50 protein-coding genes, 2 tRNA genes and 1 other annotated feature (1 of these 53 cut by a window edge) are annotated in these 57671 nt (G+C 44.8%); of the genes, 12 read left to right on the plus strand and 40 right to left on the minus strand.

Annotated features, from left to right (window positions below; genetic code table 11):
• Positions 1 to 85: 85 nt before the first annotated feature.
• A complete protein-coding gene (locus M9196_RS01030; RefSeq protein ID WP_250615674.1) occupies positions 86 to 688 on the plus strand; it encodes a YtjB family periplasmic protein in 603 nt (200 codons plus the stop codon).
• Positions 689 to 743: 55 nt separating this feature from the next.
• On the opposite strand, the gene deoD is transcribed toward M9196_RS01030, so the two are convergent.
• The 6 genes from deoD to M9196_RS01060 all read right to left on the minus strand — a co-directional run bounded on the left by deoD (position 744) and on the right by M9196_RS01060 (position 7771).
• The gene (gene deoD / locus M9196_RS01035) at positions 744 to 1463 is read right to left on the minus strand and encodes a purine-nucleoside phosphorylase (protein WP_250615675.1); all 720 of its coding nucleotides are present in this window, start codon (positions 1461 to 1463) and stop codon (positions 744 to 746) included.
• Between the two features lie 181 nt (positions 1464 to 1644).
• A complete protein-coding gene (locus tag M9196_RS01040) occupies positions 1645 to 2865 on the minus strand; it encodes a phosphopentomutase (RefSeq protein WP_250615676.1) in 1221 nt (406 codons plus the stop codon).
• A 15-nt stretch (positions 2866 to 2880) separates the two neighbouring features.
• A complete protein-coding gene (gene deoA, locus M9196_RS01045) occupies positions 2881 to 4215 on the minus strand; it encodes a thymidine phosphorylase (RefSeq protein ID WP_250615677.1) in 1335 nt (444 codons plus the stop codon).
• 84 nt (positions 4216 to 4299) lie between these two features.
• Complete coding sequence (deoC, locus tag M9196_RS01050) at positions 4300 to 5076, minus strand: deoxyribose-phosphate aldolase (RefSeq protein ID WP_250615678.1); 777 nt, start codon at positions 5074 to 5076, stop codon at positions 4300 to 4302.
• 428 nt (positions 5077 to 5504) lie between these two features.
• Positions 5505 to 6770: a NupC/NupG family nucleoside CNT transporter gene (locus M9196_RS01055; RefSeq protein ID WP_250615679.1), complete on the minus strand. Its 1266-nt coding sequence runs from the start codon at positions 6768 to 6770 to the stop codon at positions 5505 to 5507.
• A gap of 191 nt (positions 6771 to 6961) precedes the next feature.
• Positions 6962 to 7771, minus strand: a complete 810-nt coding sequence (locus tag M9196_RS01060; protein WP_250615680.1) for a TatD family hydrolase — start codon at positions 7769 to 7771, stop codon at positions 6962 to 6964.
• A gap of 467 nt (positions 7772 to 8238) precedes the next feature.
• Here M9196_RS01060 and M9196_RS01065 point away from each other — a divergent pair, with 467 nt between their 5' ends.
• The 4 genes from M9196_RS01065 (at position 8239) to M9196_RS01080 (ending at position 13143) form a co-directional block, all read left to right on the plus strand.
• Positions 8239 to 9234 carry a BMP family lipoprotein gene (locus tag M9196_RS01065; RefSeq protein WP_250615681.1) on the plus strand — a complete coding sequence of 332 codons (996 nt, stop codon included), beginning with the start codon at positions 8239 to 8241 and terminating at the stop codon, positions 9232 to 9234.
• A 233-nt stretch (positions 9235 to 9467) separates the two neighbouring features.
• Positions 9468 to 11054: an ABC transporter ATP-binding protein gene (locus M9196_RS01070; protein WP_250615682.1), complete on the plus strand. Its 1587-nt coding sequence runs from the start codon at positions 9468 to 9470 to the stop codon at positions 11052 to 11054.
• Positions 11051 to 12175 carry an ABC transporter permease gene (locus M9196_RS01075; protein WP_250615683.1) on the plus strand — a complete coding sequence of 375 codons (1125 nt, stop codon included), beginning with the start codon at positions 11051 to 11053 and terminating at the stop codon, positions 12173 to 12175. Before M9196_RS01070 ends, M9196_RS01075 begins: the two co-directional genes overlap by 4 nt.
• Before the next feature lie 2 nt (positions 12176 to 12177).
• Positions 12178 to 13143 carry an ABC transporter permease gene (locus M9196_RS01080; RefSeq protein WP_250615684.1) on the plus strand — a complete coding sequence of 322 codons (966 nt, stop codon included), beginning with the start codon at positions 12178 to 12180 and terminating at the stop codon, positions 13141 to 13143.
• A gap of 101 nt (positions 13144 to 13244) precedes the next feature.
• On the opposite strand, the gene prfC is transcribed toward M9196_RS01080, so the two are convergent.
• Both prfC and M9196_RS01090 read right to left on the minus strand, forming a co-directional pair.
• Positions 13245 to 14831, minus strand: a complete 1587-nt coding sequence (prfC, locus tag M9196_RS01085; RefSeq protein ID WP_250615685.1) for a peptide chain release factor 3 — start codon at positions 14829 to 14831, stop codon at positions 13245 to 13247.
• Positions 14832 to 15163: 332 nt separating this feature from the next.
• A complete protein-coding gene (locus tag M9196_RS01090) occupies positions 15164 to 16306 on the minus strand; it encodes a BamA/TamA family outer membrane protein (RefSeq protein WP_250615686.1) in 1143 nt (380 codons plus the stop codon).
• Positions 16307 to 16802: 496 nt separating this feature from the next.
• Between M9196_RS01090 and M9196_RS01095 the strand changes: the two genes are divergently transcribed.
• On the plus strand, positions 16803 to 18416 hold the full coding sequence (locus M9196_RS01095; RefSeq protein WP_250615687.1) for a transmembrane adenylate cyclase: 1614 nt from the start codon (positions 16803 to 16805) through the stop codon (positions 18414 to 18416).
• Positions 18417 to 18552: 136 nt separating this feature from the next.
• On the opposite strand, the gene M9196_RS01100 is transcribed toward M9196_RS01095, so the two are convergent.
• The 7 genes from M9196_RS01100 to ubiT form a co-directional block, all read right to left on the minus strand.
• Positions 18553 to 19005, minus strand: coding sequence for a hypothetical protein (locus tag M9196_RS01100; protein WP_250615688.1), 453 nt, complete (start codon positions 19003 to 19005; stop codon positions 18553 to 18555).
• A 15-nt stretch (positions 19006 to 19020) separates the two neighbouring features.
• On the minus strand, positions 19021 to 19788 hold the full coding sequence (locus M9196_RS01105; protein ID WP_250615689.1) for an SDR family NAD(P)-dependent oxidoreductase: 768 nt from the start codon (positions 19786 to 19788) through the stop codon (positions 19021 to 19023).
• 260 nt (positions 19789 to 20048) lie between these two features.
• The gene (locus tag M9196_RS01110; protein WP_250615690.1) at positions 20049 to 20849 is read right to left on the minus strand and encodes a hypothetical protein; all 801 of its coding nucleotides are present in this window, start codon (positions 20847 to 20849) and stop codon (positions 20049 to 20051) included.
• A gap of 207 nt (positions 20850 to 21056) precedes the next feature.
• Positions 21057 to 21518 carry a ribosomal protein S18-alanine N-acetyltransferase gene (rimI, locus tag M9196_RS01115; RefSeq protein ID WP_250615691.1) on the minus strand — a complete coding sequence of 154 codons (462 nt, stop codon included), beginning with the start codon at positions 21516 to 21518 and terminating at the stop codon, positions 21057 to 21059.
• Complete coding sequence (locus tag M9196_RS01120; protein ID WP_250615692.1) at positions 21511 to 21939, minus strand: DNA polymerase III subunit psi; 429 nt, start codon at positions 21937 to 21939, stop codon at positions 21511 to 21513. Before M9196_RS01120 ends, rimI begins: the two co-directional genes overlap by 8 nt.
• A gap of 305 nt (positions 21940 to 22244) precedes the next feature.
• The gene (locus M9196_RS01125) at positions 22245 to 22760 is read right to left on the minus strand and encodes a GNAT family N-acetyltransferase (RefSeq protein WP_250615693.1); all 516 of its coding nucleotides are present in this window, start codon (positions 22758 to 22760) and stop codon (positions 22245 to 22247) included.
• On the minus strand, positions 22744 to 23271 hold the full coding sequence (gene ubiT / locus M9196_RS01130) for a ubiquinone anaerobic biosynthesis accessory factor UbiT (RefSeq protein WP_250615694.1): 528 nt from the start codon (positions 23269 to 23271) through the stop codon (positions 22744 to 22746). The genes M9196_RS01125 and ubiT overlap by 17 nt, the downstream gene beginning before the upstream one ends.
• Positions 23272 to 23450: 179 nt before the next feature.
• On the opposite strand from ubiT, the gene M9196_RS01135 reads away from it, so the two are divergent.
• The 3 genes from M9196_RS01135 (at position 23451) to M9196_RS01145 (ending at position 27672) form a co-directional block, all read left to right on the plus strand.
• Complete coding sequence (locus M9196_RS01135; RefSeq protein WP_250615695.1) at positions 23451 to 25490, plus strand: sensor domain-containing protein; 2040 nt, start codon at positions 23451 to 23453, stop codon at positions 25488 to 25490.
• A 281-nt stretch (positions 25491 to 25771) separates the two neighbouring features.
• Positions 25772 to 26785, plus strand: coding sequence for a ubiquinone anaerobic biosynthesis protein UbiU (gene ubiU / locus M9196_RS01140; protein WP_250615696.1), 1014 nt, complete (start codon positions 25772 to 25774; stop codon positions 26783 to 26785).
• 14 nt (positions 26786 to 26799) lie between these two features.
• Positions 26800 to 27672 (plus strand): U32 family peptidase, encoded by an 873-nt coding sequence (locus tag M9196_RS01145; RefSeq protein WP_250615697.1) that lies wholly within the window; start codon positions 26800 to 26802, stop codon positions 27670 to 27672.
• 98 nt (positions 27673 to 27770) lie between these two features.
• Here the strand turns inward: M9196_RS01145 and M9196_RS01150 are convergent, their stop codons facing one another.
• The 17 genes from M9196_RS01150 to rlmE all read right to left on the minus strand — a co-directional run bounded on the left by M9196_RS01150 (position 27771) and on the right by rlmE (position 46009).
• The gene (locus M9196_RS01150) at positions 27771 to 29108 is read right to left on the minus strand and encodes an MATE family efflux transporter (RefSeq protein WP_250615698.1); all 1338 of its coding nucleotides are present in this window, start codon (positions 29106 to 29108) and stop codon (positions 27771 to 27773) included.
• A 46-nt stretch (positions 29109 to 29154) separates the two neighbouring features.
• The gene (locus M9196_RS01155; protein WP_250615699.1) at positions 29155 to 29565 is read right to left on the minus strand and encodes a MarR family winged helix-turn-helix transcriptional regulator; all 411 of its coding nucleotides are present in this window, start codon (positions 29563 to 29565) and stop codon (positions 29155 to 29157) included.
• A gap of 110 nt (positions 29566 to 29675) precedes the next feature.
• Positions 29676 to 30614 (minus strand): lipoprotein NlpI, encoded by a 939-nt coding sequence (gene nlpI, locus M9196_RS01160; RefSeq protein ID WP_250615700.1) that lies wholly within the window; start codon positions 30612 to 30614, stop codon positions 29676 to 29678.
• A 154-nt stretch (positions 30615 to 30768) separates the two neighbouring features.
• Positions 30769 to 32901, minus strand: a complete 2133-nt coding sequence (gene pnp, locus M9196_RS01165) for a polyribonucleotide nucleotidyltransferase (RefSeq protein WP_250615701.1) — start codon at positions 32899 to 32901, stop codon at positions 30769 to 30771.
• A 327-nt stretch (positions 32902 to 33228) separates the two neighbouring features.
• Positions 33229 to 33498: a 30S ribosomal protein S15 gene (gene rpsO, locus M9196_RS01170; RefSeq protein ID WP_005598021.1), complete on the minus strand. Its 270-nt coding sequence runs from the start codon at positions 33496 to 33498 to the stop codon at positions 33229 to 33231.
• Between the two features lie 260 nt (positions 33499 to 33758).
• Complete coding sequence (truB, locus tag M9196_RS01175; protein WP_250615702.1) at positions 33759 to 34718, minus strand: tRNA pseudouridine(55) synthase TruB; 960 nt, start codon at positions 34716 to 34718, stop codon at positions 33759 to 33761.
• The gene (gene rbfA, locus M9196_RS01180) at positions 34718 to 35113 is read right to left on the minus strand and encodes a 30S ribosome-binding factor RbfA (protein WP_250615703.1); all 396 of its coding nucleotides are present in this window, start codon (positions 35111 to 35113) and stop codon (positions 34718 to 34720) included. The genes truB and rbfA overlap by 1 nt, the downstream gene beginning before the upstream one ends.
• A 99-nt stretch (positions 35114 to 35212) precedes the next feature.
• Positions 35213 to 37930: a translation initiation factor IF-2 gene (infB, locus tag M9196_RS01185; protein WP_250615704.1), complete on the minus strand. Its 2718-nt coding sequence runs from the start codon at positions 37928 to 37930 to the stop codon at positions 35213 to 35215.
• A gap of 22 nt (positions 37931 to 37952) precedes the next feature.
• The gene (gene nusA, locus M9196_RS01190) at positions 37953 to 39440 is read right to left on the minus strand and encodes a transcription termination factor NusA (RefSeq protein WP_250615705.1); all 1488 of its coding nucleotides are present in this window, start codon (positions 39438 to 39440) and stop codon (positions 37953 to 37955) included.
• 32 nt (positions 39441 to 39472) lie between these two features.
• Positions 39473 to 39928, minus strand: a complete 456-nt coding sequence (gene rimP / locus M9196_RS01195; protein WP_250615706.1) for a ribosome maturation factor RimP — start codon at positions 39926 to 39928, stop codon at positions 39473 to 39475.
• Positions 39929 to 40172: 244 nt separating this feature from the next.
• A tRNA-Met gene (locus tag M9196_RS01200) sits at positions 40173 to 40249 on the minus strand.
• Positions 40250 to 40304: 55 nt separating this feature from the next.
• A tRNA-Leu gene (locus tag M9196_RS01205) sits at positions 40305 to 40389 on the minus strand.
• Positions 40390 to 40402: 13 nt separating this feature from the next.
• Positions 40403 to 40741 carry a preprotein translocase subunit SecG gene (secG, locus tag M9196_RS01210; RefSeq protein WP_250615707.1) on the minus strand — a complete coding sequence of 113 codons (339 nt, stop codon included), beginning with the start codon at positions 40739 to 40741 and terminating at the stop codon, positions 40403 to 40405.
• Between the two features lie 291 nt (positions 40742 to 41032).
• Positions 41033 to 42370, minus strand: coding sequence for a phosphoglucosamine mutase (gene glmM, locus M9196_RS01215; protein WP_250615708.1), 1338 nt, complete (start codon positions 42368 to 42370; stop codon positions 41033 to 41035).
• 20 nt (positions 42371 to 42390) lie between these two features.
• Positions 42391 to 43221 (minus strand): dihydropteroate synthase, encoded by an 831-nt coding sequence (folP, locus tag M9196_RS01220; protein ID WP_250615709.1) that lies wholly within the window; start codon positions 43219 to 43221, stop codon positions 42391 to 42393.
• Between the two features lie 67 nt (positions 43222 to 43288).
• Positions 43289 to 45274, minus strand: a complete 1986-nt coding sequence (gene ftsH / locus M9196_RS01225) for an ATP-dependent zinc metalloprotease FtsH (RefSeq protein WP_250615710.1) — start codon at positions 45272 to 45274, stop codon at positions 43289 to 43291.
• Positions 45275 to 45379: 105 nt separating this feature from the next.
• Positions 45380 to 46009, minus strand: a complete 630-nt coding sequence (rlmE, locus tag M9196_RS01230) for a 23S rRNA (uridine(2552)-2'-O)-methyltransferase RlmE (RefSeq protein ID WP_250615711.1) — start codon at positions 46007 to 46009, stop codon at positions 45380 to 45382.
• A gap of 112 nt (positions 46010 to 46121) precedes the next feature.
• On the opposite strand from rlmE, the gene yhbY reads away from it, so the two are divergent.
• Entirely contained in the window at positions 46122 to 46418 is a 297-nt protein-coding gene (yhbY, locus tag M9196_RS01235) for a ribosome assembly RNA-binding protein YhbY (RefSeq protein WP_250615712.1), read from the plus strand.
• A 171-nt stretch (positions 46419 to 46589) separates the two neighbouring features.
• Here yhbY and greA read toward each other — a convergent pair whose 3' ends face one another.
• Complete coding sequence (greA, locus tag M9196_RS01240) at positions 46590 to 47063, minus strand: transcription elongation factor GreA (RefSeq protein ID WP_250615713.1); 474 nt, start codon at positions 47061 to 47063, stop codon at positions 46590 to 46592.
• A gap of 427 nt (positions 47064 to 47490) precedes the next feature.
• On the opposite strand from greA, the gene dacB reads away from it, so the two are divergent.
• Positions 47491 to 48930 carry a serine-type D-Ala-D-Ala carboxypeptidase gene (dacB, locus tag M9196_RS01245; protein WP_250615714.1) on the plus strand — a complete coding sequence of 480 codons (1440 nt, stop codon included), beginning with the start codon at positions 47491 to 47493 and terminating at the stop codon, positions 48928 to 48930.
• 92 nt (positions 48931 to 49022) lie between these two features.
• On the opposite strand, the gene M9196_RS01250 is transcribed toward dacB, so the two are convergent.
• From M9196_RS01250 to thrA, 5 genes are all read right to left on the minus strand, one after another.
• A complete protein-coding gene (locus tag M9196_RS01250; protein WP_250615715.1) occupies positions 49023 to 49868 on the minus strand; it encodes a magnesium transporter in 846 nt (281 codons plus the stop codon).
• Positions 49869 to 50345: 477 nt separating this feature from the next.
• Complete coding sequence (locus tag M9196_RS01255) at positions 50346 to 51143, minus strand: arylamine N-acetyltransferase family protein (protein WP_250615923.1); 798 nt, start codon at positions 51141 to 51143, stop codon at positions 50346 to 50348.
• A 219-nt stretch (positions 51144 to 51362) separates the two neighbouring features.
• Entirely contained in the window at positions 51363 to 52643 is a 1281-nt protein-coding gene (gene thrC, locus M9196_RS01260) for a threonine synthase (protein ID WP_250615716.1), read from the minus strand.
• Entirely contained in the window at positions 52640 to 53602 is a 963-nt protein-coding gene (thrB, locus tag M9196_RS01265) for a homoserine kinase (protein WP_250615717.1), read from the minus strand. Before thrB ends, thrC begins: the two co-directional genes overlap by 4 nt.
• A 1-nt stretch (position 53603) precedes the next feature.
• A complete protein-coding gene (thrA, locus tag M9196_RS01270) occupies positions 53604 to 56063 on the minus strand; it encodes a bifunctional aspartate kinase/homoserine dehydrogenase I (protein ID WP_250615718.1) in 2460 nt (819 codons plus the stop codon).
• Positions 56064 to 56092: 29 nt separating this feature from the next.
• Positions 56093 to 56211 (minus strand) — a sequence feature (Thr leader region).
• Between the two features lie 276 nt (positions 56212 to 56487).
• On the opposite strand from thrA, the gene M9196_RS01275 reads away from it, so the two are divergent.
• Positions 56488 to 56958 carry a ribonuclease regulator gene (locus M9196_RS01275; protein ID WP_250615719.1) on the plus strand — a complete coding sequence of 157 codons (471 nt, stop codon included), beginning with the start codon at positions 56488 to 56490 and terminating at the stop codon, positions 56956 to 56958.
• Between the two features lie 7 nt (positions 56959 to 56965).
• Here M9196_RS01275 and M9196_RS01280 read toward each other — a convergent pair whose 3' ends face one another.
• Both M9196_RS01280 and M9196_RS01285 read right to left on the minus strand, forming a co-directional pair.
• Positions 56966 to 57448, minus strand: coding sequence for a putative 4-hydroxy-4-methyl-2-oxoglutarate aldolase (locus M9196_RS01280; RefSeq protein ID WP_250615720.1), 483 nt, complete (start codon positions 57446 to 57448; stop codon positions 56966 to 56968).
• Between the two features lie 85 nt (positions 57449 to 57533).
• A protein-coding gene (locus M9196_RS01285) for a DUF3293 domain-containing protein (protein WP_250615721.1) crosses the window boundary here: on the minus strand, positions 57534 to 57671 show its 3' portion. The gene runs 255 nt beyond the window's last position; only the last 138 of its 393 coding nucleotides appear in the window; the start codon falls outside the window, past its right edge; its stop codon occupies positions 57534 to 57536.

The following is a 57671-nucleotide window of genomic DNA, read 5'->3' on the forward strand; positions in this document are numbered from 1 at the left end:
TTACTACGACGGTAACCTATTGCAATTTACTTGTGCAAGTCTCAATATAAACCAATCAGTAATTTCTTAGACCTTTTGTAAAATTATGGACGGTTCACTGTTTTCATTTCGCAACTTTTTACGCATTGTCGCGCTAGGGCTCATTGGTGCGATGGTCTTTTTTATCACCACTAATAGCTTTGTTATCAGCAAAGGTAACGAAAGAATTCAAAACAATCAGCTAGAGGTGCTAAGTAAAATATTAATTTCCCAAGCTTCGCTTTCTGCTCGACAAATGCTTATCGATCAAGACCAAGAGCGCCTAGGTGCGTTGACCAATCAATTAGCAACAGAAAGGTTGGTACTGGATGCGACGGTATACAATGCTGAAGGGGTGAAAGTAGCGGCCAGTACCGATGCAAAATCAGCCAGAGAGGTACTCGGACTCGATACACCACTCGCGACCGCCAGTATCGGGCGCCAGCAACTTATCGAGCCGATCATCAATGACAATAGCATTATCGGTTTTGTACGTATTACGTTTGAAACTGGAAAAGTGACCGCCATTTCAGATCATCACTACCGAAAAAGTGATCGCTACATGTACATGATGATACTGATGAGCTTTATTTCTGGTGTCTTGTTACTCGTGATTCTGCGTCGTCCGAACAAGAATAAAGGTGAGAATTTGCTGTTAAAGCAATCTTAAAATAACACCATAAAAAAACCTCGCCACAGCGAGGTTTTTTTATGACTAGTCACGATTAATCTTCGTCGCCCAGTAGCACGGAGTCTAACGCAATCTCCATCATTTCATTAAACGTTGTTGCACGTTCATCTGATGTCGTTTGTTCACCGGTTTTAATATGGTCAGAGACCGTACAGATTGCCAGTGCTTTAGCGCCATACTCTGCCGCAACACCGTAAATACCAGCAGCTTCCATTTCAACGCCAACGATGCCATATTTATCCATTACATCAAACATGTCTGGATCCGGGGTATAAAACAGTTCAGCCGAAAATAAGTTGCCGACCTTAACGTTAATACCGCGAGCTTTTGCCGCTTCTTCTGCGTTTCTGACCATTTGGTAGTCAGCAATAGCCGCAAAGTCATGGTCTTTAAAACGAATTCGATTCACTTTCGAATCCGTACATGCGCCCATGCCAATCACGACATCACGAACTTTAATGTCTTCGTTTACCGCACCACAACTGCCTACTCGAATAATCTTTTTAACACCGAAATCTTTAATCAGTTCCGTGACATAAATAGAACATGATGGGATACCCATACCATGCCCCATTACAGAGATTCGGCGACCTTTGTATGTACCTGTGTAGCCATACATACTGCGTACATCACAAACCTGCACCGCGTCATCCAAAAACGTGTCTGCTATGTACTTTGCACGAAGGGGATCCCCCGGCATCAATACGACGTCAGCAAAATCACCCATTTCTGCATTAATGTGAGGAGTGGCCATTGTGTTTTCCTTATTGATTAACAGCGGTCATTGGTCGTTGATTAGATTTAACAAGCTAAGCTAACTCACTACCTAAACCACTAAATTTATTATAAATTAAAGCGCTAATATGTTTATATACTAGGAACTAGGAACTAGGAACTAGGAACTAGGAACTTAATCCTAGCCCTTCAAAACTGTCCTACAAAAAGCGTTTACCGTAGTCCATTGGAGACGTACCAAAATAGCTAGCTAAGCTTTGACCAATATCAGCGAAGCTGTCACGAAGTCCTAATGAGCCTGCCGGTATTTTGTGACCGTAAACAATCACTGGGATGTGCTCACGCGTGTGGTCGGTCCCCGGCCAGGTTGGATCACAGCCGTGGTCTGCGGTAAGAATCAACACATCGTCTTCTTCCATCAGCTCAATCACTTCATCGATACGAGAATCAAAATACTCTAATGCTGCTGCGTAACCTGCGACGTCACGGCGGTGACCGTACGCCGAATCAAAATCAACAAAGTTAGTGAAGACAATCGTGTTATCGCCAGCAACTTTAATTTGCTCTTTGGTTGCTTCAAACAGCGCTGGGATACCTGTCGCTTTGACTTTTTTAGTGATACCGCAGTTTGCGTAGATATCGGCAATTTTACCGATAGAAACAACCTGACCTTGTTTCTCTTCCACTAATTTAGTCAGTACCGTTGGCGCTGGCGGCTCTACAGAAAGATCTCGGCGGTTACCTGTACGCTCAAACTGACCTTTGCCTGGGCCAATAAATGGGCGCGCGATAACACGGCCAATGTTGTAGTCTTCTAGCTCTTCACGGGCAATCTGGCAAAGCGCTAACAAACGGTCAAGGCCGAACGTTTCTTCGTGACAAGCAATCTGGAATACTGAGTCCGCCGATGTGTAAAATATTGGCAGTCCTGTTTTCATATGCTCTTCACCAAGGTCATCAAGTACTTGGGTCCCTGATGCGTGGCAGTTTCCTAGGAAACCGTCCAATTCCGCACGTTTAAGAATACGGTCAGTCAGCTCTTTCGGGAACGCGTTCTCTTTATCCGTGAAATAGCCCCACTCAAACAAGACCGGTACACCAGCAATTTCCCAGTGACCCGATGGCGTGTCTTTACCAGATGAAAGCTCCGCGGCGTGCCCATAAGCACCGATGACTTCTATGTCATCATGCATGCCTTGAGCTAGTGCACCGGTTGATTCTTTATGTGCCATAGCTAAACCCAGCTTTGAAAGGTTTGGCAGCGTCAACGCGCCACTACGCTGATCATTATCAGCGAAGCCTTTCGCACAATGCTCAGCAATGTGCCCCATGGTATCAGAGCCCACATCGCCAAACTTTTCAGCGTCGCCTGCCTCACCAATACCAAATGAATCTAATACTAAAATAAATGCTCGTTTCATAATCTCTCTCCCACCCTATGCCAAGTCTTCCGCACGAATATGGCGGTACACGCATGGGGTTTCTGTATAGGGTTGTTCACCGACAGTTACCGCCGCTTTTAGCGCATTTGCCGCCTCTTGCCATTGCGCTTCATTGCGCGCATGGATAACGGCTAACGGTTTTTCTTGACTCGCCGTTTCACCCAGTCTGATAAATTGGTCGAAGCCTACCGCGTAATCAATGTTGTCCGTCGCAACACGACGACCACCGCCCATCCCTACTACCGCCATACCAATGGCACGAGTATCCATCGCAGAGACTGTGCCTGCAATATCGGCATAAACAGGCTTAATAATGTCGGCTTTATCTAGGTAGTTATCGTAGTTTTCAACGAAATCTGTTGGGCCACCTAAACCTGATACCATCGTGCCAAAGCACTGGGCCGCTTTTCCATTGTTCAAGACGTCATTTAGCATCATGTTTGCTTGCTCAGTATCGCTAGCAAGCTTAGCCAACACTAACATTTCACTACACAGTGCCATCGTCACTTCGTACAATCGTGGATTACGGTATTCGCCCGTTAAGAACTGTACCGCTTCACGTACTTCTACGGCATTACCAGCAGACGATGCCAGAACTTGGTTCATATCAGTAAGAATAGCAGTTGTCTTTGTACCCGCGCCGTTTGCCACCGCGACGATGGAGTTGGCTAACTCTTCAGATGCTTCATAAGTGGGCATAAACGCCCCAGAACCGACCTTGACATCCATCACTAACGACTCAAGGCCAGCCGCCAGTTTCTTGGATAAAATCGATGCTGTAATCAAAGAGATATTGTCAACGGTTGCCGTGATATCACGCGTGGCATAGACACGTTTATCAGCCGGCGCTAAGTCACCTGTTTGGCCGATAATTGCAACGCCTGCGTCCTTCGTCACTTCACCAAAGACTTCGTTTGTCGGGGTAATATCATAGCCAGGGATAGACTCTAGTTTATCAAGCGTGCCCCCTGTATGACCCAAACCGCGCCCAGAGATCATTGGAACGAATCCGCCGCAAGCTGCGATCATAGGGCCAAGCATTAACGAGGTCACATCACCAACACCGCCGGTCGAGTGTTTATCAACAATAGGACCACCAAAATTCATATGGCCCCAATCGATAACCATGCCAGAGTCACGCATGGCGCAAGTCAGCGCAATACGTTCTGGCATAGTCATTTCATTAAAAAATATCGTCATTGCGAAAGCCGCAATTTGACCTTCAGATACTGTGTCGTTAGCGACACCTTGGATGAAGAAGTTAATTTCTTCTGCGCTCAGCACGTGGCCATCGCGTTTTTTACGAATAATTTCTTGTGGTAAATACATTAGTACCTCCCCAGTCTAAGCTTGGGTTATAGGGTATAGAGGGAATGGTGGTGACAAGGGTTCGTCACCACCTAAAGCGTTAGATTAATATGCAGATGGATCTGCAGTTTCGTCCGTTACTTCTAATGTATTTAGGAGGTTGGTCAGCAGGCTTGAAGCACCAAAGCGATAGTGCATGTTATCTGCCCAATCTGCGCCTAGGATATCATCTGCCATTGCAAGGTATGCCGCTGCATCTTCAGCCGTACGAACGCCACCAGCAGGCTTAAAGCCAACTGTTTTTGCTACGCCCATATCGCGAATCACTTCTAGCATCATGCGAGCGTACTCTGGCGTTGCATTAACCGGCACTTTACCTGTTGAAGTTTTGATGAAGTCAGCACCAGCATTGATACAAATTTCTGACGCTTTCTTGATGAGAGCTTCTTCTTTTAGTTCACCCGTTTCAATGATGACTTTTAGAAGAATGTCACCACACGCCGCTTTACACTGTTTCACAAGTTCAAAGCCAACGTCTTCGTTGCCAGCCATAAGAGCGCGGTATGGGAATACGACGTCAACTTCGTCCGCACCATAGGCAACCGCCGCTTTCGTTTCAGCAACTGCGATAGCAATATCATCATTACCGTGTGGGAAGTTAGTCACAGTAGCAATACGAACATCCGGCGTACCTTGTTCACGAAGTGTTTTCTTCGCAATTGGTACAAAACGTGGATAAATACACACTGCTGCCGTATTACCCACAGACGTTTTCGCGTCATGACACAACGAGATCACTTTTGCATCCGTGTCATCTTCGTTAAGTGTTGTAAGATCCATCAGTTTAAGTGCACGTAACGCTGCTGATTTTAAATCGCTCATTTCTATCTCCGGTCAATATATTCAATTAATTACCTGACACACTGTCAGCAATAAATGAACGGACTTGGTTCCTTGAAGACTCGACGCTTCGCGCCAATCGCTTTCCATGTCGCCGCACAGTACCAATTCGTATTTGTCCAACCAATTTATTTAAGGTGGAGAACCAGTTCTGGGCTAAGTAAATCACCATCAAACATGGTTATCTACTGAGTAGCCTATACAGTATAGAACTCTTCCTCAAAACGGTAGTCACGAATAATACGCAAACGGTTTGTATCTCAAAAAAAACCGTCGTTGTTCCCTTCATGCCATACATGGTAGGGATTTGGGGGTTTCTTGCCCCAAAAAAACAAAAAAGCCCCGCAGCAATTTCTTGCTACGGGGCGATTTATTGTGGCGTCTATATACTAATAACCTTCGGCTAACAGTTACATTGCCGCAAGGCTAAGACAGAAGCCTGCAATCGTTGCTGCCATCAAGTTAGATAGTGTACCAGCAATCACTGCCTTCACACCCATGCGAGCGATATCACCGCGACGCTTAGGCGCTAAACTACCTAGACCACCCAGTAGAATCGCGATAGAAGATAAGTTCGCAAAACCACAAAGTGCAAATGAGATGATTGCTTTCGTCTTATCAGAAAGAACCACTGGCGCCGCTTCCGTTAGGTAAGGGGCAAAGTTTGCAAAGGCAACGAATTCGTTCGCAACGGTTTTCATACCGATGAACTCACCAGCAACAATCGCTTCTTCCCATGGCACACCGATAAGGAATGCAAGAGGAGCAAATACCCAACCTAGTAGCAATTCAAGGCGAAGTTCAGGCATACCGAACCAACCACCAACGCCACCAAGCATACCGTTCACAAGAGCGATCAGGCCGATGAATGCGATAAGCATTGCACCAACGTTAAGTGCTAGCTGAAGACCCGCTGAAGCGCCACCTGCAGCTGCATCGATAACGTTCGCTGGTTTGTCATCACCTTCTGCTTCCATGTCGTGAAGCTGATCGATTGGCTCGTCAGTTTCAGGTTTCATGATTTTAGCAAACAGTAGACCACCAGGTGCTGCCATAAATGACGCAGCTACCAAGTATTCAATTGGCACGCCCATAGAAGCGTAACCTGCAAGAACACCACCAGCAATAGAAGCTAAGCCACCACACATAACTGCGAATAGCTCAGATTGAGTCATTTTTGGTACAAAAGGACGAACAACAAGAGGGGCTTCAGTTTGACCAACGAAGATGTTTGCTGCTGCTGACATAGATTCTGCACGAGATGTGCCTAGTGCTTTTTGTAAGCCACCACCAAGAATCTTGATAACCCACTGCATAACACCTAGGTAATACAGCACTGAAACTAGCGCAGAGAAAAAGATAAGTGTTGGTAGTACACGGAATGCGAAAATGAAACCACCGCCACCAAATACTTCAAACATTTTGTCTGAGACTAGACCACCAAATAGGAACGATGAACCATCATTACCGTAGTTGATGACGTTAGAAATAGCGTCAGAGAATCCGCGTAGCACTTCTTGTCCCCAAGGAACGTAAAGTACGAATGCACCGAGTAAAAATTGAATAGCGAATGCGCCACCCACTGTTCTGATATTAATAGCTTTGCGGTTATCTGATAATAATACTGCGATTCCGATCAGTACTACCATTCCAACCAGGCTCATAAACAGGCTCATAGTTTATGACTTCCTTATATAATTATTTGGCGTGTAATAAAAGTTGAAGCTCAAAAGCGGGGGCGATTATACAAACCCTCAGAAAAGAAAGTAGTACCCCCTTCACACTTTCGACCTCAACACATAAGACGTACATGTAATTTTGAGATACTGATCACAATAAGGCACTGTAACAAAGTTCAATTTAACAATTATACGTAACTTTTATCACAAATAAAAAACAGCGATTTGCTATTATTTAGGAGTTGTGACGTAACCGTTTGCGCACTTTCACTTCGCAGCATGATAAGTGTTGATAGGGTCAACTTTAGCATTTCTGGTTTATTAATAGTGCCCTGATAACCACTTAATGGCATATCTGGCGCGTCAGTTTCGATTAATAAATAATCAAGTGGGAGTTTTGAAATGGTGTCACGAGTCTTCTTAGCGCGTTCATAAGAAATAACGCCCCCGACACCGATATAAATACCTAATTTTATATAGTCCATCGCTTGCTGGTAACTGCCACTAAAGCCGTGGATCACCCCACCATATATCGGTGTGTGTTTTTTGAGTACCGCTATCATATCTTGGTGAGCTTTTCGGCAGTGCAAAATAATCGGTAGCTTGGCTTTATTCGCCAGTAAAATATGCTCCCGTAAGATCTGTCTTTGCTGCAGCTTCGTTGGTTCAGCGTCACCGTCTTGACCTAGGTGATAGAAATCCAACCCGCATTCGCCAATCGCCACGCATTTATTAGACAAACTTTGTGCTTGAGTGAGCCTCTGTGTTAATCGTTCAACACTGACAGTGGATACACCTGTTAAAAATAAAGGATGGAAACCAAGAGCATAGTAAATATCGGAATGTTGCTGTGCAAGCTGTGCTATTTCAGTCCAGTTTTCTTCATTGATCCCAGGGACGATCATACCCTCTACTCCTGCACGTCTCGCATCCTTCAGCACGGTAGAAAGATCGGTTTTAGCTGCAATGAGGTCTAAATGACAGTGAGTATCAATCATCGTTAATGGGATCTTTTTTATAGGGTGTGCAGCTACGTTTATTTTCCGGTGTTAGCCCCATGGACAGACACCAACTGTCGTATTTTTTTAACCAAATACGTACCCATTTAAGCATGAGTAAACCTCTCTTTATAACGGTATAAATTCACAGAAGAGTCGGTATAAAAATACCCACGCCCAAATGTAATCGATTGCAATTCAATCTACTAGACCCCTTGATATGTAAAGGATAGCCAATAGTTAGAGTTTTATCACTAAGATGTGATTCAACACTCATTGCTGTGATAGAAGCGGTTTTTTTTCAACCAAGCAAACGATAAAATGTTTCACACTGTTTGTAAATTAAACAAAGCATGAGGCTACGTTATTTACAAACGTTTAATTTCCAGCCTCTAACCACAGCGTTAGCTGGGACTATTGATTCGTCAATGGTCCCCCCACTATCTGACACCACAAGGGAACTGAACGTGAAAAAAACTATTCTAAAACTCTCCGCACTTGCAGTGGCGGTCTCGTCTTTTAGCGTATTCGCAGCCAAACCAGCCGTTGTTTATGATACTGCCGGTAAATTCGACAAATCGTTTAATGAAGCGGTTTTTCAAAACGGTGTGAAACCTTTCAATGCCGATAAAGGCATTAAAGTCCGTGAATTCGAACCTCAAAATGAAGCACAACGCGAACAAGGCCTACGCCGTCTTGCTAGCCGCGGCTTCACACCAATCGTTGCGGTAGGTTTCAATATGGCTTCTGCTGTTGAGAAAGTCGCAACAGAGTTCCCTGATATTCAGTTTACTATCATCGATATGGTCGTCGACAAGCCAAATGTCCAATCCATTGTGTTCAAAGAGCATGAGGGTTCTTTCCTTGTCGGTGCACTTGCCGCGAAAGCCTCTAAAACAGCCAAAGTCGGGTTTGTGGGCGGAATGGACATTCCACTGATTCGTAAATTTGAGTGTGGTTATCGCCAAGGCGCACAATACGCCAACCCTAAGATCGAAACGTTCCAAAACATGACTGGCTCAACTCCAGCTGCATTCGCAGATCCTGCGAAAGGATCCGAGCTTGCTAAATCTCAATTCTCTAAAGGTGTTGATGTTATCTATGCTGCAGCTGGCGGCACGGGTATGGGGGTTTATCAAGCAGCAAAAGACGGCGGTAAATTTGCTATTGGTGTGGACTCTAACCAAAACCACTTACAACCAGGCACTATGCTGACGTCAATGGTGAAAAAGGTTGGGGTTGCTGCCTATAACTCATGGGACGAAGCAGAGAAAGGGTCGTGGGAATCTGGAATCAAAGTCCTCGGTCTCAAAGAAGGGGCTGTTGAGTGGGCATACGATGATAACAACAAAGATCTCATTACTCCGGAAATGAAAACGTATCTCGATGGGCTACAAGCGCAAATCATTGCTGGTGATATCAAAGTCCACGATTACATGTCAGACAATACTTGTAATTACTAGGCACCGCCATCAAGCGACATGCACGACTCGGCTTTCGGCCTAGCTGCAATATTACGCCACTGCCTCAAACACAGTGGCGTATCACACACCCTACACCCCGAAGTATAACCATCTTCAATAACGACAATAAAAAATATAACGACCTATAAAAATTAAAGCGATATTTAGGTAACTAGCAGGGAATCATTAGCGGGCAGCATTGACGTCGCTAATTAAATATAAGGCAGTATCTCGTGACACAAGGACAATCTATTGCCATCGAACTCAAAGACATCAATAAACGTTTTGGCGCGGTTCATGCCAATCGTGATATTGACCTTCGAGTTCCCAAAGGCACTATTCACGGCATTATCGGTGAAAATGGCGCAGGCAAATCGACGTTAATGAGCATTATTTACGGCTTTTATCATGCCGATGAAGGTACGATGTGGGTCAATGGCCAGCCCTATAAGCCAGCCAATTCGCAAGAAGCGATCCAATCAGGGATTGGCATGGTGCATCAACACTTTATGTTGGTAGAAACCTTCTCTGTGCTCGAAAATATAGTGCTTGGCGCAGAAGATGGCTGGAAGTTAGAAGAAAGCCTAGGAAAAGCTCGTAAAAAGCTCAAAACACTGGCGAAAGACTACGGCCTTGATGTCCCACTAGACGCCATCGTTGGCGACTTGCCTGTCGGTTTACAGCAACGAGTCGAAATCCTCAAAGCCTTGTATCGTGGCGCGAAAATACTCATTCTTGATGAACCCACCGGGGTATTAACACCTCAAGAAGCGGATCATCTATTTCGCATCCTAGACAAACTGAGAGCGCAAGGCACAACCATTATGATCATCACGCACAAATTGCGTGAAGTGCTAGCAATTACCGATAATATCTCAGTGATGCGCCAAGGCACGATGGTGGAACACGTCACCACAGCAAACACTAATAAAGAACAATTAGCTGAATTTATGGTAGGGCGAAAGGTTCGCCTCAAAGTAGACAAACACACTTCAGCCCCGAAAAAACAGCTGATCACCGTGGAAAATCTGCAATTTTTCGATGATGCTGGCGTAGAGCGAGTCAAACGCGTCAGTTTTGGTGTCCGTCAGGGTGAAGTTGTGGGTATTGCGGGGGTTTCTGGAAATGGTCAGTCGGAGATCCTAGCTCTGCTATCTGGTATTTTACAGCCTCATTCAGGCTCAATACACATCAACAACAACACCATTGATCAGCTGAATCCACTTAATCCCCAACAAGTAAGGGCGATTGGCGTTGGGCATATTCCTGAAGACCGTCACAAGCAAGGGCTCATCAACAAATTTGATGCCCAAGAAGCGTATATTCTCGGCTATCACCACCTACCCCTATACAACAATGGGTTACTTCAAGATAAGCAAGCGATCAAAGCACACTGTCAAGCCAGTATGGATAAATGGGACGTCCGCCCAAACGATACAACACTGAAGACAGCCAACTTCTCTGGCGGCAACCAGCAAAAGCTGGTGATTGCTCGTGAGATGGAGCAAAACCCTGATGTGCTGCTCGTAGGACAGCCTACACGCGGCGTCGATATCGGGGCAATCGAATACATCCACCAGCAAATTATCGCGGCTCGAGATGAAGATAAGGCCGTGCTTTTAGTTTCAGTTGAGCTGGATGAAATTCTTAGCCTTGCCGACCGAATTTTGGTGGTCTTTGATGGTGCGATTGTCGGCGAAGTCTCCATTGATGATGCAGATGAGCAGACGCTAGGGTTAATGATGGCCAATATTATGCCGGAACACTTACAACAAAAAGCCGTGGCTTCCGACCAAGGACAACAAGGAGAGATGTCATGAGCCAAGCAAAAGTACCCGCTTGGGTAACCATGGCGCTATTGCCAGCCATTAATGTAATGGTCGCCTTTCTTGTTTCTGCGCTGTTGTTTATCTATATCGACATCAGTCCAATTGATGCCGCTAAAGTGATGTGGACGGGCGCTTTTGGTTATGCCGAAGGATTTGGCTACACCATGTACTACGCGACGGGGTTTATTTTTACCGGTCTCGCGGTTGCGGTGGCATTCCATGCCGGGCTTTTTAATATTGGGGGCGAAGGACAAGCCTATATTGGCGGACTCGGTGTGGGGCTTGTGTGCTTAACGCTGGGTGAATATGCGCCTTGGTATATTACCTTCCCTGTGGCTATTTTAGCGGGTGGGCTGTTTGGTGCCGCTTGGGCATTTATTCCTGCCTACCTACAAGCCAAACGCGGTTCACACATTGTTATCACCACCATCATGTTTAACTTTATCGCCGCTTCCTTCATGGCGTATTTATTGGTCGAGGTACTCAAACCAGACAATACCATGGCAACCGAAAGCCGGGTATTTGCGGTGAGCAGCTGGCTGCCAAAAATGCATGAAATATTGGCTGTGTTCGGAATCGAAATGGCACCGAGCCCAATGAATTTGAGCTTTATTTTTGCCCTGCTTTGTTGCGTCTTTGTGTGGCTATTTATGTGGCACTCTCGCTGGGGTTATGAAGTTCGCTCAGTCGGCGCTAACCCTTCAGCAGCAGGCTATGCTGGAATCAAATACAGCAAAACCATTATCATCACTATGCTGATCTCCGGCATGCTCGCCGGCTTTTTTGGCCTCAACGTACTCCAAGGCGAACTGCACCAAATAAAGCTCAACTTTGTTGAAGGCTTTGGCTTTACCGGCATTGCTGTGGCGCTAATGGGGCGAAACCATCCTATTGGTGTTTTGCTAGCTAGCTTGCTATTCGGCTTTCTCTACCAAGGCGGCGCCGAGCTGAGTTTTGAGTATGGTGTGGACCGTAACATCGTTGTGGTACTACAAGGCTTAGTGATCTTGTTCTCAGGGGCCTTAGAGCACATGTTTAGACCCTCACTAGAAAGAACCTATCTCAAACTCTTTTCTAAACCCAATATTGACGCAGAGAAGGGAGTCGCTTAATTATGTTTGAAACGATTATTCTCATGCTAGACGCCACATTACGAGTGGCAACACCGCTGATCCTTGCATCATTGGCAGGGATGTTCTGTGAACGTTCAGGGATCGTAAACATCGCTTTAGAGGGTAAGTTGCTGGCAGCCGCATTTGCGGGAGCAGCAACCGCCCATGTGACGGGTTCCGCGTGGCTAGGACTCTTCGCAGGGATTGGTATTTCTGTTTTGCTGGCCCTTCTTCACGGCTTTGCCTGTATTACCCATCGCGGCGATCAAGTGGTCAGTGGTATGGCGATCAATATTCTCGCCGCTGGGTTAACCATTACCTTGGGTCGTCACTGGTTCCAACAAGGCGGCCAAACTCCGGCATTATCTGGCGATGCTCGCTTTGCCCCCATCACCTTTCCGGGTGCTGATGCCGTTGCGGATATTCCAGTGTTGGGTCACCTTTATTCGGAACTGATTAGTGGGCATTCGATCTTAGTCTACATGGCCATATTTATCGTTCCTGCTTGTTGGTACCTACTGTTTAGAACACGCTTTGGACTTCGTCTACGCGCGGTCGGTGAATCCCCCTCTGCTGTCGATACCGCAGGCATTTCGGTGGTACGTACTCGTTACGCTGCCGTCGCTATTTGTGGTGTGTTGGTGGGGATTGGCGGTGTGTATCTCTCCGTTGCTCAAACGGCTCAGTTCATTCCTAACATGAGTGCAGGAAAGGGCTACATGGCCTTGGCGGCGCTTATCTTTGGTAAGTGGCGTCCATTTACGGCAATGGGAGCTTGTTTGTTATTTGGTTTCTTAGATGCATTAGCTATTCGTATGCAGGGCGTTAAAATTGGTGACTTCCCTATTCCGGTGCAAGCCATCGAAGCGATACCTTACATCCTCACAGTATTCCTGTTAGCTGGGTTCATTGGCAAAGCTGTCGCACCAAAAGCAATTGGCGTCCCTTATACAAAAGAGCGTGAATAAGATGACAAAAGCGCACGAATAAGACCGCACTAGCCTATAGCTATAAAAAACCAGGCATAAAAAAACCGCTCAATGAGCGGTTTTTTGTATCAACAGAATCTTTAGTGTTCGCGCGTTGCGCGGAACGTCACTTCAGGGAAACGCTCTTGCGCTAGATTCAAGTTAACCATTGTTGGCGCAACATAACTTAGGTTATCTCCACCATCGAGTGCTAAATTTTGCTGACTCTTACGCTTAAATTCTTCCAGTTTCTTCGCATCATCACACTCAACCCAACGCGCCGTTGCCACGTTGACACTTTCATAGATAGCTTCAACATTGTACTCAGCTTTCAAGCGTGCCACGACAACATCAAACTGCAGCACACCCACCGCACCAACGATAAGATCATTGTTTTGCAATGGACGGAATACTTGTACAGCGCCTTCTTCAGAAAGTTGAACTAAGCCTTTTAGCAACTGCTTTTGCTTCAGTGGATCACGTAGACGAATACGACGGAACAATTCCGGTGCAAAGTTTGGAATACCAGAGAACTTCAAATTTTCACCTTGTGTAAAGGTATCACCAATTTGAATCGTGCCGTGGTTATGTAAGCCAATGATATCGCCTGCATACGCTTTCTCTGCGCGAGAACGATCGCCCGCCATGAAGGTTACCGCATCCGAAATACTCACATTTTTGCCAGTACGAACATGGTTCATCTTCATACCTTGATTGTAAGTACCTGATACAATACGCATGAAGGCGATACGGTCACGGTGTTTCGGATCCATGTTGGCTTGGATTTTAAACACGAAGCCCGAGAATTTCTCTTCCGTCGCTTCAACATCACGCTCATTAGCTTGACGAGTTTGCGGCCCCGGAGCCCACTCAGTTAGGCCGTCTAGCATGTGGTCAACACCAAAGTTACCCAATGCCGTACCAAAGTAAACTGGCGTCAATTCACCGGCAAGGAATAGCTCTAAATCAAACTCAGGACACGCGCCAATAACAAGCTCTAGCTCTTCACGCACGCTTTCCGCTAAATCTTCACCAACCGCCACGTCAAGTTCAGGGTTATCAAGCCCCTTAATGATACGAACTTCTTGAATCTCATGACCATGTCCAGACTCATATAAAATCGTTTCATCACGGTGAATGTGGTACACACCTTTAAACTCTTTACCGCAGCCAATTGGCCATGAAATAGGAGCACAAGCCATACCCAGCTCGCTTTCCACTTCATCCAAGACTTCCATCGGATCACGAACATCACGGTCCAGTTTGTTCATGAAGGTAACGATAGGCGTATCACGCAGACGCGTGACTTCCATCAATTTACGCGTACGGTCTTCGACACCTTTCGCCGCATCAATCACCATCAAACAAGAGTCGACAGCCGTTAGCGTACGGTAAGTATCTTCCGAGAAGTCTTCGTGTCCCGGAGTATCTAAAAGGTTAACGAGGCAGTCGTTATATGGGAACTGCATCACCGACGTCGTTACCGAGATGCCACGTTCTTTTTCCATCTCCATCCAGTCAGACTTAGCGTGCTGGTTAGAGCCGCGACCTTTTACGGTACCCGCTTTTTGAATTGCGTTTCCGAACAAAAGTACTTTTTCGGTAATCGTGGTTTTACCCGCATCCGGGTGAGAAATGATCGCAAAAGTTCTGCGTTTAGAAACTTCTTGCTGAAATTGATTTGACATGAATCTCGATCTTCTAGGTTTGTAGAACAGCCCATCGCAAACCCTGCTGACAGTTCACGGCTATTCGAAGGCGTCGAAAAAATAATGGGCGCTATTTTCACCGATCTGGCAGGGTTTCTCAATGAATACTTTCTTAAAGCCGACCTTTATAAAAAAATCACGTTATTTGTGGTGCGATAGCCCTGTCTTCCCCCACAAAAAAGGGGCGGTGCTGAAAGAGTCCGTCACTTAATAGACAGGGACGGTTCGAGAACTCTCCGCTATCCCACTTCACTAAGGCGCTAAACTATCACTATTAATGCTTATCTATGACTCTTTACTATCACGGTTAACTACAATGCCCACGCGTGCCCCACGGTGATGTAATACGCCCACTCCTCCGGACCTTTTGCCACATCCACCCCGGCTCGCATATTAAGTTGTCGAGCCACTAAGTAACGAAAACCACCGCCTACAACAGACTGATAGTCCACTTCGGAAAAATTTTGCCCATCATCGAAGGCTTTTCCTGTCCCAGTAAAGCCAATTAACGACCATCTTGGCGTAATGTCATAACGTGCTTCAAGTTCCACCAACGCCATCTCATCACCTTGATAGCGCATCGCTGGGATACCTCGCATATTAATAAACGGTTTCGCATAATAAGGGGCATCATCCGTTACGGTTTGATAGTCCCCACGAAGACCAATCACAACATCATCGATGACAGGGGCAAAATAATTCGCTTGTAATCTGGATTTGCGATAATCCACGTCACCACCAAATGATTGGTCATGGAACTCGGTGCTAATTTTAGCTTTTAATCCATCGTTAGGGGTGAAAATGGAGTCTCGGCTATCGTAAGTTACTTTAAGCTCAACCGCAGCGTCTTCTAAATCAAAGTTAATAGGCGGTATTGGAATCAAGTTGTTGCCTAAATCAAAGGTGCTTTTGGAAGAGAGAAGCGAATATTTAGCCCCAACAAACCAGTCACTACCAGCGATTCTATAATCAATATCTTGCATAAAATACAAGCCATCAATATTGAAGTTAAATGGATTATCTAATACGTAATATTTCAGGTTAAAGGACCCATAAAATAACCCGCCTTGATAGCGCCAAGTATCTTCTTGCCAAGAGCCGAAGTGAAATGCCCCAGTTAACCATGAACCATTCGAAGTTCCAGCGGCTGCTACGGCGGTTACACTCGGTGGCAAACCAACAATTTCATCTGGATTTTCTTTTCTTCGCCTTTCGCGTTCTTCCGATTCATGAAAGAACATTAATGCGGCGCCCCCCCCAGTTCCGACGGCAGGGTCAGTAATGATAATCGGGACTGGCATAAAGCCCACCGCGTTATCTAATACCCAAGAACTGGCGTCGAACATACCATCTTTAGGATCAATAAATTGCTCAAAAGCCAATGCTGATGAGCTAATAATAGCGCAGCTAATAGTGGTTAATGCTCGTATAGTGGTTAATGCTCGTATTTTCACAGACACCTCCGTGTGAATGCTGATTCCCTGTCGATGCTAGTAACAATCTACTTACAAAGCTTGATGATTCATTGGTAAGCAAGCCGTTAGGGTAAAATGGGTCAGTACAACACCAACCAGAATCTCCAACTCACATTTTATTCACCAAGGTTTTACTTTTACCCAAAAAAGTTTACGCTGACAATCAATTACTCACTTTCGATAGCAGGATATAGAGCGTCTCAGCTCCTTAAGCCATAGCACTATCAAATTTGTGACGAGTCAAAACACGCAACAACAAGAAATGTTAAGCGGCGACATAAAAACCCTTACAAGCGCTTTTTTATTGAACTGCTAACATTAAATGTAGAGTAACTTAAGTCTATTAACCTTCTATCCATCAATAATTTCGTTACATTACTGAGTGCATTGCCTTACAAAACAGTGATGTCATTACTATTTTTAGGCACCTTATAGTGGCAAAATAGAACGCTCATAAAAGAAGAGAGTCGATACTGTGTCAGAACAAGCTCCACTAGATATTCGCATTGAAGAAAATCAAACCCGAGTGAAAGATCAGCTAAATCGAATTCTTTCAAGCAAGGCATTTGATCAAAGCCCTAAAATGAAAGAACTGCTGACTTTTGTCGTGGAGCAAACATTAGCGGGCAATGGTGACCGCTTGAAGCAGTTTACTATTGCGACTGAAGTGTTTGACCGTGATGCAGAATTTGATCATCAAGCCGACCCTATTGTACGTATTCAAGCGGGTCGTGTTAGACGCACACTGGAAACTTATTACCTCACAGAGGGAGTGAATGACCCTCTGTTCCTCGCCATCCCTAAAGGCCGCTACAGTCCAGTATTTACGCCGCAAACACCCCAAGCAGTAAGACAAACGGCAACTCTGGCTCAAATGGCGCGAGACAACCAAAGTACATTAAGTCCAACCATTACGGTGCTGCCTTTTTTATCATTGTCTGATGATGCTGAAAAACGTTTTTTTGCTGAAGGATTTGGGGAAGAGCTCGCCACTGAACTAGCACGTTTTGACATGCTAAAGGTCGTCTCAATGCATGCGCTAGGCGATACCAGTATCGACCCAAGAACATCAGCCGACGTAAAAGGGTTAGGTGAAGAGCTTGGTGTCTCCTTCATTACCTCAGGGACGATGCAGACCCTTGGTAATAAGCTCCGCATCTATGCCAAGCTCTATCGTACTGATAGCGGTGAGCAAGTTTGGGCGGAAAAATATACCTGCGATCTCACCACAAACGATTTATTTGAAGTACAAGACGAAATCATCGCTGAAGTCGTTGCTGAGCTTGCATCAAGTTTTGGCATTATCCACAGAGAGATTTATCAAAGCTGTAACCAAAAAAAGATCGAACACCTTTCTACCTATGAGGCAACACTTCGATATCGACATTATTTAATGACGCTTTCAGAAGATACCCACCAGCAAGCAACGCAAGCCCTGCTGAGTGCGGTTGAGCGCGAACCCTATATTGCCTTACTGCATGCCATGTTAGCTGTCCTCTATTTCGATTCGGACATGCTAGGAATGGGCAACGAGGAAAATGCCGAGGAGACTGGACTTAGCTACGCCAAGCGTGCGGTAGAACTAGAGCCGACTAATCAAGAATCACAGATAGCGATGCTGATGGCACATCAGGTTAGAGAAGATATTGACGGTATCATTAGTACTGTCGATAAAGTCTTAGCGATTAACCCTAACGCCGCCTATCAAATTGGTTTGTGTGGCTGGGCATTATGCATGGCAGGTGAATTTGAACGTGGGCTTAAGCTCATTGCTGATTCAAAAGCGCTCAACCCGTTTAGACCGCCATGGTTTTCTATTGCGACCGTAGTTCACCAAATCATGCAAGATAATTATGATGATGCAGAAAAGTCAGTGAGCAACCTTTCGCTTAGACGTTTGTTTTGGGTGCCGATGCTCAAAGCCATTATTCAAGTTCAAAAAGGTGAATTTAAACAGGCGCAAGCAAGCTATAAAGAAATGTTACAACTTCGACCGGACTTTGAAGGTAACGAAGCTCGTTACTTGGGTGCCTTTATTGCCAGCCCAGACATTAAGCAGAAGCTGTTAACGTCGCTCGCTCGGCTGTAGCACCGTTAAGTACACGATGTGTTTTCGCTAACCGCTAAGCATAAAAAAGAGAGCATCCGCTCTCTTTTTTTAATTTGCTTCAACCACTTATGACGAACGGCCACACTTAATGCTAACACTGTAAAAGTGTCACTCATTAATCGTAGAGTGCATCGTCATAGTCATCGTACTCGTCATCCAAATATTCTTCTTCGAGATACTCTTCCTCAATAACCTCTTCTTCGATGATCTCTTCTTCTAGGTACGCTTCTTCAACGTACTCTTCCGCAATGTACTCTTCCGCAATGTACTCTTCGGCGATAATCTCATCTTCAACAATAACGTCAGTCGCGACTTCGCAGGCTCCCTCATAGTATGCCCCATCAATCGCGCCACCGACCGCTCCTGCTCCGCCACCAATAACCGCTCCGGCTTTCGCACCATGAGAACCATCAACTATGCCGCCAACAACCGCGCCTGTTATCGCTCCATCAACTGCACCCACGATCGCACCCTCAGCGGTTTGATCGCAGTAATAAGCAAAACTTGGCGCGCTGAACAACGAGACGAATAATGCACACAACACGGTAATATTTATTCTTTGTTTCATTATATTCTATTCCTATTATTGGGCGAGTTGGTTATAGGCTTCAATGCTCATTCCGGCGCTAAAACCACCATCTACGCCGACGGCCTGGCCATTAACAAAGCTGCTATCTTGTGACGCGAGAAAGTGGATAACCGCAGCCACCTCTTCTGGCTGCCCTATACGACCAAGCGGTACGGCTCGTTGCTCCATTCGCAACTGAGGCTCGCCGCCTGCCGCGTGCGCTCTTGGCGTATCCACCGAGGTCGGACACACCGCATTAACACGTATTTGTTTACTGCCTAGCTCCAATGCTGCCGTTTTGGTAATCCCCAACACTGCCCATTTAGAGCCAGCAAGGGCGCCTAAATAAGGAACACCGGATGTTCCTGCGACAGAAGCAACATTTATAATGCTTGAGTTTAATGGCATGTACGGTACGGCATGTTTAATAGCAAGCGCCGTCCCCAAAGCATTCACGGAGTAATTCGCATCATACTCCGTCTTTTTTGACTCCATAATCGTGCTATAGCCGTTAGTAGAGCCTGCGCAATTCACCAAAACATCGATACGCCCAAAGTGCTCAAAGGTAATCGCCATGAGTTCACTTAACGAAATCTCATCCGTAACGTCCACATCGATATATAACGCCTCTAGAGAGTCCGCTTGAGAGGCTACTGCATCCAGTCCTGCGATAACCAAACGCCCTCCCGCAGCGTGTAATCGTTTCGCGGTTGCTTCACCAATACCAGACGTACCACCAATGATGACAATAATTTTATCTTCTAAGTGAAATGGCATTGCCATAAATACTTCCTCTCGTTAACGCATAATCGTTCAAATTGAATAGTACCTAACTCAATCGCTTAATCGCAGTTACAAACTTGGATCGATCCAGTAACAAGGTAAACAAAGAAGAGAAGAACCAAAGGAGAAAGAGAAAGAGAAAGAGAAAAAATATAAGGCTTCCTTGCCTTATTGTAACGATTAAGTGCGTTAACGATTAATTACTAACAACGTGTTGATTCATAATCACTCATCGTTCAATCGTCATAAACTCATAACGGTTAGAAGAACCAGGTCGCACCGATACGAACTTCTCGGTTGCCATCGAGGTGCTTCATACGAGATTCACCACCCGCTTTAAAGAAATGTTCAGAATACGTCAGGTTACCCCACACACTGCCATCTGATGAGAGTGGAAGTCCGCCTTCCATCATCATTTCTAATGACTGTTCATTTTGGCCAAATGCGTTTTCATAATTAGCATATTGAGGGTTAACCGTAATGTATGATCCTTTCTCTGTTAGATAGAAAGAGTTAAACCAGTTAGCTTGCCACCCATTGCCAGACTTACCGTTGTCGTACGAGTTACGCATAACCGCGACGTTAGGGTAAGAAACCCAAGATTCAAACGGGGTAATAACCTTGGCAACGGCACCGACAGCAACCGTATTGTTCGCACCTGCGTCTTTCGCTACCCAATTGTTGGCATAATCGATGTAGTCTAATGAAAAGCCAATCTCAGGTAATAACTCAAAAACCGTTGCGTGGACTTGGAAATAACGAGCGCGGACACGAGACATACCGAAGTCTGACGATTTTCCATTGTTTTTATCTGCATCAACGTTGGTTTGAAAATCCCCTTCTAACTGAGCAAGGTAGCCGATCTCTTCGGTGTAAGATCCCGCCATATTAAGTTGAAGACGAGTTAACCCATCTTTCCCCTTTGCACCAGAATCTACCTTTAGATAGGTTTGTGGACGAGTCACGTCTGCAGGATCGTTCGTTTGCTCTTCTGCTGCTTGAGCAGTAAAAGTTAAGGCACTAAGCACGCTAAGCGTTAGAACTGAACATCGCTTCATCATTTATTCCCATGATTATCAATAATTAATGGGGAGTATGAAGACTACGTAAAAAAATCGAAGTAACTCAGGGTAATGTAACCTATTAATACTGCAGGTAAGACGGGGCTGAATCGCGTTAGTATTTATATAGTTGGTACAAGTTGAATGTGGGAAGGTCAGTGAAAACAATAGCCTAGCGAGGCGAAACACCCCGCTTAGCAGATAAGCTTACTGCATACCAAACATAAAATAATAACTCATTATAATGCCGTCTTCGCGACCACCTTCTGTTGGGTAGTACGCTTTTCGACGATCGACTTCATTAAAGCCTTCATCTAAATACAGCTTCATCGCCGACTGGTTACTTTCTCTAACTTCAAGCCATGCACTTTCCGCTTCACAACTCTGACACTGGTCAAGAAAATGCGCTAATAACGCACGACCAAACCCTTTACGTTGGTGATTTGGGTCGATAGCGATATTAAGTAACGAGACTTCACCCACAATGTTTTGGGCATAAAAATAGCCGACGACCTGTCCATCAACCAGCATGACGCTATTTTGCGCGCCTCGCCCATTTATTTCTTCAATCATGGACGCTTTCCATGGATGAGAGTGAGCTTGTAACTCGATAGCAAGTACCGCTGTGACATGCTCTTTAGCAAGCGGAGCAAATTCAAAATTACGCATAAGAACGGATCTGATTCCAAAGGGCTCGTCTCTCTGCGTCATTACCATCAATACTCGATAGTAAAGGAGAGACCAATTGATTACATTGACTTGAACATTGTGCCAGTATCGGCTGATAACGCTCATTTTCGTGTTCAGCACCGGAAAACCACAACCATTTAGGCAACGAAGACGTGTCTAGATGGATCAGTTGTTCAGGGTATATATGCTGCGTGTTCGCCACCTCAAGCTTCATCGCTTTAAGGATTTTTTGGTAAAACAGCGACGTTTCATTTTCAGGCTGAATGGGGGAAATAAACAACAACTCACAGCTTTCTGGTAAATTCAGTGTTTGCTCGGGTGAGATCGCGAGTCGTTCCGGATGAGCAAGAGCCCAAGTTTGGATCCCCATCAATTGCAGCTTTACGCTATCTCTTACCATGAAGTAATACCATTATATGAAGCCACTGATGACGCACGTTAGCCTATCATCTGTGATGAAAAAGAAGAGACGAAGTTTAACAAAGCCTCCAGCGATCACCAAACGTAAATGCTGGCAGCAAACATAAATGCGCGAGCCACCAAATGGTGACTCGCGCATTTCACTCAGCGGCTTTGCTCATCTAAGTATCTAAGTATCTAAGCATCTAAGCACCTAAGCACCTAAGCATTTAAGCATCTAAGCTCGATCTCATTGATTAAACCCAATACCCGTATTTTGAACTAGCCGTCTTACCTTGATGGAAATTATAACTCGTTAAATTCTGAGCAATATTCAACCAAGCCTTTACCTGCGGGGTAAAGTGCCTTAAGCGGCTCTTCAGTTAACGAACGCGCTTGAAATGCACCTTCAGGGACTTCCCATTGACATTCTAAACCTTGCATCGCCGCAGATTGAAAACCAAACTTCCCATAGAAATTTGGGTCACCAAGCACGACACAAGCGGGATAGCCAAGTTCTGGTAACGTTTCAAAAGCTTCTTTTAACAGCGCTTTTGCAATACCTTGACCTTGATAATTCTCACTCACGGCTAATGGTGCTAACCCTTGCCAAGCATAATCTTCGCCATCTACGGTAACCGGCGTAAATAAGACATGACCGACGACTTCACCCTCATCAGTGCACGCCACCAATGATAGCGTCAACTTACTGTTCTCTCTAAGAGACATTACTAAGTTCGCTTCCGCTTCACTTTCAAAGACAGATTTTAATAACCGGTCAATAGTCAAAATATCAGACGGCGCTTCAGTTCGAATAAGCATGGGTCACCTCACTACTGTTGACGGGAGACTGTGTGCCTTTATAAACAAAATCAGCCAAATGGTTCAGTGCGCTTAACATCGCTTTAGGCAATGCATCAAGATCGACGCTATCCATCAAGTTTTTCACTTCAAGCCCTAGCTCAGTATCCCCTTCGATACTAAGTCGACGTTGGAAAAATAACGTATCAGGATCTTCTTTTCTGCCGGCAATAAGCACTAAGTCATTTAAGTTGCCACTAAAACTCACATCTTCTGCTTGTGGTGTCTCTGCGACAAACAACTTTTCATTCTCGTAGGAAATATACCAACTGAGGTTTAGATCACGAATATGAACTTTTAACCACTTTCCTTCAAGAAATTCAAAGTCACCATCTTCAAGTGATTCTTTAAAAACGGTTTTTAGTGCTTCAGACAATGCCATATTCTGAAACTTAGTTGGCAGAAAATGGACTGGAGATCGCAAAATTTGTGCTGCGTTTTTAACTAGTTGACTTCGAATCTTGTCTAACACGCGGTTTTTCCGTTAATTTATGCTTCAATTGCCACATAATACGATATTCGCACAAAAAAAATCCTGTTATGTGTCAAATATTTCTAGCTTTGGACTCTCCTCTTTTCTAACTGATAAATCGCGGTTATAGTGTGAGGGTTACTGATATATAAGCTCTTCAGAGAACTGGTAGTACATTGATGTCATCCAAATCGTTAAAGGAATACTTCGCCACACTAACGTCCAATAGCCCTTTCTTCTGCGCTATTTTGGATGATGAACACCAATACTGCATGGTCAATGATCGGTATTGTGATGTTGCAGGACTGACACATAGTGATCTGGTCGGCATGAACGATCAACAAATACTAGGTGAACGGTTTTATCATCAACTTAAGCCTTATTACGAGAGAGCCCTGTCCGGTGAATCCATTGAATCTGAAGTGACTCTTGATGAATCCGATGTGGAGTCGAGTTTACATTTTAGCGTGTCCCCAATCATTGTGGACGGCATCATCGAAAACATCGTCTTCCATGCCATTGATACTTCTGAAAAACAAATTCTCACTCGCTCACTTGAAGAATCTGAAAGCAAATTTCTTAAGCTATCTCGCCTGATTCCCGATGGGTTATTGCTGGTTGAAGACGACTGTATTTTATCGGCTAACCCCGCAGCAGCACGCTTATTTGGTTACTCCTCTCCAACAGACTTGTTAAGTGAATCTCTTAGCCGGCTACTCATTGATGAACATCGCACTACCCCAGCGCCATTAAACCTCAGTGCCACCATTGACGGCAAACCTCGCAACGTGAAAACCAGCGAATATTGTGGGATACAACGTCGCTTGGTGTTACATGTTGATGACGCTAGCCTTTTCGGTAGTTGTGCGCACCTGATCCTCATTCAGGATATGGATGAGAAGCCAAAACCAGTAGCAAAAGATAGCCATGAAGACGTCAATATTGACGCGCTAACGAAGCTATACAATCGACTCGGTTTTACTCGTTGTCTCGACCATTTCATCGAGAAGAAAACGCCACTTATCATGCTTTACCTTGATCTTGATAACTTCAAGAATATTAATGATTCATTGGGGCACCATATCGGTGATAGGGTCATTAAAGAAGTCTCGACCAGACTCAAACGCCATCTTCCTCAACAGACGGTGCTAGCACACCTTGGTGGGGATGAGTTTGGCGTTATCTTACCTGAACCAGAAGGCAGTAGCTCTGCCGATATGCTTGCTGAAAAAATCATAGACCTTATCAATCAACCCTTCGATTTACATCACTTTAGCAAACGACTTGCGTGCTCGATAGGCAGCGTGGCGTACCCTAATGATGGTCATGATCCTCGAATTTTGCTGCAGAACGCGGATACTGCAATGTATGAAGCAAAAGCTCGTGGTCGTAATCGGCTGATCAAATTCAATGATCAAATGAACAAAGAAGCGCGTATGCGACTTTGGCTAGAGATTGAACTGCAAAAAGCCCTAGCGCAGAATGGACTAGAAGTGTGGTATCAACCAAAAGTTAATGCCCGTGATTTTAGCATCAACGGTGCCGAGGCGTTGGTTCGCTGGAAGCACCCTGTCGAAGGCTACATTAGTCCGGCCTCTTTTATTCCCGTAGCCGAACAAGCAGGTCTCATCGAGCATCTTGGTCGAGTAGTCATGCGCGATGTGTTCAATACGGTAAAACGCTGGAAACTACAGGGCATTTTACCGGGTCGGGTTGCGATTAATTTATCACCAGAGCAATTTGGTAACCCTAAGCTTATTGACTATATGGAAAGGCTGCTGCATACCACAGGACTTGATCCAAGCTGCATTACCTTTGAGTTAACGGAAAGCGCCGTGATGAGCAACAGTGAACATACCTTACAAATGCTTGACGCGATAAAACGGCTAGGATTTGCCTTGTCGATCGATGACTTTGGTACGGGATATTCCTCGCTTTCTTATCTTGCACACTTCCCTATTGATGAACTCAAAATAGACCGCGCGTTTATTATGGACATTGATACGCTACCCAAGCAGCTTACGGTGATAGAGAACATTATTAACCTTGGTAAGTCGCTCAACCTATCGGTTGTGGCTGAAGGGGTAGAAACTCGCCATCAAGCAACATTATTGTCGAATCTCAATTGCCATTCGATCCAAGGGTTCCACTTCCACCGACCGCAACCCAAACATGAAGTCGAAGCCCTATTTGCTCAGAATCGACGCCACCGTAATTAATCGTTCATTAGTACTAGTGCAAATCCTATAAGCACTAGTACTGTCAAAACCTATCACCACCACCGTATACCTCTTTGCAAATCTAGTGTTCATCGCACACATTCATCACAACTGTGCCCTAACCTCATCGCATTGCGTTCGATCTCTTAGTATTCACGCGGTAAATTTACCTCTTTGGTGTTAATTGCATGTTTATTAATGTAAACCTGCCTCACATCAAATTGACTGTTCATCTTTCTTCATAAAATGCCTGCCTATATAGGATAACTGGTATTGAGCTTATGGAACTCTTATGCCCAGCAGGTAACTTACCTGCTCTTAAAACGGCAATAGATTGCGGCGCAGACGCGGTGTACATTGGATTTAAAGATGACACGAACGCTCGCCACTTTGCAGGATTGAATTTCACCGGAAAGAAACTCGAACGCGCGGTGCAATATGTTCATGATCGCAACAAGAAAATCCACATCGCATTAAACACGTTTGCGCACCCAGATGGGTTTGAACGTTGGACCAATGCCGTGGATCAAGCTGCTGAACTTGGCGTCGATGCCCTCATCGTGGCCGATATTGCGGTATTGGATTATGCCGCTACCAAGTACCCTGATTTAGAACTTCACTTGTCGGTTCAAGCGTCTGCAACCAATACGGCTGCTGTCGACTTTTATCATCAAAACTTCAATGTTAAGCGCGTGGTATTGCCGCGCGTGCTGTCTATCCACCAAGTGAAGCAACTGTCGCGAAACATTACTTCAGATGTTGAGCTTGAAGTGTTTGCCTTTGGCAGCTTATGTATCATGGCGGAAGGTCGCTGCTATTTATCTTCGTACTTAACGGGTGAATCTCCCAATACCGTTGGCGCATGCTCTCCAGCCAAATATGTACGTTGGCAAGAAACCGAGACAGGGCTTGAGTCTCGTTTAAACGATATCCTTATTGATCGCTATGCTGCAGGAGAAAACGCGGGTTACCCAACCTTATGCAAGGGACGATTTGAAGCCAATATTGATGGTGAGAGAAAGCGTTATCACGCCCTGGAAGAACCAACCAGTTTAAACACGCTTTCAATGCTCCCTGAGCTTTTTGCCGCTAACGTATCTTCGGTAAAAATTGAAGGACGACAACGCAGTCCCGCTTATGTAGAGCAAGTGACACGGACATGGCGTGAAGCTATCGATCTCTATCAACGCGACCCACAGCATTACCAAGTTAAGCAAGCTTGGGATCAGGCGCTAGCCAATGTATCTGAAGGGACACAAACCACACTCGGCGCGTACCACCGCAAGTGGCAATAATCAGGGGTTAATTGATGAAATATGCACTCGGGCCACTACTCTATTTTTGGCCAAAACAAGATGTAGAAAGCTTTTATGAGCAAGCAAAATCCAGCTCCGCCGATATCATTTATCTTGGGGAAACGGTGTGTTCAAAACGAAGAGAAATGAAGGCTAAACACTGGCTTGATGCGGCTAAGTCTCTGTCTCAATCAGGTAAGCAGGTCGTGATATCCACGATGGCGCTATTAGAGGCGCCTAGTGAAGTGAACATCATGAAGAAATACATCGACAATGGTGACTTTGCTATTGAAGCGAACGATGTATCCGCGATCCAACTTGCGAGCGAAAATAAGGTGCCGTTTGTCGTTGGTCCTGCGGTGAATACGTATAACGCTCGCACCCTCAAGCTTTTTGTTAAGCAAGGGATGATACGCTGGTGTATGCCGGTTGAATTATCGCGTGAATGGCTAGTCAACACCCTAAACCAGGCCGATGACATTGGAATACGCGACCAGTTTGAAGTTGAAGTCTTCAGTCATGGTTATATTCCTCTGGCTTATTCGGCACGCTGTTTTACTGCCCGAGCAGAAAATCGCGCGAAAGATGATTGCGAAACTTGCTGTATAAAATACCCAACGGGTCTACAAGTCGAAAGCCAAGAAGGTCAATCGGTCTTTAACCTGAATGGCATTCAAACTCAATCCGGTTATGAGTACAACCTAATCAATGACCTGCAATCGATGCAGGGGTTAGTCGATGTGGCGCGTCTTAGTCCGATTGGGCTGGATACCTTTTCTGAAATAGAACGCTTCCGCGCCAATGAAAATGGCAGCAACCCAGCGCGCGACTTAGCCCGTCAATGTAATGGCTACTGGCACCAAATTGCAGGGCTTAACGTCCAATAAACTATGTGATGCGCTTGTACTCAGTAGCAAACGCATCCCATAACTTAAGCCAATCTAAACACCCTATCTGATGTTAACCTTATTACGCAGGTAAACATCTACGCCATCACAGGGGCGGCATGCTCCTCACGCAACAATCTGACATCCTTCCACATCATGTAAACCACAACGACAGCGAGTGCCACGTTAGAAATCGGATACGCAATCCATATACCTGTCACTCCCCAGATTTTCGGTAAAACATAAAGAAACGGCAGTTGGACAAGCATGTTGCCTAACGTCACAAAGAGCGCTTTTTTACTTTTGTTAATCGCCTGGTAATAAGCAGCGGCAACCACCAAAAAACCATCTAAAAACATAGAAAACAAATGCAATCGAATACCAAGAACCGTATTGTCGATGAGGTCTGCATCCCCAGAGTTAAATATGGACACGACCTCAAAAGGATAGAGGTTGAGCAATGTAACAAAGGCGACACCGCCTGCAACAGCGCTTAGCATCGCCACTTTAAAGAGTTTGCGCATGTTGTCTTTACGACCTGCCCCAAAGTTATAGCTAAGCAAGGGTTGCATCGCATTTGCTATTCCTTCCACGATTAAATAGTAGAAAGTAATGATGTAGCCAAGAATCGCATACGCACCGATCAGGACGACTGAGCCATAATCTGCAAATAGCTTATTGTGTATCGCAATCATAAATGAGCCATACGCAAACATGAAAAAGCTGGCGAGACCAATAGAAAGCATAGGGGGCACGACATTATATTGAAATTTGAAGTCTTTCAGCGTTAAGCGCATATTAGCGCGGCTAGAGAAAAAGTAAGCTACACCAAGAATCGTCACTACAGCCTGAGCGATCGCAGTAGCTAACGCCGCGCCAGAGAGTTCCCATTCCAGAACCGCAATGAACAAATAATCTAAGGCAATATTAATCACTGCTCCTAGAATCATGAGTAGCGTAGCAATGTTTGGACTGTCGTCATTACGTAGCAAAAAAGGAACCGCTATCGACCCCAAAGAAAAAACACTACCAATGATCAGGACATCCAAATACTGAATACCAAGCTCCAGCATACGCCCTTGCGCACCTTGAATCTGCAATGCGTAATCAGAAAAGTTCCAAAGCACCACGGCAACAACAGGCCCTAAACCTAGTAATAACATCAAACCAGTGGCGAGTGTTTTCTTAGCCGACTCAATATTACCTTCGCCTTGTTTTATTGAAGACAAAGCCCCCGCACCGACACCAATCATCATGCCAATACCTAAGATCACACTGATTACAGGCCATACAACATTAATCCCAGCTAATCCTTCGCTGCCCATGTACTGCCCGATGAAGATACCATCGACTACCTGATAAAGACCATTGACCAGCATGGCTGCAATGGTTGGAATAGCATAACGCCAAAACTGGCGATAAATTGATTGTTGCATTTTTTACTCTCACTTTAGTTATTCAAGCTAACTAAATAGACAAATTTTAAGATAGCGCTTTGCGTAATAATTGGTTTAGTTGAGCTGACTCTGATTCATCCAACTTCGCCCTTAGTTTGGTCGCGACAATAGCATAGATATGAGCTTCACCACTTAGTGGTACTCGCGATTTCTCCGTCAGTCGCACTCGCTTCGAACGAGCATCTTCCAAGCATGCAATCCTCTCGACTAAACCTTTTCGTTCTAAGCGTTTCACCATATTCGTGGCGGAAGGTTTAGACACCTCAAGTTCATTAGCTAAATCAGTTAAACGAATGGGCTCAGCCGAACTCTGGATCGCTTTAAGGTAGTCATATTCATTGAAACTTAGATGACCTAAGGGATCTTCTTTACTATTACTTCGCCATACTCGTGATGTTAACCGCTCTAGTTTCTCTATACTTTCTTCAATAGACATTCATAAAACACATTAATTAGCCTGGCTAACTAGTTTAATTGAATCGAAATGAAATCTCAAGGCACAAAAAAACCAGCCCTATAGGCTGGTTTTTTGTATAAAAGAGAAAACTATTCGGCACTGTCAGACTGAAGTTTCGCCTCTTCAGCTTGCTTTTGTTTTTCCTTTTCAACCTGCTGAGCTCTCGCAATTTCAAAGATTTTTGTTAACTCCAAAAATGCGTATTTGTGTTCAGCATAATCGTAAACATTTTGCGCAATCGCCAATTTATACAAAGATACGGCGGCAGGGTAATCACCATCGATTTGATGACGTTTCGCTAAATAGAAGTACACCTCTGTTAAGCGTTCCGCAAGTACATTGTTGTCTCTGCTGCTTGCTAATACCGCTTTAAAGGCTTGCTCTTCCGTCACTTTATCTAACATCAATGCGACTAGAATCCAGCCCCACTCGTTGGTGGCACTCTGATAACGTTTTTCTAAAGCAATTGCCGCATCAATCGGCCCCACTTCACGGGAAATGATATAAAGCCAAAGAGCACGATAAGGATCAGATGGCGCTTCATTATAATATGTCGTCATTCCTTCAATCGCCAAAGGGAAACGGTCGCCATAATAAAGAGCAATAGAGCGGTTACGTAATGCGTAAGAGTTTGCTGCATCTAATTCTAAACTTGAATCAAACGCTTCATAGGCTGAGTCAAAGTCACCTATTTGAGTAAAGTATTGGCCGACTTGGTTAAACACCACGGACTGAGCTGGGTTTAGCTGCAAAGATTGGTTAAAGTCGAGCTGAGCAAGATCGCGTAAACCTAGGCTATTGTAGTATGAGCCTCGTTCAAAGTGCATTTTTGCACGTACATCATTTTCAAGGTCACCGCGCTGTAGAAGCTGAGTTAACCGGGCCACTTGCACTTCATACTGAACATTGGCTTGCAAAGGAACGGCCATTGGCGGGTTTAACCACTGTGAATCATCTTGCGATGAATTGGAGGCACAACCTGTCACGGCAACAACTAAACCTAATCCTAAAACTCGAAACCATTTCACTATAAATATCTCCTTGAACCTGATGCTGTAAGACGACCAATTAAGGTTATTGGTCATTAAGTCTTAGCAGGTATTTTCCTTCGCGCATAAAAAAGAGGGGTCACTGACCCCTCTTTATAACACGCTTTGTCACATAATGTGCGAATTACGCGAATTATTCTGCGCTAGGCGCCGCATTGCCAGCTTCAGGAGCAGCTGGAGTTTCTAGCGCTTCTTTCATACTTAGACGTACGCGACCTTGGCGGTCAATTTCAAGTACTTTAACTTGAACTTCTTGACCTTCTTTTAGGTAGTCAGTCACTTTCTCAACACGCTCGTTAGCGATTTGAGAGATGTGAACTAGGCCATCTTTACCAGGAAGGATTGTCACGAACGCACCGAAGTCAGCAAGACGTGCAACTTTACCTGCGTAAATACGACCAACTTCAACTTCAGCAGTAATTTCTTCGATACGACGAATCGCTTCTTTCGCTGCAGCACCTTCAGTTGCTGCAATCTTGATAGTACCGTCGTCTTCGATTTCGATTGTAGTGCCAGTTTCTTCCGTAAGAGCACGGATAACAGCGCCACCTTTACCGATAACGTCTTTGATCTTCTCAGAGCTGATTTTCATCGTGTGAATGCGAGGAGCAAACTCAGAAATATCTTCACGAGCACCAGAAATCGCTTCATCCATAACCGTTAGGATGTGCTTACGTGCACCTTGCGCTTGGTTAAGTGCAATTTGCATGATTTCTTTAGTGATACCTTCGATCTTGATGTCCATTTGAAGTGCAGTGATACCGTCGTTAGTACCTGCTACTTTAAAGTCCATGTCACCTAGGTGATCTTCGTCGCCAAGAATGTCAGAAAGAACAACAAAGTCGTCGCCTTCTTTCACTAGACCCATTGCGATGCCCGCAACAGAAGCTTTAATTGGTACGCCAGCATCCATAAGTGCTAGAGAAGTACCACATACAGAAGCCATTGAAGAAGAACCGTTAGATTCTGTGATTTCCGATACAACACGTACTGTGTATGGGAATTCTTCTACTGAAGGCATTACTGCTGCAATACCGCGCTTCGCCAATTTACCGTGGCCAATTTCACGACGCTTAGGAGAACCAACAAAACCAGTTTCACCTACACAGTATGGAGGGAAGTTGTAGTGTAGAAGGAAGTTGTCTTTCTTCTCACCCATTAGGCTATCGATGATTTGTGCATCACGCTGTGTGCCAAGCGTTGCAGTAACAAGTGCTTGAGTCTCACCACGAGTGAATAGAGAAGAACCGTGAGTACGTGGAAGTACACCAGTACGTACATCAAGTGCACGAACCATGTCTTTTTCACGACCATCAATACGTGGGTTCCCAGCAATGATGCGGCTACGTACAACGTTTTTCTCTAAAGAACCTAGCATGCCGCGGATTTCGCGCTCATCCAGCTCTTCGTTTTCAGCAAGAAGTGCAGCAACCGCTTCAGTCTTAATTGCGCCAACTTGCTCGTAACGCGCCATTTTCTCTGTGATTTGGTAAGCATCTGAAAGACGAGTTTCAGCAAGCTCTGCCACTTTCGCTTTTAGCTCAGTGTTTACTTCAGGTGCAGTCCAATCCCAAGAAGGGGTTGCAACTTCAGCAGCAAATTCGTTGATCGCTTTGATAACAACTTGCTGTTGATCGTGACCGTATACTACCGCAGATAGCATTTCTTCTTCAGATAGGTTATCTGCTTCAGATTCAACCATTAGTACTGCGCCTTCTGTACCAGACACAACAAGGTCTAGTTTAGAGTTTTCAAGCTCAGCATTTGAAGGGTTAAGTACAAGCTCACCATCAATGTGGCCAACACGTGCCGCACCGATAGGACCATTGAAAGGAACACCAGCAATAGCAAGTGCTGCAGAAGTACCAATCATTGTGATCATGTCTGGGTTTACGTCTGGGTTGATAGAAACAACCGTTGCGATAACCTGAACTTCGTTTTTGAATGCACTTGGGAAAAGTGGGCGGATTGGACGGTCGATAAGACGAGCCGTTAGTGTTTCCGCTTCAGAAGGACGACCTTCACGCTTGAAGAAACCACCAGGAATTTTACCTGCAGCGTAAGTACGCTCTTGGTAGTTAACTGTTAGTGGAAAGAAATCTTGACCCGCTACCGCTTCTTTTTTAGCGACGACTGATACGAATACTGATGTGTCATCCATTGTTGCCATTACAGCAGCAGTTGCTTGACGAGCCATAACGCCAGTTTCTAGCGTTACTGTGTGATTGCCGTATTGAAACGACTTAACAACTGGTTTTTCGAACATTGTATTTCCTTTTATCTAGAACCAACTAGATTGAGTGTTTATTGGCTCAAGGCATCACATATCGCGACTAGTGCAAATCGCCTAAGGTTTTCTCTTCTAGGGTGTTCACCTAGAGGATAACGCCTAAGCTAACTTGGAATAGTCGCGACCTAATGGTCGACTAATTGGACTGCAATGCAATGAGTGGTGCATTAGAACCTGTCAGTCGGCTCTAACGGGACGTAGTATAAACTACTTAATGCGGATTGTGCTAATAACAGCGAAATTTAGGCATCAAAAAAGGGGCATATAGCCCCTTTTATACAAACTGTTCTATGCAGACGCTTATTAGCGACGTAGACCTAGACGTTTGATTAGATCTTGGTAGCGAGCTAGATTTTTACCTTTAAGGTAGTCTAGAAGCTTACGACGGCTAGAAACCATACGTAGTAGACCACGACGGCTATGGTGATCGCCTTTGTGAGCTTTAAAGTGACCTTGAAGGTGGTTGATAGAAGCTGTAAGTAGTGCTACTTGTACTTCTGGTGAACCAGTGTCGCCTTCAGATTGTGCGTATTCTGCAACGATTGCTGCTTTAGTTTCTGCATTCAGAGACATAATGCTCTCCTAATAAGAGTAGGTTTATAGTTGTAGCAGCCAATCTCTGATTCAGCCGCTACGCGAAGCGCGAATTATAGGGAAGTTTATCCAAGGGTGCAATAGCTAACGTCAGTTAAAACAATAAAGGCGAGCAGTCCTGCTCGCCTCTTGATCGTATTTCTAACGCAGGGCGCTATCTAGGTAACGAAGAAGTACTCTAATTAGTAAAGAAGCACTCCAAGTAATAGAAAAGCAATAACGACGTAGTCGCTAATCCACTATTTCGTTTCCGTTTCCGTTTCTTCAGAGAAAACCACTAAGCGCTTTGGTGCCACTTTGCCATTGCTATCAATTGTCGCAACACCAATAAATAATTTCTCGTCACCACTGGTCATACGCACGGTGCCTTCTGATGGCGCGCCTGCAACTTGAACTGGCATACCATGTTGAACAAGGTCGGTCAGTTCCGCATTCATGTTCACTTCAGGTAAGTCTTCTACTGCTGTATCCATTGGCATTAATAGCGGATCAAGTAGCTCTCTTGGCGCAACTTCATCACGCTCAGCTTGTGCCAAGAGCTCATTCAACTGCTCCAATGTTACCATTTTTTCATACGGATACTTTGCAACTCCGGTACGACGTAGGTAAGTGACATGAGCACCACAACCGAGCATTTCGCCAAGGTCGTCAGTAATAGTTCGAATGTAAGTCCCCTTTGAGCAGTGGACTTCCATTTCGATCTCATCACCTTCAAAGCGCAGTAGTTCGATGGAGTACACCGTGATTTTGCGAGACTCACGCGGAACCTCAACACCTTCACGGGCATACTCATAGAGCGGGCGACCTTGATACTTCAATGCAGAAAACATAGAAGGAACCTGATCGGTTTCGCCTTTAAAGCTAGCGACACATCGTTCAAGCTGCTCACGTACGACGTTCACTTCACGAGTTTCAACGACTTCACCGTCAGAATCAGACGTATTAGTACGTTCGCCAAGCTTAGCTTTCACAACATAACGTTTATCTGAATCCAATAAGAACTGAGAAAACTTTGTTGCTTCGCCTAAGCAAATTGGCAACATGCCTGTCGCTAAAGGATCAAGCGCACCGGTATGGCCAGCTTTTTGAGCGAAGTAGAGTCGCTTAACTTTTTGCAAAGCATCGTTTGACGAAATCCCGGTTGGCTTATCAAGCAAGATAACCCCATTAACTGGACGACCTTTACGACGACGAGCCATTACTCTTCGTCCTCGCGACCTGCTTCTTTTTGTTTACGCTTGTCATCATTCAGGACTTCACTCACAAGATTAGACATGCGCATACCTTCAACCAATGTATTGTCGTAAGTAAAGCGAACTTCAGGCGTTAAACGGTGACGGATACGCTTACCAAGAGCCATACGAACTGGTACTTCATGCTCTTTCAGCGCCGCTAGACATGATTCTGGCGTTTGCTCACCAACACAAAGGAAAGTGACAAATACTTTGGCATAAGCAAGGTCACGTGACACTTCAACATCAGAAATCGTCACCATACCAATGCGAGAGTCACGAACTTCGCGCTGTAAGATCAGCGCCAATTCTTTTTGCAATTGCTGCGACACGCGTTGCGTGCGGCTAAATTCTTTTGACATTTCTTTTCTCACTATAGGAAAAATGGGGGGCTTGCGCCCCCCATGGTGTATTTAACAACCATTACTACTAATTAAAAAAGTCAGCAGCTATTTTGTCAATTAATCTAGAGTACGTTTAATCTCAACGATTTCGAATACTTCGATTTGGTCGCCTACGCGAACATCGTTGTAGTTCTTAACGCCGATACCACACTCATAGCCGTTCTTAACTTCTTGAACGTCATCTTTGAAGCGGCGTAGAGATTCTAGCTCACCTTCGTAGATTACAACGTTATCGCGAAGAACGCGGATTGGGTTGTTACGCTTAATCGTACCTTCAGTAACCATACAACCAGCGATCGCGCCAAGTTTAGGTGACTTAAATACGTCACGTACTTCTGCCAGACCAATGATTTCTTGTCTGAATTCAGGAGCCAGCATACCGCCCATTGCTTGCTTCACTTCGTCAATCAATTGGTAGATGATTGAGTAGTAACGAAGATCTAGGTTTTCATTTTCAATCGCACGGCGCGCAGAAGCGTCAGCACGTACGTTAAAGCCTAGGATAATCGCGTTTGAAGCAGCCGCCAGTGAAGCGTCAGTTTCGGTGATACCACCAACACCTGAGCCTACAATCTTCACTTTTACTTCTTCAGTAGACAGTTTCAGTAGTGAATCAGCAATCGCTTCAACAGAACCTTGTACGTCAGCTTTCAGTACAACATTCAACTCAGCAACATCACCAGCAGTCATGTTAGAGAACATGTTCTCTAGTTTCGCTTTTTGTTGACGAGCAAGTTTCACATCACGGAATTTACCTTGACGGTAGTTCGCAACTTCACGAGCTTTACGCTCATCACGAACAACTGTTGCTTCATCACCAGATGAAGGTACGCCAGATAGACCCAGAATTTCAACTGGAATCGACGGTCCTGCTTCTAGGATTTCTTTACCGATTTCATCGCGCATTGCACGTACACGGCCATACTCTTGACCACAAAGAACGATATCGCCTTTATGAAGAGTACCAGACTGAACAAGTACTGTTGCAACAGGACCACGACCTTTATCTAGGTAAGATTCTACAACCACACCTGATGCCATGCCATCTGCAACGGCTGTTAGCTCTAGTACTTCAGACTGAAGTAGGATTGCTTCTAGAAGACCATCGATGTTTGTACCCTGTTTTGCAGAGATATGAACGAAGATGTTCTCACCGCCCCACTCTTCAGGAATAACGTCATATTGAGCAAGCTCATTCTTAACGTTATCTGGGTTCGCACCCTCTTTATCGATTTTGTTTACTGCGATAATCAAAGGAACACCTGCCGCTTTCGCGTGCTGGATAGCTTCAACTGTTTGTGGCATAACACCATCATCTGCAGCAACAACAAGAACAACGATATCTGTCGCTTGAGCACCACGAGCACGCATAGCAGTAAACGCCGCGTGTCCAGGAGTATCAAGGAAAGTGATCATACCGTTTTCTGTTTCTACGTGGTATGCACCGATATGTTGAGTAATACCACCCGCTTCGCCAGAAGCAACGTGGGTACGACGAATGTAATCAAGCGTCGATGTTTTACCGTGGTCAACGTGACCCATGATAGTAACAACTGGAGCACGAGATACGGCTTCTGTCGTTGCATCACGGTCAGATAGTACCGCTTCTTCTAATTCGTTTTCTTTACGAAGTACAACCTTGTGTCCCATTTCTTCAGCAACTAATGATGCTGTTTCTTGGTCAATCACTTGGTTGATAGTTGCCATTGCGCCCATCTTCATCATTACTTTGATGACTTCAGTGCCTTTTACTGACATTTTTTGTGCCAGTTCAGAAACAACAATCGTTTCGCCAATAACCACGTCTTGTTTAGCAACTTGTGCAGACTTATCAAAACCATGCTGCATTGAGCTAGGTTTCGCCAACTTGCCTTTACGGCCACGTTGATTACGTCCGCCACGTCCACCGCGAGAGTCATCACGGTCTTGCGTAGATTTTTTCTTACGACGGCGAGGCGTTTTTTCTTCGCTACGGTCTTGAGCATCTTCTGCTTCACGAGCGTAAGTTGAAGTCGTTACGTGATAGTCACCTTTCTCGCTTTCTTTAGACTTCTTCTCTTGCTCAGACCAGCGCTCAGCATTCTCTTCAGCCAACTTCTTCGCTTCTTCTGCGAGACGAGCGGCTTCCGCTTCAGCCTTACGTTGTGCCTCTTGTTCTTGACGGCGCTTCAACTCGTCAGCTTCTTTTTTCGCTTCAGCATTCTTTGCGTTCATTTGTTTCTTGGCCTTTTCCGCTTCGTCGCGCTTTTGATCCGTTGAATCTGCATTGCGTTTTTCATCAGCTTTACGTTTAGCAGTTTCCTCTGCTGCACGTTTTTCTTCAGCTTCTCGCTTTGCTTTCTCTTCAGTTTCGCGCTGTGCTTTCTCTGCAGCGTCACGTTTGGCTAGCTCTTCGGCTTCGCGTTGTGCACGCTCTTCCGCCTCACGTGTTGCTGCTTCCTCAGCTTCACGTTTCTCTTGCTCGTCAATAGCGCTGCGCTTTACATAAGTACGCTTCTTGCGTACTTCGATTTGTACATCTTTGCTCTTACCGCCACCAGAGGCAACAGATAACGTACTACGTGTTTTACGTTGTAGCGTTAGTCGCGTTGGTTCAGAATCACCAGATGTATCACCGTGTTCTTTCTTCAGGTGTGTAAGAAGCGTTTGCTTCTCTTCATCATTGACCTGATCACTTTCTGATTTTTTAAGACCAGCATCAGCAAGTTGTTCAATTAGGCGTTCAACTGGCGTACCAATTTCTTCGCTAAGTGCTTTAACCGTAAGTTTTGTCATGCAACTACCTCCTTGCTGATTATTATTCTTCGTCGCCGAACCAACAAATATTACGCGCTGCCATGATAAGTTCACCGGCACGTTCTTCCGTTAATCCTTCGATACCCTCGAGCTCGTCGACACCTTGGTCTGCAAGATCTTCAAGAGTTGCTACACCTTTGGCAGCCAATTTAAATGCCATTTCACGCTCAAGACCTTCTAATGCAAGCAAGTCTTCAGCTGGCTCAACACCTTCAAATGATTCTTCTTGTGCAAGAGCCATTGTTGTCAGTGCGTCTTTAGCGCGGCCACGAAGTTCTTCAATGATTTCTTCGTTTAGGCCATCGATGTCTAGAAGCTCGTTCACTGGCACGTACGCCACTTCTTCTAGAGTCGAGAAACCTTCTTCTACTAGCATCTGTGCGAAATCTTCTTCAATATCAAGATACTTCATGAAGTTTTCAATTGAAGCAGATGCTTCTTCTTGGTGTTTCTTCTGTAGATCAGCAACTGTCATTACATTCAGTTCCCAACCGGTCAGTTGAGAAGCAAGACGAACGTTTTGACCGTTACGGCCGATAGCTTGAGCTAGGTTATCCGCTTCAACCGCGATATCCATAGCATGTGCATCTTCATCAACGATGATTGACGCTACGTCTGCTGGTGCCATTGCATTGATAACGAATTGTGCCGGATTATCATCCCAAAGCACGATATCAATACGCTCACCGCCAAGCTCACTAGAAACAGCTTGTACACGTGCACCACGCATACCAACACACGCACCAACAGGGTCGATACGACGGTCGTTTGTTTTCACTGCGATCTTAGCACGAGAACCTGGATCACGAGCAGCCGCTTTTAATTCAATCAACTCTTCCGCGATTTCTGGCACTTCAACACGGAAAAGCTCTGCTAGCATTTCAGGCTTAGAGCGAGTAATGAATAGTTGGAAACCACGAGCTTCAGGACGAACCGCGTACAGCAAACCACGAACTCGATCGCCTGGACGGAAGTTTTCACGTGGCAATTGGTCATCACGTAAAATAACCGACTCTGCGTTGTTACCAAGGTCAAGAATGATCGTTTCACGAGTCACTTTTTTAACAACGCCAGTAACTAAGTCACCTTCGTTATCAATAAACTGTTCAACAATTTGAGCACGCTCAGCTTCACGAACTTTTTGCACGATAACTTGCTTTGCAGTTTGAGTCGTAATACGGTCAAACGTTACCGATTCAATTTCATCTTCAATAAAATCGCCGATTTGAATCGATTCGTCTTCAAATTGTGCAGCTTCAATTGAGATTTCTAATGTTGGTGTCTCAACTTCAGCAACGGCCATCCAACGACGGTAAGTAACAAACTCACCTGTTTTACGATCAATTTCAACGCGAACTTCAATTTCTAGTTCATGCTTCTTCTTCGTTGAAGTTGCTAGCGCTGTTTCTAACGCTTCGAAAATACGCTCACGAGGTACCGCTTTCTCGTTAGAAACCGCCTCAACTACCGCTAAAATTTCTTTACTCATTTATCTAGCCTCTAAGCTTTCTTTTTAGGGACCTAAAATTTAGGAATCAGGTTAGCTTTAGAAATGTTGCTAAGCACCATTTCTTCTTCGTTACCATCAGCAAGGATTGTGATGTTTTCGCCATCAACAGATTGGATAGTGCCTTTCCACTTACGACGGTTACCCACTGCCATTTTGAGAACGATGTTGACCTCGTGACCAATGAATTGTACGTAGTGTGCTGCTTTAAACAGTGGACGTTCAAGACCTGGTGAAGACACCTCTAGGTTGTAAGCCACCGTAATTGGATCTTCGACGTCCATCACTGCACTTGTTTGACGACTCACTTCTGCGCAGTCATCAACAGTGATACCATTTTCATGGTCGATATACATACGAAGCGTTGAATGCTCACCTGCACGGATGAACTCTAAACCAACCAATTCGTAACCCAAAGCTTCAACCGGAGCTTCAAGTAATTCTGTAAGTTGTCTTTCTAAACCAGTCATTTAACCACTCCAGAAACAAAAAAAGGGCTTAAAGCCCAATTTAAATCCCAAGCACACATACCTGAGCTTTAAAAAGCTCAGATAACAAAAAACCCCGAAAAAGTCGGGGTTTTTTGTTGCTGGACCCTGATGCATTAAGGATAAACAATAAATGGACAACTTAAAAAGTTATTCATTATTTCCTTAATGTGCAGTGATTTTTTCACACTGCTAAACTTGCAATCCATCAACACTTAGAAAGTATTGGTTGCGGGGGCCGGATTTGAACCGACGACCTTCGGGTTATGAGCCCGACGAGCTACCAAACTGCTCCACCCCGCGTCCGACTTGTTGTGCATTATACGCTCAACAAACTGTATTACAAGTTTATAAATAATGGTGCCGAGAGAGGGACTCGAACCCTCACACCATAAGGCACTAGCACCTCATGCTAGCGTGTCTACCAATTTCACCATCTCGGCTTAAGCTGTTCGCTTATTGAGGAATTTCGTCGCTTGATTTAGCGGGAATTTCACTCACAGTATTATCAGCTTGCTGTTCAATAACTTGACCTTGTGAAGGATCAACCCATTGAGACTCGCCTTTGTGGGTATACATGTTACCCAAGACTAAGCTAATAACAAAGAATACAATTGCAAAAATTGCAGTCATTCGGGTTAGAAAATTTCCTGAGCCACTAGCACCAAACACTGTGTTTGACGCGCCAGCACCGAATGAGGCTCCCATGTCTGCGCCTTTACCTTGTTGAATCAACACTAGGCCAATAACACCAAGCGCAGCCAACAGGTAAATCACAAGTAGAACTTGAATCATATGTCCACCTATGTTCCTAATTGTTGAGCCAGCGCTGCTTTCTTCATAATGGTAAAGTATTCACCATATTTAGAAAACCTGGCTATGACCTCCTAAGAGAAGGCGGTGGCAATACTAACGAATGCCGCACTGACTGACAAGATAAAAATAAGAAAAACCGTAGCTTTAGAGCCTAAATGCTCAAAAAAGGGGCAAATAGGCTCATTTCGCTAAAAAGTCACGATGACGAATGACAATGATGAAAGATAAATCAATACCTTTCTTCCTAGCGTCCACCGTCATTGCTGGTCATTAGCAACTCGCTTTAACGGCATCGGCAATATACTGTGCCGATTGATTCACTAAAGCGTCGTCTTCGCCTTCTACCATGACACGAAGCAAAGGCTCAGTGCCCGATTTACGTAAAAGCACTCGGCCTTTATCACCTAAATCACTTTCTACCTTCAACACCGCTTGCTTGACTGCATCAGCTTCGAGCGGATTCGCATCACCACTAAATCTAACATTGATAAGCACTTGCGGATAAAGTGTCATGCCACTTGCCAGCTCATTAAGTGACATTTTCGAACCAACTACCGACGCCAGGACTTGCAAACCGGCAACAATCGCATCACCAGTGGTCACTTTATCAAGTAAAATGACATGGCCTGAGTTTTCTGCGCCAATTCTCCAGTTCTTTTCTAGCAATTGCTCCATGACATAGCGATCGCCTACTGCTGCGCGCACAAATGGGATACCTAGCTGCTTTAAGCCATTCTCCATACCAAGGTTGGTCATTAGTGTTCCAACCACCCCACCTTTAAGCTCACCTCGACGCAGCGCATCACGAGCAATGATATACGCAATTTGGTCGCCATCGACTTTATTGCCTAGATGATCAACCATAATAATTCGGTCGCCATCACCATCAAACGCAAGTCCAAGTACAGCCTGCTCTTCCAGTACACGCGCTTGCAACGCGGCTACATCAGTCGCGCCAACTTTATCGTTGATGTTAGTCCCATCGGGCTCTGCGCCCATTACAACCAAGTCTGCACCCAATTCACTAAAGACAGCTGGGGCAATTTTGTATGTCGCACCGTGTGCACAGTCGATAACAATTTTCACGCCCGATAAGTCTAAGTCGTGCGGGAAAGTACTCTTACAAAACTCGATATAACGCCCTGCTGCATCGTTCAAACGACTTGCCTTACCTAACTGCGAGGATTCGACACATTCAATGTCTTTGTCGAGTTCAGCTTCAATAGCAAGCTCAATAGCATCGGGAAGCTTTGTCCCTTCTGAAGAAAAGAACTTAATGCCATTATCATAGTAAGGGTTGTGGGAGGCCGAGATTACAATGCCCGCCTCTGCACGAAAAGTTTGCGTCAAATACGCCACAGCAGGCGTGGGCAATGGTCCAGTAAAGATTGCTTTTAGACCCGCCGCCGATAAACCAGCCTCTAACGCTGATTCCAGCATATAACCGGAAATACGGGTATCTTTACCAATAATGACTTTTTTTGTGCCTTGCTTTGCAAGAACACGTCCAGCAGCCCAGCCAAGTTTTAGTACAAAGTCAGGAGTGATTGGGTATTGTCCCACCTTACCGCGCACACCATCAGTACCAAAATAACGTCGTTGTGACATGTGATTTCCTTTTTCTATTTTTATATATTGTTTTGCATCATCTCAACAATAGCCATTGCTTCGATGGTTTCTTTTGTGTCGTGTACCCGAATGATTTGCGCCCCTTTTTGTGCCGCAAGTACTGCGCAAGTAACGCTTCCGACCATACAGTCAGCCGGTTTTTTATCGAGTAGTTTAAATATCATCGACTTTCTCGACATCCCCGCCAGCACAGGTAAACCAAACTGATGAAATTTATCGAGATGAGCTAATAAATGATAATTGTGCTCAAGCGTCTTACCAAACCCAAATCCTGGATCAAGAATAAGCTGCTCTCTTGATATGCCCACGCTTTCACAAGCTTTAATTCTTTCGTCCAAAAAGCCTTGAATATCCTCAAGCAGATCATGATACGTCGGCGCCTGTTGCATGGTCCTTGGCTGACCTTGCATATGCATTAAACAAATAGGCACATTAGCTGCTGCTGCCACCTCAAGAGCTCCAGGTTCTTGTAGCGCCCGCACATCATTGATGATATCAGCGCCAGCTTCAATCGCTTGCTTCATCACTTCAGCTTTACTGGTATCGATTGAAATCCAAACATCATGCTGTTGACGGATCGCCTGGATAACTGGAATAACACGTGATAACTCTTCACTCAGCGTAACATCAGGCGCACCCGGTCGTGTAGATTCACCACCCACGTCAATGATGGTCACACCGGCCTGGATCATGGCAGCGGCTTGCTCTAACGCATTATCAATAGAATTGAACTGACCACCATCGGAGAAAGAATCTGGCGTCACATTGAGGATGCCCATAATTTGCGGACGGTCTAAATGGAGAGTTTTATTGTTAGCACTTAATAACATGGCAATAAATCGTGGCTGTATAAACGAAAAAAGCCCCGAGAGATCCTCGGGGCTTAATAATTAAAGACTATTCAGAATCTTTTTTTGAGGATGTGGTTGAATCGTTATCTTCAACATCTTCAGCTTTAGTCTCTGCTGATTTAGTTTCTGTCGCTTCAGGCTCAGGTGCTGCCTCTGCTTTCGCAGGCTCGCTCTTAGCTTCTGATTTTGAAGCCTCTTGAGCGTTGGCTTGATCACCCCAACCCGCTGGTTCGCGAATGGTGTCTTTGCGCTCCATTAGATCATCAATTTGACCCGCATCGATGGTTTCATATTTCATGAGTGCATCTTTCATTGCGTGCATCAAATCCATGTTATCTTCAAGAATTTGCTTCGCTCGAGCATAGTTACGGTCAATTAACACACGAATTTCTTCATCGATTAATCGAGTCGTTTCGTCAGAAACATGCTTCGCTTGACTCATGCCGCGACCTAAGAATACTTCACCTTCTTCTTCAGCATAAAGAAGTGGACCAAGCTTCTCAGAGAAGCCCCACTGCGTCACCATCTTACGAGCTATATCTGTCGCGCGTTCGATATCATTTGATGCACCAGTGGACACATTGTCTTTACCGTAAATCAGTTCTTCTGCTAGTCGACCACCATACAAGCTAGAAATCATAGACTCTAGATGCTGACGAGACATGCTAACGCGATCTTGTTCCGGCAAATACATGGTCACACCTAATGCTCGACCACGTGGAATAATCGACACTTTGTATACTGGATCATGCTCTGGCACTAGACGGCCTACAATCGCGTGACCGGCTTCGTGATAGGCGGTTGAAGCTTTTGTTTCTTCCGACATCACCATTGAGCGGCGCTCGGCACCCATCATGATTTTATCTTTCGCCAGTTCAAACTCGACCATAGAAACATTGCGCTTGTTGCCGCGAGCTGCAAATAGTGCTGCTTCGTTAACAAGGTTAGCAAGATCTGCACCTGAGAAGCCAGGTGTACCACGTGCAATCAACGACGGTTCAACATCAGATGCTAATGGCACTTTACGCATATGTACTTTAAGGATCTGTTCACGACCGCGTACATCTGGAAGACCAACCACAACCTGACGGTCAAAACGACCAGGACGAAGTAATGCAGGGTCAAGTACGTCTGGACGGTTAGTCGCAGCGATAACAATGATACCTTCATTACCTTCAAAGCCATCCATTTCAACAAGCATTTGGTTTAGTGTTTGCTCACGTTCATCATGACCACCACCTACACCAGCACCACGTTGACGACCCACAGCATCGATTTCATCAATAAAGATGATACACGGCGCGGCTTTCTTCGCCTGTTCGAACATGTCACGCACACGAGATGCACCAACACCGACAAACATTTCTACAAAATCAGAACCTGAAATTGTGAAGAATGGTACTTTAGCTTCACCAGCAATCGCTTTCGCAAGCAAGGTTTTACCCGTACCAGGAGGACCGACTAGAAGAATACCCGTTGGGATTTTACCACCGAGCTTTTGGAATCGGCTAGGGTCACGTAAGTAATCCACCAGCTCTTTCACGTCTTCTTTTGCTTCGTCACAACCTGCAACGTCAGAAAACAACGTTTTGATCTGCTCTTCACTCATCATGCGAGCTTTGGATTTACCAAAGGACATTGCGCCTTTGCCACCGCCGCCTTGCATTTGACGCATGAAGAAAATCCAAACACCAATAAGAAGAATCATTGGGAACCACGAAATAAAGATAGTGCCTAGTAGGCTCTGCTCTTCCGGTGGTGTACCCGAAACTTTTACGTTTTGGTTAATAAGGTCATCAAGAAGTTTTTGATCATAAACTGGCATGTAAGTCACAAAGCGACTACCGCCACGGCGAGTAAAGGTTATCTCGCTGTCTTTAAACTGCGCTTCTTGAATCTGGCCATTGCCAACTTCCTGTACGAACGTGGTGTAATCTACCGCTCGACCATTGCTTTCGCCAGGTCCAAAGCTTTGGAATACCGACATCAACACAACGGCGATGACTAACCACAAAATTAAATTCTTTGCCATGTCACTCAAGGTGTCAGTCCTCGATAACTAATTGTAATTAAAGGTAGGGTACTACAGTTTTTCAGCTGTAGCTACAATGTTAATTTTCTCTTTGTAAACTAATGTTCAGCCTTTGTATCCATTCGCTACAATAAATACCTCACGAGAGCGAGCTCTCGATGAGTCTGGTTTACGAATCTTCACAACTTTGAACATGTCGCGCACTTCTTTCACATACTGATCAAACCCTTCTCCCTGAAAAACTTTGACGACAAAGCTGCCTCCAGGAGCCAAAGCTTGTCTACACATATCTAATGCTAGTTCAACAAGATACATTGCTCTAGGTTGATCAACAGATAAATTTCCAGCCATATTTGGTGCCATATCTGACATCACAACATCGACCATATCTGGTTGTATTTTTTCTAGCAGTGCATCAAGTACCGCTTCATCCCTAAAATCACCCTGTAAAAAGCTAACTCCAGCAATTGAATCCATCGGTAATAAGTCACACGCAATGACCTGCCCTTCGTCACCGACAACTTTAGCGGCATACTGTGACCAACCTCCAGGTGCAGCACCTAAATCGACCACAGTCATACCAGGTTTCAGTAACTTATCTTTGTTTTGAATCTCTTCAATTTTAAAGATAGCACGAGAGCGATACCCTTTTCTTCTGGCTTCATTCGCATATTTATCATCAAAATGCTCCTTCAACCAACGGCCTGAACTGGCCGAGTGTTTTTGCTTACTCATTCAAAATCCAACGTAACAAGGGCAAACCCTTAGAATAAAGTATAGTCTTCGTCATTAGATGGCGTTAAAATACGACTTTTCAACCCTAACACTAAATAAATTTGGCCGCGTTATGAACTTAAGCACGAAACAAAAACAGCACCTAAAAGGCCTAGCACACGCACTGAAACCTGTTGTGCTTCTAGGCGCAAATGGACTAACAGAGGCTGTTCTAGCGGAAATCGAAATCGCTCTTGACCACCACGAACTGATTAAAGTTAAAGTGGCTTCGGAAGACCGTGAAACTAAGCTATTGATTGTTGATGCGATTATCCGTGAGACAAAAGCAGAAAAAGTACAAGTTATCGGTAAGACACTTGTTCTTTATCGCCAATCAGAGCAAAAGAAAATCGAATTACCTCGTAAATAGCGAGCGCTATATTCGTCACATTATTGAAACATTTCGTTTCAATTTAAAAAGGTCGCGTCATGCGGCCTTTTTTGATCGCGGCGACAACGTTTTACTCACTGATTGTATGCACGAACCCAATAGAGAGCATAAAAAAAGCCGCGCAACGCGACTTTTAGCATAAGTGAAGATTTAAATGTATGCGACTTTGTCGATATCAAAATCTTTTTGACCACCTGGTGTAGTGATCGTCACTTCATCACCTTCCATTTTGCCAATTAAACCTCGTGCAATTGGAGAGCTGACTGAAATACGGCCCGCTTTAATATCCGCTTCATCATCGCCGACAATCTGGTACGTTTTTTCTTCGTCAGTATCAACATCAATCAAGGTAACTGTCGTACCGAAAATAACTTTTCCAGTATTATCCATTTTAGTCACATCAATAACTTGTGCGACTGAAAGCTTGTATTCGATATCACGAATCTGAGCTTCACAGATACCTTGCTCTTCACGCGCGGCGTGGTATTCGGCATTTTCTTTTAAATCACCAAGCTCACGAGCTTCCGCTATTGCTTGAGAAATAAGAGGACGAAGTTTAAGTAGTCGCTCTAGTTCTTCACGTAATTTAAGCTCACCGCGAGCGGTCATTGGAACCTTTTCCATTTTAACAACCTCTTTTCCAAATTTTACTTTGGACAAAAAAACCCTACTCAAACAAAGCTTGAGTACAATTTAAAAATAACTGGATTAAGCCTAGTGTAATCAATCTATGGATACAAATCATCGAAATTCATAACTTGATGAGTTGTTGTATCCGTATTGAACTTCAATCTACTGGCTTTATAACAACGAGATTTCATCAACGTGCCTGATTAGGCACATCACAGCCAATCAATATAGCGCAGAAATCTCTCTTGCTGCAAGTTCAACAGAAACGGACTCGTTAGGGAAGTGCAGCGTTTTTTTAGTTCAACATAGAGCAGCTCCGCTATCCGAGTAAAATTAACCTAACGTTTCTCAAATAGCTCTTTATCTCAACAATATTGGTTGCTAGCCTACAACAACACACACTAAGACTGACTCAACGGTTATGACCATCAAGCACAAGCTAGTCGCACTTACTATTTCTATAATTTCCCCACTCATCTATGCCGATGATGTGAGTACCTTATTACCAACAGGAAGCCGTTCGAGCGTTTACCTAGACTCGATTGAACAAACGTCTTCTCCTTTGATCAACCACAACACACAAGATTACTTTCCACCAGCCAGCACATTAAAGGTCGTGACTGCTCTTGCGGCAAAGCTATCGCTTGGTGATGATTTTCGCTTCACAACGACTCTATCGACAGCAGGGAATGATGTCATCATCCGCTACACTGGAGATCCATCATTTTCCCGACAAGATCTCCGCGCCATGCTACGCAAAGTAAAAGCGACCACTGGAAAGCAGATTGATACCTTATGGCTTGATAACCGTGCGTTTTCAGGCTACAGCCGAGCAGTAGGCTGGCCTTGGGATATATTAGGCGTTTGCTATAGCGCCCCAGCTTCGGCAATCACACTCGATGGCAATTGCGTCCAAGGAGCGCTCTATACCAATAATGACGGCACAACGCGCATCCACGTGCCTGCACATCAACCAATAGTCGCGATGTCGACCGCTCGCAGCGTAACTAAGCAGCAACAACAAGATCAGCATTGCGATCTTGAGCTAAGAATCACACCGGAGAACCGTTATTCACTTGATGGCTGTGTGGTACAGCGTCAATCTCCTCTGCCGCTCAATTTTGCCGTATCCTCTCCGGCAAGGTTTGCTCAAGCTGTCATTCGAGATGAACTGGATAAGCTTGGCGTGACCATCACTGGTAATATCAACGTTGGCGCACCGGAAAATACTACGCTCACGGAACGGGTTAACCACTATTCAGCCCCCTTACCGGAGCTGCTTGCCACAATGTTGCGTGATTCCAATAACCTTTACGCCGACAATATTCTTAAAACCATTGGCGCAACACACTTCAAGCAATCGGGATCGTTTAACAACGGTACCGCGGCTGTAAAAGCCATTTTAAAGCAACAAGCCGATATTGATTTAGATAGTTCGGTGCTTGTCGATGGTTCAGGGCTTTCCCGCAATAATCGTGTAACTGCGATGCAAATGGCTGATGTACTCCGTTATATCTATCATCATGACGCCGATCTCAATCTGATTACTTTGTTGCCAATATCAGGCAATAATGGCACTTTGAAGTACCGCCAAAGTATGAGAAAACCCCCCATTAAAGGCGCGCTCTCAGCGAAAAGTGGTTCATTATTTGGAACCTACAATATGATGGGTTACGGACTAAACTCACAAGGCAAGGTTGAAACTATGTTCGTGCAACTTGTCACGGATTACCACCTAGATAAATCAAAAGTGGCAAAGCCCGTGATCTCTCCACTGACCAATTTTGAGCAAACCTTGTATCGACAAGTCATCGATTACAGCGGCTCATTAGAGCGGTCCAACAACAAAGCACAACCGTAGCTGTGCTTTGGGTATTGCTAGCCGTCAGTATTGCTAGTCGTCAATGTTAACTAGGTTGTGAGTTGAGCACGCGCAATGCCCTAACTCACGCCTTACGACAAGCCTAGGAAGTAGTTCACAACCGTAAAATAGATCCACATGCCCGATATATCCACGATAGATGCTAATACCGGACTCACTAACACCGCGGGGTCCAAACGGAATACTCGCGCAATAATAGGCAGCACACCGCCAAGCGTAGTCGAAATCGTCACCTGGATAAATAATGCCACAGCAATCGACAATGCAATGGTATTTAAATCAAAGCCATTTCCGGCATCAGGGTGGCTAAATAGTAGGATTCTTGCCACCATTACTAAAGCCACAGCAGACGCTAGACAAATGGCGACGCGACTTTCTTTCCACAGTACGTCCAACCATTGCCTTTTTCTCAGCTCACCCGTCGCTAACGCGCGTATCACCAAGGTTGCGGCTTGTGTCCCAGTATTCCCTCCTGCGGCAGCAATCACTGGCATGTACACCGCCAATAACACTAACTGGCTCAGTATGTCTTCATACTGAGCAATAATAAGCCCCGAGACAATCCCCATTAACGCGAGGGTAATAATCCAGCCAATACGCTGCTTAACGTGCTCTAACACTCCCGTCGTCAAATACCCTTGTGTGGTTTCTGCCTCGGAGTGAATAAAGCCAAGTTGGTGGGCGAAATGTCTTGCCCGTTTATCATGCCCCTGTAAATCTAGCTGTTGAATCAGGTGTTGGACTTGTCCAAACGCACAATGTTGCAGCACGCCGACCGCCTCATCAATTGGCATTACTGTCAATAAATTGAGTTGCTGATCGTCGTCGTACTGTAAGAATGCTTTGGTTGCCGCACTGATCTCTTCTTCTGAGAAGCGAGGGGTGTTTTCAATATAAGTGTTGCTCATTACCGTCATGGCGAATCTCCCGATTAGCGTTGGTAACGACCATCAATTGTCACAAATATCCGCCTACCAAGCTCAGTTGGCATTCATTTGTGCAATAGTAGAAAAGGAGAAAAATAAGAAAGGAATATAGACATATAGCCTCCCACCTTGACGGCGGGAACGAAGATCGCAAAATACCGAAAAAGTGTTACTTCTCTCCTTTGATACTAGGAGGATGGTCGGTATTGTTCATAGATATCTCCGAAATAGCTATCAACTTGATAGCGGCGCTAGAATACCAAAATCACTCATTGAGTAAAGCCAATTCTCTCCGCTGAAACTAATTTTTACCTTTGTTAACTATTTAGCGATTTTTCAGGTGAATGATTTCTTCTCGCGTACTTGCAATTTGATTGTTTAGACTTGGTTAAAGGCAGACTAGAAAGCTCTGGAGAATCACAATAGCAGGACCAAGGCGAAGTGGTGATAGCAAACTGGAGACAGTATTCAAACTATACCCAGCAACAAAGCGTTGTGAAGGCTAGCTTCAAGTTCAATATTAAAGTGCTCTTTTACAAGTGTGAAATAGGCATCGTCGCACGGCAAATCAATACAAACAACTTCATCGCCCTGCGTGATTTTCAGTACGTTATCGAGCAAAGTAATAATGCCACCTTCGATAGGCAAAGCCGCTATTGTCGCCGAGGTAAACACGGAGTGCAGACTGGTTGACGTATAGTGATTACCGCATTCAATATCCCCTTGGCACACAAAACAAAGATCAAGGCTATATAAATCTAACCATTCATTATCGCGCTTAACTTGCAACATAAAGCCATAGCGTTCTTCCTTGATAAACCGGAATGTCTGGTGATCAATATGTTGCTCTTGTCCTGCCTCAAGTAGTAAGGGTGCTCTGGGCGTTTGAGAGCCAAAACCAGCGTCAACAACCCAGTGTTGATCGCCTAATGTGACTAAAGAAACCTGATGCGTTCTACCTGATGGCTCACCAGTAAGATGAACACGTGCCAGCAATGCCCTGCCATCAAAACCAAGCGCTTGTAATGCATGGAGTAATAGACCATTCACCTCAAAGCAATACCCGCCCCGTTCACTTAAAACTAGCTTATCGAAGAGACTATCAAGATCCAAACGAATCGCATGCCCAGCGGCAACATCAAAGTTCTCAAATGGTATTCGACGATGCTGACTCAGATGGAGTGTACACAAACTGTCTAGGTCGACAGTAATGGGACTAGTAACATCAAGTTTAGAGAGGTATTGATTGAGTTGTATTGGCGTCATCATTGTTTACTTCCCCATTTAGCAGAGTGCTTACTGGTTATTGATATAACGCGACATATAAAAAAACGCTCAAATATGACTTCACTGTCGCTTACTCGCTCGCTTAGCGGTAAGAGTGATTCATACTCAAGCGTTTATGTTCAGCGTTCTAAGTACAACGCTCTAGTCGGTACCAATAGACTGAGTACAAATAGACTCAGTAAAAATAGACCAAGCGCCCTATTGAACGCGTCGTAATACCACTTTTAGCGCTTCAAAGTCATTGTTAAGATCTTCAGATAGCAATTCCATGACAGCGTGTTTTGCAAGTGGTGCAGGCAGTTCGATGTCCGTACCTAGAATATCATCAACGACTTCTTTAAATTTAGCCGGATGCGCCGTACACAAAAACAGACCGGTTTCACCTTCTTGCAACTGCTCATCAAGGACGCGATACGCAATCGCACCATGTGGCTCACACAGGTAACCTAATGTATTGAGTTCGCGTACCGATGCCGCACTTTGCTCATCAGTAACTGCACCTTTACCTAGCGTATCAAGTCCCCAGCCTTTAAGCTGACAAAGCTCTTCAATGCGCGGCCAGTTATTCGGCTGACTTACGTCCATTGCGTTAGACGTTGTTGCAACAGTCGGCTTAGGATCCCACTGCCCCGTTTCTAGGTAACGTGGCACCGTATCATTGGCATTTGTTGCCGCAATGAAGCGTTTGATCGGCAGTCCAAGCGCTTTGGCCAATAACCCTGCTGTTAAGTTACCAAAATTACCACTTGGTACTGAGATAACAAGGTTTTCACACTGTGCTTTGCTTAGCTGAGATGCTGCTTCAAAGTAGTAACAAATCTGCGCCATTAGTCGACTGATATTAATTGAATTCGCTGAATTTAGACCAATTTCTTTACGTAATTCCGCATCATCAAACGCTTGTTTTACTAAAGCCTGACAGGCGTCAAAATCACCGTCAATCGCCACGGTGTGAATGTTTTTACCTAGCGTACAAAATAGCTTTTCTTGCAGTGGGCTGATTTTTCCATTTGGATACAAAATGACGACATTAATGTCTTCCATACCATAAAAGGCATGAGCAACAGCAGCACCAGTATCACCAGAGGTTGCCGTTAAGATCGTGATTTTTCCACCATCTGATACTGCAGCAAGGGAGTTGGCCATAAAACGGCCACCAAAATCTTTAAACGCTAGTGTTGGGCCATGAAAAAGTTCCAGCGCATAAACGCCCTCTTTCACTTCTTTAATCGGTGCTGAGAATTGGAAGGCAGCATCCACCATTTCCGAAACTTTCTCTTTTGGAAGTTCATCTCCAATAAGCGCCGAGAGAATTTTTGCGCTGCGTGATACAAAGTCTTCCGCTAACAGTGCATCGATATCCTCAAACTTCGGTAGTTCAGAGGGAAAGAATAACCCTTGGTTACGACCTAGCCCTTGGCGGACTGCCTGACCAAAAGAGACTTGTTCATCGTTTTCTTTGATATTGTAAAGCTTCATTGCTCACTTCCTGTTACTTTCGAGCCTTGCTTGTCCAAACGACAAACATGCACGAATCCTTCGTTATTCTGTACGTAATTTTCTTCTAACCATCGAGCTACGCGCTCTGCCACGTCTTTTTCTTTACAGATACTAAACAGCGTTGGTCCACTACCAGAGATCCCCGTTGCCAGTGCCCCTGCAGCCTTCGCATACTCTCTTGCTTGACTAAAGCCTGGCAGCAATTTAGCGCGATATGGTTCAGCAACCACATCTTTTATCATCTTGGCGGCTAATTCCGGCTGACCAGAATGGCACGCATGAATGAAGCCTGCAAGATGGCGACCGTGTGCGATGATATCTTGTCTGCGGTATTGAGAAGGTAGAATCTCTCGCGCTTCTGCCGTCGAGACTTTGATTCCTGGATACGCCATGACCCAGTACCAATCATCAAAGCAAGGGACTTCTTGGCTAATAATACCAAGCTCTTCCAGCATCAGTTGCACACCGCCTAAATAGCAAGGTGCCACATTGTCATAATGGATGCCACCAGAAATTTGCCCTTCCATTTCGCCCATTAAGGCTAGCAGCGCCATTTCATCCAGTGGATTACCATGATATTGATTAAGCGCATCTAATGCCGCGACAATAGAACAAGCACTCGATCCTAATCCGGAGCCAATAGGCATGTTTTTTTCAAGCGTCATATGAATTGGCTGAAGCGGGATGCCTTTCTTGTCCAACTCTCTAGCAAACACCTTCCAGCAATCATAAACAATATTTTCTTGTGGATCGGATGGCAGTTTATCGACAAAACGCCCTTTTGTTGTGAGTTCAAAAGCGACATCACTGGCTTTAATTTCAACACAATCACCCAGTAACGTGCCATCAATAGGCGACACCGCCGCCCCTAACACATCAAAACCAACGCTCACATTACCGATAGACGCAGGAGCATAAACTACGACATTCTGACTCATTTTATACTCCTAATTTCCATCCAAGTGTACGCATCACATCAGAGAATACCCCGGCAGCAGTCACTTCCGTACCTGCGCCGTAGCCACGCAGTACAAGTGGAATTGGCTGATAATAACGGCTGTAGAAAGCAAGCGCATTCTCACCATCTTTGATCTTGAACATAGGATCGTTTTCATCAACCGATGCGATGCGAACTCGGCACTTACCATCGGCAATTTCACCAACATAACGCAGCACTTTACCTTCCTCTGCGGCATCAGCAACAAGTTGAGAGAAGTATGCGTCGGCTTCAGGTAAACGAGCCATAAAGTCTTCAATTGAACCTGAATCATCAAAGCCTGGTGGCAGCGCTTGATCCACTTCCACATCTTCAAGCTCCAGTGCCATGCCGGCTTCTCGAGCCAAAATTAACAATTTACGAGCAACATCCATTCCTGATAGATCATCGCGTGGATCCGGCTCCGTAAAGCCTTTGTCTTTCGCAACATTCGTTGCTTGGCTTAGCGTCAGTCCTTCATCCAATTTACCAAAAATAAATGACAACGAACCCGATAGAATACCGTTAAATTTTTCCAATTCGTCACCAGCAGAAATTAAGTTCTGTAGGTTTTCAATAACCGGTAGACCCGCTCCTACCGTAGTTTCATACATCAGTTTACGACGTGAGCTACGCGCTACATCACGAAGTTGATGGTAATAAGCCATACTTGAGGTATTGGCCTTTTTATTTGGGGTAACGACGTGGAAACCAGCTGCTAAAAACTCAGCGTACTGATTAGCGATCGTTTCACTTGATGTACAGTCCACCAATACTGGGTTAATGATGTGATTACGTTGAACTAATGCCGCTAATCCAGCCACGCTGAAGCGTTCTGTTACGTCATTCATGCGATCTCGCCATTGCTCAAGTGGTAACCCCTTACCGTCGAGTAACACGCCTTTACTATTCGCAAGACCACACACACGAATGATGATGCCTTTTTCCGCCAACTTAACTTGTTGACGTTCAATTTGATCGACGAGTTCACCACCAACACCACCAACACCTACCACAAACACATCCAAAAAGTGTTTGGAGTTAAATAGGTTTTCATGGCAAGCCTTGATCGCTTCTGAAATTTTATCTTCAGGGATCACTGCGGAAATAGCACGTTCAGAGGATCCCTGGGCGATCGCGACAATGTTGACATTCACTTCTGCCAGCGAAGAGAAAAATTGCGATGCCACACCGCGTGATGTTCTCATTCCATCACCGACTAGCGTCACTATCGCTACATCATCCATAAACTCTACTGGCTCAAGTAAGCCGTTTTTCAGTTCTAGATCAAATGTTTCCTCTAAGATTTGCGACGCTTTCACACGGTCCTCTTCTTCAATACAGAAACTGATGCTGTATTCCGAAGATGATTGCGTGATTAAAACAATGGAGACACCAGCAGAAGACATGGCGCCAAACACTCGGCTAGCCATACCGACCATGCCCTTCATACCAGGACCAGAGACGTTAACCATGATTAAGTTTGATAACGTGGTAATCCCTTTAATTGGCAGGTTGTCTTCACCAGTATCTTGACCAATCAACGTCCCAGCACCCTGAGGGTTAAATGAGTTTTTGATAAGGCATGGGATATGGAATTGAGCAATAGGTGCGATGGTTTTTGGGTGAAGTACTGAAGCACCGAAGTACGATAACTCCATCGCTTCTTGGTAGCTCAATGATTTCAGTAAACGCGCATCATCCACTAAACGCGGGTCACAGTTATAAACACCATCTACGTCGGTCCAGATTTCGCAGCAGTCAGCTCGCAAACAAGCCGCTAGTACCGCAGCTGAGTAGTCAGAGCCATTACGACCCAATGTGACCAACTCACCCTTTGCATTACCGGCGGTAAAGCCAGGCATGATATGAACGACTCCATCTTCTAACGGACTCGCTTGGAAATTTTGAGTGGAAACCCCTACATCAACCATCGCTTCAAGATAATCACCATTCGCGTATAGATATTTAACAGGGTCAATTAATGCCGCAGCTTGGCCTTTGGCTTCTAGTACAGCCTTCATCAATTGAATAGAAATGCGCTCACCCTTTGAGATGATGCGAGCGTTGACATGATCAGGGCAGGTGCCAAGCAAACGGATACCATGAACAAACTGGTGCAATTGAAACAGAGATGTTTTTACCTGATTGTCAAAATCTGTACTTTGAATATTGGGAAGAACTGATTGAATGCTGGCAAATAACGCTTTAAACGATGCCTCCAGCTCCGAGATCTGCAGTTCGACTTCACTATTTTTTAGAGCCGCATCAATCACAGCGACGAGCTTGTTCGTTGTCTTCCCTGGTGCTGATAGCACTACTGCTAAATTTTCTTGCTGGGCGTTGTTGGCAATGATATCTGCCGCTCGTAAAAAGCGGTCAGCATCGGCTAATGATGAGCCGCCAAATTTTAATACTCGCATCCTTTCCTCCCGAAATACTCAAAACAGGTAAAAAAAAGGCCCGTATCTTGGTGATACAGGCCTTGTTTTTGAATTTCTTCCGTCTACCAGCCTGCTCCAACATTGGTCATGTCGGTAATAATAATCGTGGTGGTCATTACTACTAGCTGGCTTCTATACATAGCTTAATCTACAAACTTTCTTATGTGCTTACCCATACGTTTACCGCACTTTCCGTAGGCTAGTCAATCAAAATCTGTACTTTTCTTAAATCAAAGGCGTTATTCGGGTCAATCACTAGAAAATGACATTTATGATAGATATATGTCATTAGGTTATGAGTAAATCGTTAAATGCTATATCGATATACAACTTTCTGCTTAGATATTGTGCTTTAATTAATGGACAAATAAAAAATCAATAATAATGAACAAGGAGTGGTGCTATGAAGGCAATGATTGCGTCTGCTTTGTTCATCCTTTGGTCATTAAACATCGCTCGAGCGGCTGAGTTACCTGCGCTGCCCTCTCAGCATGATGCCTCTCCTCATAACTTTTTTCTTGTATCTGACAGCAAGTCATCCAGCAATAATTTAGATCAATGGAACGTCGACAGTGGATACGCTTATTCGGTCTTCGATTCCGTAGACGTCTACATCGGTGCTCGCCTTAATAATTCTCTAGAATCGAGTGATAGAGGGTTCCTCAGCGGCATGAGCTATCAAGTGTCAGAACGAATTTCAGTAAAAAGTATGCTACGCGGCTACCAGTATGAAGAAAACGATGTAACACAATCTGGAATGGCAGCAGAGATATCCAGTCGAATGCGCTTAACAGAAAACCTAGACGTACACGCCACCTTTGACTTTGAGAAAGTTCAACAAGGTGTCGAAGTCGGTCTAGGCTTTCGTTTCTAGCGCTTAGTTAAAACGATAACGCTTCTTTAGCGATTAAAATACCATTCCAATCTGAGTAAATGTAATGTCCCGGTTGCACTATCTGGTTGTTCATCGTTAGTGTCACATTTACCTCCCCAGCACCACGCTTTTCAGTCTTAAATGGACACGCCCCTAACGCTTTAACACCTAAATCCATTTCAGACATCGCGGCAACATCTCGAATAGCGCCATTAACAATAACGCCCTCCCAACCGTTCTCTATCGCCATGATAGCGAGTTGGTCACCCAGTAAGGCCTTTTGACAGGAACCATTGCCGTCTACGAAAAGAACCTTTCCTTTGCCATTTGTTGCAAGCACTTCTCGTACTTTGGAGTTATCGTGATAACAACGAATGGTCACTATCTCTCCCCAAAAAGCCGCTCTTTGACCAAAGTTTTGCAGCGGTACGTTCAACAGCATCACTTTATCTTCGTGTTGGTCACAAATATCAGGTGTGATATCTCTCATTTTTCCTCCATGAATTGGACTCAATAGGCTTACCTTTAGAGAGCTCTAAATTAAAAATCCTTTCCATTTATTCAGCGTTTTGTAGCTAATCAGCCACATATTGACTCAATAAACCTAAATTTTTTGGTTGGCGTTCTCCATCACAAGGAACCAAAAGCAGCACACCATTGTCGACATAATAGATGGCGTTTTGATGATATTTTTGTCCTAAGTCACACGCTTC

It is taken from the genome of Vibrio methylphosphonaticus, from assembly GCF_023634655.1.
In the GTDB taxonomy this organism is placed as follows: domain Bacteria; phylum Pseudomonadota; class Gammaproteobacteria; order Enterobacterales; family Vibrionaceae; genus Vibrio; species Vibrio methylphosphonaticus.

Excerpts from the sequence above, each read along its gene's own strand:
- M9196_RS01030 (WP_250615674.1), top strand. The coding sequence starts at position 86 with ATGGACGGTTCACTGTTTTCATTTCGCAACTTTTTACGCATTGTCGCG.
- deoD (WP_250615675.1), bottom strand. The coding sequence starts at position 1,463 with ATGGCCACTCCTCACATTAATGCAGAAATGGGTGATTTTGCTGACGTC.
- M9196_RS01040 (WP_250615676.1), bottom strand. The coding sequence starts at position 2,865 with ATGAAACGAGCATTTATTTTAGTATTAGATTCATTTGGTATTGGTGAG.
- deoA (WP_250615677.1), bottom strand. The coding sequence starts at position 4,215 with ATGTATTTACCACAAGAAATTATTCGTAAAAAACGCGATGGCCACGTG.
- deoC (WP_250615678.1), bottom strand. The coding sequence starts at position 5,076 with ATGAGCGATTTAAAATCAGCAGCGTTACGTGCACTTAAACTGATGGAT.
- M9196_RS01055 (WP_250615679.1), bottom strand. The coding sequence starts at position 6,770 with ATGAGCCTGTTTATGAGCCTGGTTGGAATGGTAGTACTGATCGGAATC.
- M9196_RS01060 (WP_250615680.1), bottom strand. The coding sequence starts at position 7,771 with ATGATTGATACTCACTGTCATTTAGACCTCATTGCAGCTAAAACCGAT.
- M9196_RS01075 (WP_250615683.1), top strand. The coding sequence starts at position 11,051 with ATGAGCCAAGCAAAAGTACCCGCTTGGGTAACCATGGCGCTATTGCCA.
- M9196_RS01080 (WP_250615684.1), top strand. The coding sequence starts at position 12,178 with ATGTTTGAAACGATTATTCTCATGCTAGACGCCACATTACGAGTGGCA.
- prfC (WP_250615685.1), bottom strand. The coding sequence starts at position 14,831 with ATGTCAAATCAATTTCAGCAAGAAGTTTCTAAACGCAGAACTTTTGCG.
- M9196_RS01100 (WP_250615688.1), bottom strand. The coding sequence starts at position 19,005 with ATGAAACAAAGAATAAATATTACCGTGTTGTGTGCATTATTCGTCTCG.
- M9196_RS01105 (WP_250615689.1), bottom strand. The coding sequence starts at position 19,788 with ATGGCAATGCCATTTCACTTAGAAGATAAAATTATTGTCATCATTGGT.
- M9196_RS01110 (WP_250615690.1), bottom strand. The coding sequence starts at position 20,849 with ATGATGAAGCGATGTTCAGTTCTAACGCTTAGCGTGCTTAGTGCCTTA.
- rimI (WP_250615691.1), bottom strand. The coding sequence starts at position 21,518 with ATGCGTAATTTTGAATTTGCTCCGCTTGCTAAAGAGCATGTCACAGCG.
- M9196_RS01120 (WP_250615692.1), bottom strand. The coding sequence starts at position 21,939 with ATGGTAAGAGATAGCGTAAAGCTGCAATTGATGGGGATCCAAACTTGG.
- M9196_RS01125 (WP_250615693.1), bottom strand. The coding sequence starts at position 22,760 with ATGCTTATTCGAACTGAAGCGCCGTCTGATATTTTGACTATTGACCGG.
- M9196_RS01135 (WP_250615695.1), top strand. The coding sequence starts at position 23,451 with ATGTCATCCAAATCGTTAAAGGAATACTTCGCCACACTAACGTCCAAT.
- ubiU (WP_250615696.1), top strand. The coding sequence starts at position 25,772 with ATGGAACTCTTATGCCCAGCAGGTAACTTACCTGCTCTTAAAACGGCA.
- M9196_RS01145 (WP_250615697.1), top strand. The coding sequence starts at position 26,800 with ATGAAATATGCACTCGGGCCACTACTCTATTTTTGGCCAAAACAAGAT.
- M9196_RS01150 (WP_250615698.1), bottom strand. The coding sequence starts at position 29,108 with ATGCAACAATCAATTTATCGCCAGTTTTGGCGTTATGCTATTCCAACC.
- M9196_RS01155 (WP_250615699.1), bottom strand. The coding sequence starts at position 29,565 with ATGTCTATTGAAGAAAGTATAGAGAAACTAGAGCGGTTAACATCACGA.
- pnp (WP_250615701.1), bottom strand. The coding sequence starts at position 32,901 with ATGTTCGAAAAACCAGTTGTTAAGTCGTTTCAATACGGCAATCACACA.
- rpsO (WP_005598021.1), bottom strand. The coding sequence starts at position 33,498 with ATGTCTCTGAATGCAGAAACTAAAGCAGCAATCGTTGCAGAATACGCA.
- truB (WP_250615702.1), bottom strand. The coding sequence starts at position 34,718 with ATGGCTCGTCGTCGTAAAGGTCGTCCAGTTAATGGGGTTATCTTGCTT.
- rbfA (WP_250615703.1), bottom strand. The coding sequence starts at position 35,113 with ATGTCAAAAGAATTTAGCCGCACGCAACGCGTGTCGCAGCAATTGCAA.
- infB (WP_250615704.1), bottom strand. The coding sequence starts at position 37,930 with ATGACAAAACTTACGGTTAAAGCACTTAGCGAAGAAATTGGTACGCCA.
- nusA (WP_250615705.1), bottom strand. The coding sequence starts at position 39,440 with ATGAGTAAAGAAATTTTAGCGGTAGTTGAGGCGGTTTCTAACGAGAAA.
- rimP (WP_250615706.1), bottom strand. The coding sequence starts at position 39,928 with ATGACTGGTTTAGAAAGACAACTTACAGAATTACTTGAAGCTCCGGTT.
- secG (WP_250615707.1), bottom strand. The coding sequence starts at position 40,741 with ATGATTCAAGTTCTACTTGTGATTTACCTGTTGGCTGCGCTTGGTGTT.
- glmM (WP_250615708.1), bottom strand. The coding sequence starts at position 42,370 with ATGTCACAACGACGTTATTTTGGTACTGATGGTGTGCGCGGTAAGGTG.
- folP (WP_250615709.1), bottom strand. The coding sequence starts at position 43,221 with ATGTTATTAAGTGCTAACAATAAAACTCTCCATTTAGACCGTCCGCAA.
- ftsH (WP_250615710.1), bottom strand. The coding sequence starts at position 45,274 with ATGGCAAAGAATTTAATTTTGTGGTTAGTCATCGCCGTTGTGTTGATG.
- rlmE (WP_250615711.1), bottom strand. The coding sequence starts at position 46,009 with ATGAGTAAGCAAAAACACTCGGCCAGTTCAGGCCGTTGGTTGAAGGAG.
- yhbY (WP_250615712.1), top strand. The coding sequence starts at position 46,122 with ATGAACTTAAGCACGAAACAAAAACAGCACCTAAAAGGCCTAGCACAC.
- greA (WP_250615713.1), bottom strand. The coding sequence starts at position 47,063 with ATGGAAAAGGTTCCAATGACCGCTCGCGGTGAGCTTAAATTACGTGAA.
- dacB (WP_250615714.1), top strand. The coding sequence starts at position 47,491 with ATGACCATCAAGCACAAGCTAGTCGCACTTACTATTTCTATAATTTCC.
- M9196_RS01250 (WP_250615715.1), bottom strand. The coding sequence starts at position 49,868 with ATGACGGTAATGAGCAACACTTATATTGAAAACACCCCTCGCTTCTCA.
- M9196_RS01255 (WP_250615923.1), bottom strand. The coding sequence starts at position 51,143 with ATGACGCCAATACAACTCAATCAATACCTCTCTAAACTTGATGTTACT.
- thrC (WP_250615716.1), bottom strand. The coding sequence starts at position 52,643 with ATGAAGCTTTACAATATCAAAGAAAACGATGAACAAGTCTCTTTTGGT.
- thrB (WP_250615717.1), bottom strand. The coding sequence starts at position 53,602 with ATGAGTCAGAATGTCGTAGTTTATGCTCCTGCGTCTATCGGTAATGTG.
- thrA (WP_250615718.1), bottom strand. The coding sequence starts at position 56,063 with ATGCGAGTATTAAAATTTGGCGGCTCATCATTAGCCGATGCTGACCGC.
- M9196_RS01275 (WP_250615719.1), top strand. The coding sequence starts at position 56,488 with ATGAAGGCAATGATTGCGTCTGCTTTGTTCATCCTTTGGTCATTAAAC.
- M9196_RS01280 (WP_250615720.1), bottom strand. The coding sequence starts at position 57,448 with ATGAGAGATATCACACCTGATATTTGTGACCAACACGAAGATAAAGTG.